Annotated in this window: 15 protein-coding genes, 11 tRNA genes and 2 rRNA genes (1 of these 28 cut by a window edge); 27 read left to right on the top strand and 1 reads right to left on the bottom strand. The window is 50.9% G+C overall.

The window, feature by feature from the left end; genetic code table 11:
• The 13 genes from PAEAM_RS30455 to PAEAM_RS30395 form a co-directional block, all read left to right on the top strand.
• A 23S ribosomal RNA gene (locus tag PAEAM_RS30455) occupies positions 1-173 on the top strand; the annotation flags it as partial.
• A 76-nt stretch (positions 174-249) separates the two neighbouring features.
• Positions 250-366 (top strand): 5S ribosomal RNA (rrf, locus tag PAEAM_RS30450).
• An 84-nt stretch (positions 367-450) separates the two neighbouring features.
• Positions 451-526, top strand: a tRNA-Asn gene (locus tag PAEAM_RS30445).
• A 3-nt stretch (positions 527-529) separates the two neighbouring features.
• Positions 530-602: transfer RNA gene (locus PAEAM_RS30440), tRNA-Thr, on the top strand.
• 10 nt (positions 603-612) lie between these two features.
• Positions 613-684, top strand: a tRNA-Glu gene (locus PAEAM_RS30435).
• 7 nt (positions 685-691) lie between these two features.
• A tRNA-Val gene (locus PAEAM_RS30430) sits at positions 692-767 on the top strand.
• Positions 768-776: 9 nt separating this feature from the next.
• A tRNA-Gln gene (locus PAEAM_RS30425) sits at positions 777-851 on the top strand.
• Positions 852-860: 9 nt separating this feature from the next.
• A tRNA-Lys gene (locus PAEAM_RS30420) sits at positions 861-936 on the top strand.
• A gap of 6 nt (positions 937-942) precedes the next feature.
• Positions 943-1,023: transfer RNA gene (locus tag PAEAM_RS30415), tRNA-Leu, on the top strand.
• Positions 1,024-1,033: 10 nt separating this feature from the next.
• Positions 1,034-1,108: transfer RNA gene (locus tag PAEAM_RS30410), tRNA-Gly, on the top strand.
• A gap of 8 nt (positions 1,109-1,116) precedes the next feature.
• Positions 1,117-1,193, top strand: a tRNA-Arg gene (locus PAEAM_RS30405).
• A gap of 14 nt (positions 1,194-1,207) precedes the next feature.
• Positions 1,208-1,281, top strand: a tRNA-Pro gene (locus PAEAM_RS30400).
• Between the two features lie 11 nt (positions 1,282-1,292).
• A tRNA-Gly gene (locus tag PAEAM_RS30395) sits at positions 1,293-1,363 on the top strand.
• Between the two features lie 223 nt (positions 1,364-1,586).
• On the opposite strand, the gene PAEAM_RS30390 is transcribed toward PAEAM_RS30395, so the two are convergent.
• Positions 1,587-1,940, bottom strand: a complete 354-nt coding sequence (locus tag PAEAM_RS30390) for a WGxxGxxG family protein (RefSeq protein WP_100529908.1) — start codon at positions 1,938-1,940, stop codon at positions 1,587-1,589.
• Positions 1,941-2,517: 577 nt separating this feature from the next.
• On the opposite strand from PAEAM_RS30390, the gene ppc reads away from it, so the two are divergent.
• The 14 genes from ppc to PAEAM_RS30315 form a co-directional block, all read left to right on the top strand.
• Entirely contained in the window at positions 2,518-5,310 is a 2,793-nt protein-coding gene (gene ppc, locus PAEAM_RS30385) for a phosphoenolpyruvate carboxylase (protein ID WP_100529907.1), read from the top strand.
• A 261-nt stretch (positions 5,311-5,571) separates the two neighbouring features.
• A complete protein-coding gene (gene sigW, locus PAEAM_RS30380; RefSeq protein ID WP_036614044.1) occupies positions 5,572-6,138 on the top strand; it encodes an RNA polymerase sigma factor SigW in 567 nt (188 codons plus the stop codon).
• Positions 6,139-6,274: 136 nt separating this feature from the next.
• Positions 6,275-6,889, top strand: a complete 615-nt coding sequence (locus tag PAEAM_RS30375) for a zf-HC2 domain-containing protein (RefSeq protein ID WP_036614042.1) — start codon at positions 6,275-6,277, stop codon at positions 6,887-6,889.
• Between the two features lie 315 nt (positions 6,890-7,204).
• The gene (gene cdaA, locus PAEAM_RS30370) at positions 7,205-8,041 is read left to right on the top strand and encodes a diadenylate cyclase CdaA (protein WP_017692119.1); all 837 of its coding nucleotides are present in this window, start codon (positions 7,205-7,207) and stop codon (positions 8,039-8,041) included.
• On the top strand, positions 8,034-9,527 hold the full coding sequence (locus tag PAEAM_RS30365; protein WP_165790109.1) for a CdaR family protein: 1,494 nt from the start codon (positions 8,034-8,036) through the stop codon (positions 9,525-9,527). Before cdaA ends, PAEAM_RS30365 begins: the two co-directional genes overlap by 8 nt.
• A 72-nt stretch (positions 9,528-9,599) precedes the next feature.
• A complete protein-coding gene (glmM, locus tag PAEAM_RS30360) occupies positions 9,600-10,940 on the top strand; it encodes a phosphoglucosamine mutase (protein ID WP_100529905.1) in 1,341 nt (446 codons plus the stop codon).
• Between the two features lie 700 nt (positions 10,941-11,640).
• Complete coding sequence (gene glmS, locus PAEAM_RS30355) at positions 11,641-13,473, top strand: glutamine--fructose-6-phosphate transaminase (isomerizing) (protein WP_036668148.1); 1,833 nt, start codon at positions 11,641-11,643, stop codon at positions 13,471-13,473.
• 1,191 nt (positions 13,474-14,664) lie between these two features.
• Complete coding sequence (gene ectB / locus PAEAM_RS30345; RefSeq protein ID WP_100529904.1) at positions 14,665-15,948, top strand: diaminobutyrate--2-oxoglutarate transaminase; 1,284 nt, start codon at positions 14,665-14,667, stop codon at positions 15,946-15,948.
• Positions 15,949-16,371: 423 nt separating this feature from the next.
• The gene (locus tag PAEAM_RS30340) at positions 16,372-16,599 is read left to right on the top strand and encodes a hypothetical protein (protein WP_100529903.1); all 228 of its coding nucleotides are present in this window, start codon (positions 16,372-16,374) and stop codon (positions 16,597-16,599) included.
• 102 nt (positions 16,600-16,701) lie between these two features.
• Positions 16,702-31,671, top strand: coding sequence for a non-ribosomal peptide synthetase (locus PAEAM_RS30335; protein WP_243391509.1), 14,970 nt, complete (start codon positions 16,702-16,704; stop codon positions 31,669-31,671).
• Positions 31,672-31,836: 165 nt separating this feature from the next.
• Positions 31,837-35,115 (top strand): non-ribosomal peptide synthetase, encoded by a 3,279-nt coding sequence (locus PAEAM_RS30330; protein ID WP_100529902.1) that lies wholly within the window; start codon positions 31,837-31,839, stop codon positions 35,113-35,115.
• Positions 35,105-36,931, top strand: a complete 1,827-nt coding sequence (locus tag PAEAM_RS30325) for an ABC transporter ATP-binding protein (protein WP_100529901.1) — start codon at positions 35,105-35,107, stop codon at positions 36,929-36,931. Before PAEAM_RS30330 ends, PAEAM_RS30325 begins: the two co-directional genes overlap by 11 nt.
• Entirely contained in the window at positions 36,928-38,661 is a 1,734-nt protein-coding gene (locus PAEAM_RS30320) for an ABC transporter ATP-binding protein (protein ID WP_100529900.1), read from the top strand. Before PAEAM_RS30325 ends, PAEAM_RS30320 begins: the two co-directional genes overlap by 4 nt.
• An 85-nt stretch (positions 38,662-38,746) precedes the next feature.
• Positions 38,747-42,461, top strand: partial view of a non-ribosomal peptide synthetase gene (locus PAEAM_RS30315; RefSeq protein WP_100529899.1) — the 5' end (the start) only. It continues 15,173 nt past the right edge of the window; 3,715 of the gene's 18,888 nt are visible here — the first part of the coding sequence; it begins with the start codon at positions 38,747-38,749; the stop codon falls past the right edge of the window.

The following is a 42,461-nucleotide window of genomic DNA, read 5'->3' as shown; positions in this document are numbered from 1 at the left end:
GTAGCTATGTACGGACGGGATAAACGCTGAAAGCATCTAAGCGTGAAGCCCCCCTCAAGATGAGATTTCCCAGTATGTAAGACCCCTTGAAGACGACGAGGTAGATAGGCTGGGGGTGGAAGTGCAGCAATGCATGGAGCTGACCAGTACTAATCGGTCGAGGGCTTATCCAATAGCAAGTTGTCATTCGCATGTTTCGTTTCGAATCTAGTTTTCAGGGAGCAACAACTCTGAAATGTAAGCTACGCGTTTGGTGGCGATGGCGGAGGGGTTCCACACGTACCCATCCCGAACACGACCGTTAAGCCCTCTAGCGCCGATGGTACTTGGACCGCAGGGTCCTGGGAGAGTAGGACGCCGCCAAGCGAACTCTTTCATCATACATAGAAAACAGGCTCTGCATGTGGACGTTGTACGATGAATTGCATTTGCCCTGCAAATGCATATTATTCCCTGATAGCTCAGTTGGTAGAGCACTCGACTGTTAATCGAGTTGTCACAGGTTCGAGCCCTGTTCGGGGAGCCATTTGCTCTCATAGCTCAGTAGGTAGAGTGCATCCATGGTAAGGATGAGGTCACCGGTTCGATCCCGGTTGAGAGCTTTGGAAATGGGGCCCGTTGGTCAAGGGGTTAAGACACCTCCCTTTCACGGAGGTAACAGGGGTTCGAATCCCCTACGGGTCATATAGTTGGAGGCTTAGCTCAGCTGGGAGAGCATCTGCCTTACAAGCAGAGGGTCGGGGGTTCGATCCCCTCAGCCTCCACCATATTTTTATTGGGGATTAGCCAAGCGGTAAGGCAACGGACTTTGACTCCGTCATGCATAGGTTCAAATCCTATATCCCCAGCCATTTTAGTATGAGTCATTAGCTCAGTTGGTAGAGCACCTGACTTTTAATCAGGGTGTCGAAGGTTCGAGCCCTTCATGACTCACCATCATATGCGCGTGTGGCGGAATTGGCAGACGCACTAGACTTAGGATCTAGCGTCTTTGACGTGGGGGTTCAAGTCCCTCCACGCGCATCCTTTATTTGCGGAAGTGGCTCAGCGGTAGAGCATCGCCTTGCCAAGGCGAGGGTCGCGGGTTCGATTCCCGTCTTCCGCTCCAATATTTTTGCGCCCTTAGCTCAGCTGGATAGAGCGTTTGACTACGAATCAAAAGGCCGGGAGTTCGAATCTCTCAGGGCGCGCCATTATTTTTTAGTATCGGGATGTAGCTCAGCTTGGTAGAGCACCTGGTTTGGGACCAGGGGGTCGCATGTTCAAATCGTGTCATCCCGATTTTTGTTTATGCGGGTGTAGTTCAATGGTAGAACTTTAGCCTTCCAAGCTAATAGCGTGGGTTCGATTCCCATCACCCGCTTACAGGACATAATGAAAGAGCCTTTGCAGATGCAGAGGCTCTTTTATTCTTATTAACGTAAGAATTAGCAGTTATTTTATGTAAGGAACAGTACAGGTTTATTTAAAAAAAGAGCCAAGACCTCCCTATTTTAATAGTAAAGGGGTCTTGGCTTTTCTGTTTATCCCTGTCGATGAGCTACCTCTAAGACGCAGCAGCTATTGTATAGTGAAGAGCGCACAATTTAACGTTCGTTGTGGTCCGTCACTCTTTTACGCATGCCAGCTAATCCAAGCAGTCCCAACAAACCAAGCCAGCCCCAATCCATGCCGTTGTCACGGTCGGTTGTTGTGGCGTTTGCCCGAACATTGTTGGTACGATAGTCACCATTGTTGCGGTAGTTTCCATCCATGTTCATATTCATGTTGGAATTAGTGTTTGTGCGGTCCATGTAGTTGGTGTCCTGATAAGACCGGACACGTGATCCGTTGGTGTTGGTATCCATTCCTTTGGGCATATGACCATCAGCAGCAGCAGGGCCAGCCATAGCGGCCACCAGAAGCACGGAAGCAATAATTGTTGTACCTTTCTTCATCATTTGGATTCCTCCTTTTTAGTAAGAGCTACAGATTAATCTGCCCAAGAAGACAAGTACAATATGTAGAAATAGTCTGTTAAGATATACCTTTGAGTCCAGTTGAATAACAACGTACATAAGAAACTTGCCTAGTAAGCAGACTGTAGTGGGAAGAAAATTATAATTACATCTTTAATTTATTGCGTCACTGTGGTAAAGTATACAAAAGCTTGCTTTGCCGGTCATGTTTCTTTGTATATCATCTGTTCTCAAACAATGAAATTATGCGGTTTAACCTTAATATCAGGTACAGGGGATCATATCTAAAAGAACTGTATATTTATGAGTTTTTAAGAATAGGTATGAGACTTTTGATTTATCTAAAGTACGTGAAAAAGGTATCATGCGACAGTATATGACCATTAATTGAAGCAGAACAAGAAAATGAATAAAAAAGCGTGTTTTTGTGCTGTAAATCGGGGATAATCCCCATTTTTTCTAGTAGAAAAATAAAGATTTTCGTACCATTTTATTGTATGATGTTATGAAGGTGTCAAATTTACGTGTACGAATGGAACGATCAGATGGGAGGATAAGCATGACTGAAACTATGGTAACCGCCAGCAAAAGCCAATCCAACAACCTGCTTCGGCGAGACGTGCGGTTCCTGGGCAATATACTCGGAGAAGTTCTTGTCCATCAAGGCGGCACGGAGCTTCTAGATATCGTTGAGAAGATTCGGGAAACGAGCAAATCGTTACGTGCAGAATTTCTGCCAGAACTCTATGCAGAGTTCAAAACGATGATCCAGGAATTAGACTCGGACAATCGTCACCAGGTTATTCGGGCTTTCGCTATTTATTTTCAATTAGTTAATATTGCTGAACAAAACCATCGGATCCGGCGTAAACGGGATTATGAACGTTCTGCTGGGGACGCTGTGCAGCCAGGATCGATTGAGAAAGCAGTACAGGATCTTAAGGAACGTGGACTGTCTCATACAGAGGTGGAAGAGATTCTCGACGATTTGTCGTTGGAACTCGTTATGACAGCTCACCCAACCGAAGCTATGCGCCGGGTTATTCTGGACATCCATAAACGGATATCCGAAGATGTCATGTCACTTGATAATCCTACGCTGACGTTGCGTGAACGTGAACAGTTGCGTGAGAAGCTGCTGAATGAGGTTATTACACTCTGGCAGACAGATGAACTTCGCGACCGCAAACCGACTGTACTCGATGAAGTGCGGAACGGGATGTATTACTTTCATGAAACGTTGTTCCACGTACTTCCGGATGTATATCAGGAGCTGGAACGCTGCCTGAACAAATTTTATCCTGACCATGACTGGCATGTGCCGACGTATTTGCGGTTCGGTTCCTGGATCGGTGGAGACCGGGATGGAAATCCTTCGGTAACTTCAGATGTAACATGGCAGACACTGTTGATGCAACGCAAGCTTGCTTTGCGTGAATACCAACGGATTATGATTGAACTTATGGGCCATCTCAGCTTCAGCACAAACATCATTCATGTATCGGATGAGCTGGTGCAGTCGATTGAGCAGGACCGTAATTCTGTTACATTGAAAAAAGTGGATATCTGGCGGAATGAAAAAGAGCCATACCGCATCAAATTGGCTTATATGATTGCCAAGCTGAACAATGTACTGGATGAGAACAAATTAGGTCAGCCTGACCGTTATCATAGCGCACAGGATTTGATTGATGAACTGATGATTATTGATCGAAGTCTGCGCCATCATTTTGCCGATTACGTAGCAGATACGACCATTCGCAAAATGATTCGTCAAGTCGAGTTGTTTGGTTTCCATACCGCAGCATTGGATGTGCGTCAGCACAGTAAGGAACATGAAAATGCGATGTCGGAGATTTTGGCGAAAATGAACATTGTAGAGGATTATGCGCGTCTGACTGAAGACGGTAAAATCGATCTGCTTGCTCGTTTGCTGGATGATCCACGTCCGCTTACTTCTCCTTATCACCAATACACGGAGGGAACCAAAGAATGTCTGGATGTCTTCCGTACCATCAAGCGTGCCCAGAACGAATTTGGGAACGGCTGTATCACAAGTTACCTGATCAGTATGACGCAGGGCGCAAGTGATTTGCTGGAGGTTATGGTATTTGCCAAGGAAGTGGGCTTATTCACCAAAGGTCACAACGGTGACGTTGTATCTACACTTCAAGCGGTACCGCTGTTTGAAACGATTGATGATCTACATGCGGCTTCGGATATTATGCAGAAGCTGTTCAACCTTCCTGTATACCGCGCAAGCGTAAAAGGACGGAATGAACTGCATGAAATCATGCTTGGTTATTCAGACAGTAACAAGGATGGCGGCGTGGTTACAGCCAACTGGGAATTGCGTGTAGCAATGAATGCCATCACGGCTGTAGGGAATGAACACGGCGTTAAGCTGAAGTTCTTCCATGGACGTGGCGGGGCTCTTGGACGTGGCGGCATGCCACTCAACCGCAGTATTCTTGCTCAACCACCACATACGATTGGTGGGGGCATCAAGATTACGGAGCAGGGAGAGGTTATTTCTTCCCGTTATTCCCTTCAGGGGATTGCATACCGCAGTCTGGAGCAGGCAACTTCGGCTCTAATCACAGCAGCACTTAATGGGCTTGAGCCGCAAGAGTCAGCATCCGAACGTCATTGGGACAGCATCATCAAAGAGATTTCGGAAGTATCTCTGACGAAATATCAGGATCTGATTTTCCGTGATCCAGACTTCTTCACCTTCTTCAAAGAATCAACGCCGCTTCCGGAGGTTGGTGAGCTGAATATTGGTTCTCGTCCATCCAAGCGTAAAAATAGCGATAAGTTTGAAGATCTGAGAGCGATCCCTTGGGTATTCGCCTGGACTCAAAGTCGTTATCTGCTTCCGGCATGGTATGCGGCAGGAACAGGATTGCAAAGTTACTATCAGGATAAAGAGGAAAATCTGGTTGTCCTGAAAGAAATGTATGCAAGCTTCCCATTCTTCCGTACATTAATTGATACGGTACAGATGGCCGTAGCCAAGGCTGATCTGGTCATTGCCAAAGAATATTCAGCCATGACTTCGAACAAGGAAGCCCGTGATCGCATCTACGGTCAGATTGAAGCCGAATTCAAGCTCACAAAAGAGCTGATTCTGAAAATTACCGGAGAAGCTGAAATTCTGGATGATGTACCGGTTATTCAAGAATCCATTCGCCTTCGTAACCCTTATGTAGATCCGTTGTCCTACATGCAAGTTCAACTTCTGAGCGAGCTCAGAGATATGCGTGAACGTGGTGAGGATGATACAGAACTGCTCAGAGAAGTGTTGCTGACAATCAATGGCATCGCTGCAGGACTGCGTAACACAGGTTGATGATTGAACTGCTGCATTTGAATAATTATATGTAACAAAGTACCCATTACTTTGTTAACTAAAAAGCTCCATTCTCTGCTCTACGGAGTAAGAGATGAAACGGGACTCCTGCGGGAGTTCCCGTTTTTACTGTTTTTGGCGGATATTTGTCATACAGTCTTGATTTTTGACCAAAGTTGATTTACGATTTGATTGGTGAATTACAAGTGTGGACGGGTATCAGAAGACGGAAGACCCATCAGCATGTCTGGGGGAATAAGGGTGGACAATTTGGAGAATAGGCTTATTAAACTGGTGCTCAAGGGCGACCAGAGAGCCTTTGCAGAAATCGTTGAACTATATAAGGACAAGCTATTTCATTTGGCATACCGGATGCTGAACAATCGTCATGAAGCTGAAGACGTTGTGCAGGAGACGTTTTTGCGTGTGTTTCGTAATATGGAGAAGTACGATCCGAACCAGAAGTTCTCAACCTGGATCTACCGGATCGCAACGAATCTGTGTATTGACCGACTGCGCAGAAAGAAACCTTCATACTCATTGGATGCTGAACTGAATGATCAGGAAGGATCTGATGGTTATGCGATGCTCCCGAGTGATGATCGTACACCGGAGAGTGAAGCGCTCCTGTCAGAAACGCAGACACTCATTCGTGAGGCCATTGACAGTTTGCCAGCCAAGTATAAGTCCGTTATGATTCTGAGATATTTACAGGACTTGTCGCTACAGGAAATCAGTGATGTGACAGGTATGCCCGTAACAACGATCAAGACACGCGTTCATCGGGGCCGTGATTTTCTACGTAAAAAATTGGAGTATAAGTTATAAATGTTAAGCGCCTTTAAATATGGGCGAAATTATTTGAAACATATCCGAAACGGATGCGTATGTAATGTATGCAAGTCTTATGCGTGCTTTTTAATGGCACATGGACTAAGTGATTTAAGAAAGGATTGGCTCTCATATGGATTGCAACTCGGCCGTCTCTTTAATGCATGAATGTTTGGATGAGTCGTTGTCCCCGGCCCAGAAGGTTGAACTGAAAAGTCACCTTGTGATCTGTCCGGATTGTCGCATGCGCTTTAAAGAGTTGGAACAGACGGAAATGTTACTCTTTGCCATGAAACACTATTCACCGTCTGCCTCTGATGAGCTGACCAATCGAATTATGAATGCTCTGCCCCAGCCCAAGAGACAGCAAGCATGGCTCAAATGGGTCAAAGGACATCCCGCGCTGACGGCGGCAGCCTTCTTTTTGGTCGTGATGCTCTTTAGCGCCTTGAATTTCTGGAATCAGAATAACGAAATGGTTGTTAAGGGAAATAATCTGGACCAGATCGTGATTCAGGGTAACACGGTTATTGTTCCTGAAGGTAAGTCAATTGCTGGCGATCTTACGATAGAAAATGGAACCGCACAAGTATATGGTGATGTGAACGGCAATCTGACGGTTATCGACGGACAACTGTTTCAGGCTTCAACGGCGCATATTTCAGGTCAGGTGAAAAGTATTGATCAGGCGCTGGACTGGTTCTGGTACAAAATAACCAATATGGTAAATGAAGTGGCTTATCGCTAGAACAGGGTAAAATTCTTCAATGGTATATACCAAGCAGGGTACCTCCAGATTGCATGGGGTACTCTTTTTTTATACGCAAACTTTGTAATTCATGGTAAATGTGATGTTTATGTGCAGTTTGAGACTGCCGTAACTTGCAACCTGAACGTTAACGTTATAACCTAGATACTAAAGAGAACATACTACTACATATAGATAAGCATTTTGCACAAATCAAATAATGCAAAAATGCGGAGACAAAGGATTATATAAAATCCTAATGGGTTAATATGAGATCAGGGTTTACTCATCAATGGGGATAGCGGGGGCTGGCTTATGAATTATTTTGCTGACTTAACGTGGACAGAGTCCATTAAGGACGTTATCGATATATTGATCGTTACCTATATTATGTACAAACTGATTTTGCTTGTGCGGGGGACACGTGCGGTTCAGCTCCTAAAAGGGATTCTGTTCCTTGTGCTGATCTGGGCATTAAGTACGTGGCTAAACTTGTATACGCTCAAATGGTTAATGAACCAGATGTTTACGTTTGGTGTCGTTGCGGTCTTCATTATCTTTCAGCCGGAACTACGTCGTGGTCTGGAGCAATTGGGACGCGGTAAGCTGTTTGGACGTTCAGCGGCAGCGAGTGATGAAGAACTAACCGTGTTAATTGGTGAGATTATTAAGTCAGTTAATTATTTGTCACGGCGTAAAATTGGCGCTTTGGTCGTATTTGAACGTGAAACAGGTCTGAACGATTACACGGAATCGGGCATTAAGATGCACTCTCTGGTCAGCTCGGAGCTGATGATTAACATCTTTATTCCAAATACACCGCTCCATGATGGAGCCGTTATTATACAGGGAAAACAGATTTCGGCGGCAGCTTGTTATTTGCCATTATCAGAGAATCCTTTTATCAGTAAGGAATTGGGAACACGTCACCGTGCAGCAATCGGGATTACCGAAGTTGCAGATGCGATCTGTTTGGTTGTCTCCGAGGAGACTGGACAAGTGTCACTTGCAATGAATGGACAGGTCGTTCGTGATATTAAGGAAGAATCGCTGATTGCCAAACTGTATGAGGAGTTGCGCCCTACATCCAATCTGAAAAAGAATGGCTGGACAACCTTCTGGAAACGGAAGGGAGGACGTAACAATGGATAAGTGGTTTAACAATAATAACTTTGCCAAAATACTTGCGCTTGCGGTGAGCCTGTTGCTCTGGTTCATGATTCATCTGGATGAAGTACCAACCACCCCTACGATTACAACAGGGACAACCAACAAGGTTGTGGAACGTACGGTGCCTGTTCAACCTTATGGATTAGACAGCAACAGCTATGTGCTCACTTCATTAAGTACGGATGAGGTCCGGTTGGAGATTAAAGGACAGCGCTCGATGCTAACATCGATTTTTACGAATGACGATTACAAGGTACTGGTCGATCTGAGTCAGGTGAAAGATGGGTCCAATACACTGCCACTTGTACCTGATTTGCCTTCCGGGGTAGAAGTGGTCAGCATGGAACCTTCCATGGTTACGGTGAACGTAGAAAAATTGGGCACCAAATCCTTCAATGTGAATATTGTACCCCAAGGGGAACCATCCGCCGGATACAGCGCTGGAACGCCCGTAACTGAACCTTCGACGCCGGTTAAGGTAACTCTGCCCGAAGGGCAACTCGAGGCTGTAGCGAAGGTCCAGGGCAGTGTGAGCGTGAAAGATGCCAAGGAAGATGTCATACAGAAAAAAGTGAAACTTCAAGCATACGATGCTGAAGGCAAGGTCCTTGAAAATGCGATTATAACGCCTCAAACGGTTGAAGTCCGAGTTCCGGTCAATCAGCCCTATACATCTGTACCCTTAAGAATCAAATATTCGGGACAGCTTCCGGAAGGCCTGGTACTCTCCACGGTAGAGGCAAACGTGAAAGAAGTCTCGGTTTATGGATCAGAGGATGCGCTTGCAGGTATACAGTCCTACGACCAAGTAACCCTTGATCTTACACAGTTTGATCAGTCGGGTACATCGACAGTTAACGTGGACTTGACGCCGCCTTCCGGTTTTGAGAAAATCGAGCCTAGTTCGATTCAGATCAAGGTAACCATATCACCATTTGACGAGGCAGAGGAGACAACCAAAGTCTTTCCGAACGTCCCCATCACACTTACCGGTGCGGGAAATGGACTGGAAGGGACGCTGGTTACGCCTCGAAGCGGCGGTCTGAACCTCACCCTTACAGGCTCAGCAAGTATGCTTGAGGGTCTGAGTAGTGATGATCTCACGTTAACCGGGGATCTTGCTGGACTTGCGGTCGGAACGCATGAGATCAAGCTTGAAGCCGACCTGCCCCGTTATGCCAAACTGGATGAATCATCCAATGCATTGAGTGCGACGGTCAAAATTAGCGAAAAGGCTGAAGATACCACGACCACTCCTGGCGAAGAACCGACGGACGAGGGAACGGTAGCACCTGACCCAACACCAGCCGAGGTTGAAAATGGGGAAACAGAGCCTGTTCCTGATGAAGAAGAAACGGAATCGAATACGGATACTCAGGATCAGGGCCAACAGGGGAGCACAAGCAGTCGAGGTAATTTAAATAATAATAACAGCGGTACTGGCAGTAAAAGTGGCGCGAATCCGTAAACGTTCTAATTTTAAAATTCTCAAAAAATAATAATAGTGCTCGTATATGATGCGAATAGAAGGAGTTAAATCATGGGGAAATATTTTGGTACAGATGGTGTAAGAGGGGTTGCCAATAAAGAGTTAACGGCAGAGCTGGCTTACAGCATTGGACGTTGTGGTGGTTACGTGCTTGCAGGTGGTGTGGAAAGACCAAAAGTGGTTATCGGCATGGATACTCGTATCTCGGGATTGATGTTGGAATCCGCACTGGTTGCAGGTCTGTTGTCCATTGGCGCTGATGTGATCCGTCTGGGCGTTGTATCCACTCCGGGAGTGGCGTATATTACACGTTTGTTGAAAGCTGACGCGGGCGTGATGATCTCGGCTTCCCACAATCCGGTTGAGGATAACGGAATCAAGTTCTTTGGTGGAGATGGCTTCAAGCTGTCTGATGAAACAGAGAACCGGATTGAAGAACTGATGGATGCGGAGACAGATCAATTGCCACGGCCAGTTGGTGGCGGACTGGGTACTGTAACGACAGATGAAGAATCCCGTTATCGTTACCTTGATTTCCTGAAAACGACTGTAAATGAATCGTTCTCTGGACTTAAAATTGTTTTGGACTGTGCAAACGGAGCAGCTTATGAACTGGCACCAAAATTGTTCAGTGAACTAGGTGCAGAAGTCATTGCCATTGGCGCTGAGCCTAACGGCCTGAATATTAATGAGCAATGTGGATCAACTCATCCAGAGAACCTGAAACAAGAAGTGTTCAAACATAAAGCAGATCTGGGTCTTGCTTTTGACGGGGATGCGGATCGTCTGATTGCTATTGATGAGACAGGCGCTGAGGTGGATGGAGACTTCATTCTGTGTATCTGTGGTGATGCGATGAATCGTGCAGGCAAGTTGAAGGACAGTACTGTTGTATCGACCGTTATGAGTAACATCGGATTCTACAAAGCAACGGAGAAACTTGCACTGAAAACAGCTAAAACGGCAGTAGGTGATCGTTATGTGATGGAGGAAATGCGTCGCGGCGGTTACAACTTGGGTGGAGAACAATCTGGCCATGTTATTTTCCTGGATTACAATACAACAGGAGACGGTATGCTGACTGCGATTCAACTCGTGGATACGCTCAAGGCTTCCGGTAAAAAACTGAGTGAACTAAAAGCGCTAATGACCCAGTACCCACAAGTATTGGTGAATGTGCGTGTTGAAGATAAGAGTAAATACGAGGGCAATGCTGCAATCGAGCAAGCTATTGCTACAGTAGAACAACAACTCGGGGATAATGGACGTGTACTCGTTCGTGCTTCAGGTACTGAATCTCTGATCCGTGTTATGGCGGAAGGACCAGATAAAGACGAACTTGAACAATTTGTGTCTCAAATCGCAGATGTAGTGCAAAAAGAGCTGGTATAGGACTGGAAGATGTAAGAGGCTTAATATAACATGATTTAGGACTTATGCATGGATATTCCTGCGTCCCGGCCTGATGAGACCATAGGTCTGTTTATCCGGTCGGGATTGTAGGTAAATATGCTAAAATTGTCACAGGTACTTTGCTCCATTGCAAAATGGACCTGACGTGCATATAATGAGTGGAGTCGTCATTCAGACACAGAAAGTGAGGAACGTAAGGTTACAGTTATACAAGCGCCAGAGCTTGGAGTTGCGCGGGATGATGTTGATCAGGATTTCTTCTAGGTTGAAGAACGCTGATTAAGATCAACGGCAATCAAGCTGACGAGGTGGAGGTGTTCGGATTGTTCGGCGGGGACCTCCCGGTGAAGCACCAGAGCCGTAAACCGGATTGCGGAAAATGGATAGGTGACTGTCCACACAACGCGCCGGTGCAGGTGCAAGAGTTAAACTAAAGTTCAAATGAATGTGCGTGAAGAGCGTAAACAGTACGCGGACGGGAAAATGATGTACATTCATGATTGCATTCATTACAGCTTATGATGACAGCGGGGCGACACGAGGTCGCTCTGATCATTGATAATTGAATAAGTACCAAGTATTCATGAAACGCTAGGCAATCACTCATTTTTCCGATATGCCGCCTCTGCCTGTTTCTCTTCGTGACACAGTATTCATATACAAACGGAGGAAATAAATTATGTGCGGTATTGTTGGATATATTGGTAATAAGAACACTCAATCGGTATTGGTCGAAGGATTAAAGAAACTTGAGTATCGTGGTTATGATTCTGCAGGTATCGCAGTATTCACACCGGAAGGTCTGCAAATCACGAAAGCTCTTGGTCGTCTTGCGAATCTTGAAGCCAAGCTGGATGGTGCACCACTGGTAGGTAATGCCGGAATCGGACACACACGTTGGGCAACTCATGGTAAACCATCGGATGAGAACTCTCATCCACACACGGATGGAAGCCAAAAGTTCTCTGTTGTGCATAACGGTATTATTGAGAACTACCTGGATCTGAAGGACGAATTGATGGCTCAAGGTCACACGTTCACTTCCGAGACAGATACTGAGGTTATCTCTCACCTGATCGCACGTGAATACAATGGTGATATCGTCAAAACAGTTCAAAAAGTGATCACGTTGTTGCGTGGCGCATTTGCACTGGGTGTATTGACAGAGCATGAGCCTGAGAAACTCGTGGCTGTGCGTCAAGCAAGCCCATTGATTATTGGTATTGGTGAAGGCGAGAACTTCATTGGTTCCGACATCCCGGCAATTCTGGAACATACACGTAACGTGTACATTCTGAATGATGGTGAAATGGCTGTATTGACACATGATGCTGTCGAATTGATGACGATTGAAGGTAACTTTATTTCTCGGGAAATGATTCGTGTCGATTGGGATGCTGTAACCGCAGAAAAAGGCGGATTTGAGCACTTCATGCTGAAAGAAATTCATGAGCAACCAAAAGCATATCGTGATACTATGCTGGGTCGCATCGATAATGAAGGCAAAAAAGTTCAACTTCCTGAGTTGAAAATGACTGAAGAACAAATTAAAAATATCCGTAACGTTCAAATCATTGCATGTGGTACAGCGTACCATGCAGGTCTGGTTGGACGTACAGTGATTGAGCAATTGGTACGTATTCCGGTTGAAACTGATGTGGCTTCCGAGTACCGTTACCGTTCCCCAATCGTGCACAAAGATACACTTGTAATCGTAGTGAGCCAATCCGGTGAAACTGCCGATACACTTGCTGCATTGCGTGAAGCACAATCCAATGGTGCACATGTACTGGCAATCACAAACGTAGTGGGCAGCTCCATTGCACGTGATGCAGATGATGTTATCGCAACATTGGCAGGTCCTGAAATTGCAGTAGCTTCTACCAAAGCCTATACTTCGCAATTGATCGCGTTCAACTTGCTGGGTCTGTACCTTGCACAAGTTCGTGGTACTCAATCTGCAGAAGAGATTGAACACACGCTGGCAGCAATGCAAGCATTGCCTGAGCAAGTGGAATCCATGTTGGAGCAAGCGGAAGCAATCAAAGGATATGCGGAGCAAATCTCCAAACATGAACATCTCTTCTTCATTGGCCGTGGTCTTGACTATGCAGTAGCTCAAGAAGGATCTTTGAAGCTGAAAGAGATCTCTTATATTCACTCCGAGGCGTATGCTGCGGGTGAGTTGAAACATGGTACGCTTGCATTGATCGAAGACGGTATCCCTGTTATTGCCCTGGCAACGCAGGAGAACGTACTTGAGAAAACAGTGAGCAACATTAAGGAAGTAAAAGCACGTGGCGCAGATGTATTGGCAATTACGTACGAAGAGCACGTAGCACCATTGCTGAAATCCGTAGACCAAGCGTTTGCGATTCCTAAGACGCTGCCACTGCTTAGCCCTGCTTTGTCTGTAGTTGCGCTGCAATTGCTGGCATACTATGCTTCCCTGGCACTGGGTCATGATGTAGATAAACCACGTAACCTGGCGAAAAGTGTAACGGTTGAGTAAGGTAAGGAATTCAGTAAACTAATACAGTATAAACAAAATAATGGTCCTGATGACTCTAAGTCATCAGGACTTTTTTGATGTTTCAGGAGGGTGGTTCTGAATATTAGAACCACCTTATTTGTGTTTTTGCATTGTAGATTGCGGTCATTCATTGGATGAAAATGCATCAGATTATAGAGCACCTTAGGAAGAGTATCCTTTTGTAATTCTCACATTTGAAATATTCTTCGTGCACGATTGTAATCAACTTCTTAAAGTGAATCATTAACATTCGCAACTCGTAAGTGCAAATATATCCCAAGAAGGATGCGGATCGATCATAAAAGATCATTTGAATGGTAAAGGAAGATGACTGAACGTGACGGGTACATCTTTCAGCAACTCACAAAATGGTATGCCAAGAAGCAACAATGCGCTCGATGAAGAAGCTTATTACGCGAAGTAAAATTTATTGACCGTTCAATTCGGACTCAGAACGCGATTGTAATCTGCATGTAAATGAGTGAAGGACATCGGAAAGCGTATAAGGGAAAACCTCACGTACGGTTTGACAAGGAGGAACAGAATATATTTCCCTCTAACAGAGGCGTAGAGAAGAAGACGTGATACAAAACGATGTCGGCTACCATCCGTGCGGACGCTATGGCCAGTTTCCAGCCAGGCTTTCAGAAATTGGTCAGGTAATCAAGTTAAAAATTACAAAGTGCAAGGAATCGGAACACCGGCAAAGAATATTTAAAGGGAATATATACCAAATTTACCTGTTAAGTGACTGAATGTCAACACTCGTCGAATTCCTTGATTGATGTCAAATCATTCCCAACGTTTCTTCTACATTCACTCTTTTTAACGAAAAATGTTAACACATAATGTTTTATGAACCAAATTTAACAATATAATGACTATATTTAACAAAAATTTCACTATACATTCTTGTAAATTTTGATATAATTCAACCTAGGTCTTATTCCCTATTATTCTAATAAATGGAATTGTAGGGTTTTTTATACCCATCCAAGCTGTGTGCGAGAGACCAGTATACTGGCTAACCAACAAGCCGGCATGTGGGGACCAACAATTGTGGAAAATGACAGCCTAGAATATGTTACTCCATGACGTCAGAAGGTTTAGAAAGGAAGGTTCGGAAAGATAGAGCCAACCTTATCCCAATTCCGATGGAGGATGAAGCGAGTGAGCATTTTTGAAAAGCTGGAATCCAACGTAAGATCTTACTGCAGAAGCTTTCCGGTGGTATTCGACCGGGCCAAGGGAGACCTTTTATATTCTGAGGACGGAAGAGCATATATTGATTTCTTTGCAGGTGCCGGGGCACTCAATTACGGCCATAACAACGATTATATTAAAGACCGGGTTCTCGATTACTTGACCTCCGACCGGATTATGCACGGTCTGGATATGTATACAATGGCCAAGCGTGAATTCATCCAGAGCTTCTCCGAGCGGATCCTGGAGCCGAAGAAGCTGAATTACAAGCTTCAATTCTGCGGTCCAACAGGGACGAATGCGGTGGAAGCGGCCCTGAAGCTCGCACGCAAGGCGAAGAAGAGAAGTGGAATATTCGCATTCATGGGTGGCTTCCACGGCATGTCGCTCGGCAGTCTGTCGGCGACAAGCTCCAAGTCCATGAGAGAAGGGGCGGGGCTTCCTCTGGACGGAGTTACGTTCATGCCGCACCCGAGCGGGGCTTTCGCTGAAATGGATACGCTCGGTTATATCGAGAATATCCTGACTGATTCGCACTCTGGAATCGATAAGCCGGCCGCGATCCTGCTTGAAACGGTACAAGCCGAAGGCGGAATTCACGTTGTAGAAGCACAGTGGCTACGTGAGCTGCAGCAGCTTTGCCGCAGGCACGATATTCTGCTCATTACAGACGAGATTCAAGTAGGATGCGGCCGGACAGGCGAATTCTTCTCCTTCGAACGTGCGGGGATCGAGCCGGATCTCATTACCCTGTCGAAGTCGATCAGCGGGTACGGCCTGCCAATGTCCCTCCTGCTGCTGAAGCCCGAACTGGATATCTGGACGCCGGGCGAGCACAACGGCACCTTCCGCGGCAACCAGCTGGCTTTTGTGGCCGCGAAGGCTGCTCTCGAGTTCCGGGACAGAACCGAACTGGAAGCTCAGGTGAAGCAGAAGGAAGAATATGTGCGCTCGTTCCTTGATCAAGAAATTAAGCCTCTGCATCCGTCCATCGCCATCCGCGGACTCGGCCTGATCTGGGGCATTGACGTCTCGGGGTTCATGGATGAAGCCGGGGCGAAGCGGGTGACGGATATCAGCTTCGAGAACGGGCTCATCATTGAAAGAGCCGGCAGAGGAGATTGTGTGCTGAAGATCATGCCTCCGCTGACCGTCTCGATGGAGCATCTGGCCGCCGGCTGCGACATTATCAAGTCCAGTATGCAGCAGGTGATCTCTCAGAAGACCAAGGATTTACTAGTAACGACCTAAGCTTGGCCAAGCCGATGGTCGCCCCCGGCAAGAGGCACGAAAGTGCCTTCCGGAGGGCGTGCGGACTTGATGTTAAGGTAGCGCTTTCACCTCATGCTACCTGCGGTAACGTCAATCAGCATGGAATTCTCCGGCAATCCAAGCGCAGTCCCGTTCGTGCCATACGGAGCATTCTTTGAGCCTCATGCAGTACCCTCGTTAAATTTAATCGTCAGGAAAAGCTCACTACCCCGCAGCCGAATCTTTACTTATCCACACCAGGGCTGTGGGGGAATAATCAAATCGTACATAGAGTGTATCAATACCCCTTAAACATAGGCTTCGTCAAAGGCAGCTCGGGTACCAAATCAGGAGGTACGGTCGACTTCCTGCTGGACGGCCGGAACCCTGCGGCAAGCCTTACATCGACAGGAGGAACATTCCTTGTCGTTTATCCCCAAATCCAATTCCGAACCCCAAGTTAAACCAAATCCCGTCTTCGGGTGGCTCGTCCGCAGCAATCTTATTGAAGCAGAGGAGTCCGAAGCAGCCGCATCCTTGCGTAGAACGATGTTTGTTGTCCTTTACGCATGGGAGCCGAGCTGTACAGCTGCTAGGCAGAGGATTGCCGCATGTGATCAACCGGACAATCGAAGCGGTGACATGGCGTAAGCCATTGACATTGTTGTCAGATGTTTGAAAAGGAGTGGAGCATTGCTTCGGCATATGCTCTGCCGGATTGCTTTTACCGATGAAGAGAGGGGAACGATCCAGATGGCTTTTGAAAAAGAAACGTTGTTTTGGAACGAAAAATTCGGTAGTGACGATTATACCTTGACGCGGTTGCCTTACAACAAAGCTCCAAACTCCCTGGTGCCCAATGTGAAAACCGTTGGCGGTTCGCTTTCGGAGGAAGCGGCGCAGCGCGTCCTTCAAATGAGCAAGGGTGCTCCGCTGGCTGCCTTTATGATTTTGCTCGCCGGTGTTCAGGCACTCTTGCATAAATATACAGGAGCTTCAGACATCCTGGTCGGCATGCCGGTTGTGCCGAAAAAGGGGGAGACGCGTCGATCCGTTAATCATACGGTCATTTTGAAAAACTCGCTTTCGGTGGGGGCAACTTTTAAAACGCTTCTGAGCGAATTGAGAACTTCTTTGCCGGAAGCCATTCAGCATCAACATATTCCGTTCTTGAAAATGACGGAGAAGCTGGATCTGCAATATGCAGAAGGGATACCCTTCGTCCATACGCTAGTATCCCTTAAGGAGCTGCATCTGGACGAAATTGGGCAAAACGTAGTCACAGACTGTTCGTTTGAATTCAGTTTAGCCGGCGGGACGATACAGCTAGCGCTGTCATATAACGAGCACTTATATGACTCCGAGTTCATGAATCGGGTCGTCGGCCATCTGAATCGCCTACTGTCCGTGGGGCTTCATGAGTTGGAGCTGGACATCGTACGAGCGGACATGCTGTCGGAGGACGAAAAATTTCAATTAATACAAAGCTTCAACGATACCGAGAAGGACTATCCTCGTGATCGGACGATTCATCAGCTTGTGGAGGAGCAAGCGAATCGTGTGCCCGAGGCAACGGCGGTTGTTTTTGAGGGGCAGCGGCTTTCATACGCAGAGTTGAACGAACGGGCGAACCAGCTGGCGCGTACGCTACGATCGGTCGGTGTGCTGCCCAATCAGTTGGTAGGCTTGATGGTTAGGAGATCGCTGGAGACGGTCATTGGCATTTTGGCGGTTCTGAAAGCTGGCGGTGCCTACGTGCCGATCGACCCGGAGTACCCGGAAGAACGTATTCGCTACATTCTGGAGAACTCGAACGCGCAGCTGCTGCTGACTCAAAGAGAGCTGTTACAGCAAGTCCCGTTCGAAGGGACCGTATTGGCGCTAGATGACAAGCAGGCTTATAGCGACGATGGCTCGAACCTGGAGGCGGCCAGTGGTCCACATGATCTTGCTTATGTCATTTATACGTCAGGTACAACGGGCAAACCCAAAGGGGTCATGCTGGAGCATCGTGGTTTGGTCAGCTTGAAGTTGATGTTCGCAGACAGGCTGGGCATTACGGAGCATGACCGGATCGTTCAATTTGCGAGCTTGTCCTTCGACGCATCCTGCTGGGAAGTTTTCAAAGCACTCTATTTTGGCGCGGCTTTGTACATCCCGACGGCCGAGACAATTCTCGACACTCGTCTGTTCGAGAGTTATATGAACGAGCATGCGATTACGGCGGCGATTCTGCCCCCGACGTACAGCGCTCATTTGAACCCGGACCGTCTTCCCAGCTTAACAAAGCTTGTAACGGGAGGTTCGGCGGTATCGGCCGAATTCGTGCAGCAGTGGAAAGCGAAGGTTCACTATTTCAATGCTTACGGGCCTACCGAAGCTTCGATTGTTACGACGCTTTGGGATGCGGATGAGCAGCAGCCGGAGCGCAGAGTCATTCCGATTGGGCGCCCGCTGTCTAATCATCAGATTTTCATTTTGGATGCCCACCTGCAACTTGTGCCTCCGGGAGTGGACGGCGAGCTGTGCGTGGCAGGCGTGGGACTTGCGAGAGGTTACCTGAACCAACCGGAGCTGACGGCAGAGAAGTTCGTGGAACATCCGTTTGCGCCGGGAGAACGCCTTTATCGGACAGGAGATCTCGCCCGCTGGCTGCCGGACGGTAATATGGAGTACTTGGGCCGGATCGACCATCAGGTGAAAATCCGTGGATTCCGAATCGAGGTCGGTGAGATTGAAGAGCAGCTTCTGAAGATCGACTCGGTGCAGGAGACGATTGTGATTGCGCGGGAAGGCAAAAGTGGGCAAGAACTGTGCGCTTACCTGGTCGCTAGTCTCCCTCTTACGCTCGGCGAGCTGAGAAGCGCGCTGGCGCAAAAATTGCCGAATTACATGATTCCGGCACATTTTGTTCAGCTTCCGCAGATGCCGCTCACCCCGAACGACAAAATCGACCGCAAGGCTTTGCCTGCCCTGGAAGGAAACGCACTGACCGGCGGCGAGTACGTAGCTCCACGCAATGAAGCCGAGCGGACGCTTGCCGATGTGTGGCAGGCGGTATTGAACGCCGATCGCGTTGGGGTAACGGATCATTTCTTCGAGCTGGGTGGAGACTCGATCAAGTCCATTCAAGTTTCTTCGCGGCTTCATCAAGCCGGGTACAAGCTGGAAATTCGGGATTTGTTCAAATATCCGACGATCTCACAGCTAAGCCTGCATGTGATACCGATCGGACGTACCATCGATCAAGGCGAAATTACGGGTGAAACGGCGCCGACGCCGATTCAGCATTGGTTTTTCGAGAGCTCCTTTGCGGACCCACATCATTTCAACCAGTCGGTGATGCTGTACCGGAAGGAACGCTTCGACGAAGAGATGGTACGTCAGGTGCTGCAAAAGCTGGCCGAGCATCATGACGCCTTACGGATGGTGTTCCGCAAAACGGAACAAGGGTTTAGCGCACGGAACCGCGCGATTCAGGAAGACGAGATGTTCACGCTGGACGTGTTCGACTTCAAGGATGCGGAGAATCCCACGCAGACTGTGGAAGCGAAGGCAACGGACATTCAAGCAGGCATCGATCTGGAGAACGGGCCTCTCATGAAGGCGGGACTGTTCCAGTGCGAGGATGGAGATCATTTGCTGCTCGCGGTTCATCATGCCGTGGTAGATGGCGTGTCTTGGCGCATTTTAATGGAGGATTTCGCTCTAGGTTACGAGCAGATTGGCAAAAGCGAAGAAATTCGTTTCCCGTCGAAAACAGATGCGTACCGCACTTGGTCCGAGCAGTTGGCTGCTTACGCGCAAAGCCCAGAGATGGCGAAGGAACGGTCCTATTGGCAGGCCGTGGATCAAATGGAGGTTCCGGCCGTGCCGAAGGATATGGAGGCGGACGTTACGACGCAGCAGGACAGCGAATCGCTGTTTGTCCGTTTGGCTCCCGAAGAAACGGAGCTGCTACTGAAGCGGGTTCACCGTGCCTTCAACACCGAAATGAATGATATTTTGGTAACGGCGCTCGGCATAGCCTTACGCAAATGGACGGGGCACGAACGGGTGCGGATCAATCTCGAAGGACACGGACGTGAATCGATCGGAACGGATATCGATATCACGCGTACAGTCGGCTGGTTTACGACCAAGTTTCCGGTCGTCCTGGAGCCGGAAACTGACCGGGATTTGACCTATCAGATTAAACAGGTCAAGGAAAACTTGCGCCGCATTCCGAACAAGGGGCTTGGGTACGGCATATGCCGCTATCTTTCGAAATCGGAGGATGGCTTGGTTTGGGGCGCAGAGCCGGAAATTAATTTTAACTACCTCGGCCAGTTCGACGATGATGTCAACCAGGGCGAGATCGGAGCATCTTCTTATTCCAGTGGCAGCCCGGCTAGCGACCGGCAGGCCCGCAGCTTTTTGCTGGATATCAACGGTATGGTGCTGGACGGTGCTTTATCGCTTGATCTCAGCTACAGCCGGAAGCAGTATCGCAAGGAAACGATGGAAGCCTTCGCTCAGCGGCTTGAGCAAAGTCTCCGAGAGCTCATTACCCACTGCGCAGGCAAAGAGAACACCGAATTGACGCCAAGCGACGTGCAATTTAAAGGCTTGACCATCACAGAATTGGAGCAAATCGCCCAGCGCCCGAGCAATCTCGGGGAAATCGAAAATATTTACTCGCTGACGCCGATGCAGAAGGGTATGTGGTTCCACAGCGCGCTTGACCAGCAAACGGCAGCTTACTTTGAGCAGACGCGGTTTACGATGCGGGGAGCGCTCGACGTCCAGCTTTTTGAGAGGAGCTGGATGGAGCTTGCAAAACGTCATCTGGTGCTGCGGGCGAATTTTGTGAATGGACCAGCGGGCGAGCCGCTGCAAATCATATACCGCGATAAGCCAGTCGGCTTTGAATATGAAGAGCTGCTTCATTTGCAGGTACACGAGAAACAAGCTTACTTGGATGAAAAGGCCGAGGAGGACAAGCTTCGTGGCTTCGACATGGAACATGATGCGCTCGTTCGGTTTACGATTCTGCGCACCGAAGAGCAAAGTTATCACGTTCTGTGGAGTTTCCAGCATATTTTAATGGATGGCTGGTGCCTGGCTCAGCTGACGCAGGAGTTGTTTGAGATATACTCGGCCCTGACCTCTGGGAAGCAGCCAGCGGGAGGTAAAGGATCGGATTATGGCGATTATATCGAATGGTTGGAGAAACAGGACGATCAGGCGGCATCCGGCTATTGGACAGCGTTCCTGGCAGGCTACGAAGGGCAAACCGTACTTCCAGGGCAAAAGGAACCAGCGCCGAGCGGCAGATTTATGGCTGATCACGTCACCGCCGAACTAGGCAAGGACTTGAGCAAACGGATGGACCGGGTGGCGAAACAGCACCTGGTTACAGTCAATACGCTGCTGCAAGCCGTTTGGGGCGTAATGCTGCAAAAATATAACGGAACAAACGATGCCGTATTCGGCAGTGTCGTTGCCGGAAGACCGGCGGAAATCCCGGGCATTGAGTCTATGATCGGGCTGTTCATCAATACGGTGCCGGTCCGCGTCAATAGCGAAGTGGACACCGTGTTCACCGACCTGATGGCGAAGCTCCAAGAGCGGGCGCTGGATTCCGGGCGTTATGATTACTATCCGCTGTATGAAATTCAAGCGCGTAGCGTGCAAAAGCAGAATCTGATCAACCATATCATCGCTTTCGAGAACTATCCGGTGGACGAGCAGATGGAGCAGGCGGGGGACCAGCAGCACGGCGGCCTGACAATTGCTGACGTTCAGATGGAGGAGCAGACGAACTATAACTTCAACGTGACTGTGATGCCGGGAGCCGAGATCGAAATTCGATTCGACTTTAACGCCGAAGTGTTCGATAAAGACAGCATCGAGCGGCTCAAGGGGCATCTCGTGCATCTGCTGGAGCAGGTAACGGATAACCCGGAAATTACCGTGGGCGAGCTGGAACTTGTGACGGAGGCAGAAAAGGCCGACCTTCTCGGACGTTTTAACGACACCACGACGGAATTTCCGCGCGGGCAGACGCTCATTCAATTGTTCGAAGAGCAGGCGGAGTACATCCCGGATGCATCCGCCATCTCCATGAATGAGCAAGAGATGACTTACCGGGAGCTGAACGAACGTGTCAACCGCCTTGCCCGTACCTTGCGCAGCCACGGGATATCCCAAGGACGTCTGGTCGCCATTATGGCTGAGCGTTCCATCGAAATGGTTATAGGTATACTGGCAACACACAAAGCCGGAGCCGCTTACGTACCGATTGACCCGGAATATCCAGAGGAGCGTATCCGTTTCTTGATAGAGGATTCAGGAGCGCAGGTCATGCTGACACAAAGCAGCTTGCGCGAGCGCCTGGCGGGTGTGGACTCGTTGATCTTACTGGATGACGAGTCCTTCTATCACGAGGACGGAACAAACCTAAATCCAGGGATTGAAGCGACAGATCTGGCCTGCGTGATCTATACGTCAGGCACGACGGGCAAGCCAAAAGGCAACCTTGTTTCGCACCGCAACATTGTGCGCGTTGTGCAAAATACAAATTATATTCACATCACCAATCGCGATCATGTCCTCCAGCTTTCGAGCTATTCGTTCGACGGAGCGATTTTCGATATTTTTGGTGCTTTGACCAACGGGGCGCGGCTGGTGCTGGTTCCCCGCGAGACGTTGCTGGAAATTGGTCTACTGGCGGATCTCATCCAGCGCCAGCGCATATCGGTCATGTTTATTACGACGGCTTTCTTCAACGTGCTTGTAGATGTGAATGTCAATTGTTTTCGGGATGTCCGGGCGATTTTGTTTGGAGGAGAGCGTGTCTCGGTTGGTCATGTACGTAAAGCACTCGCCCATCTTGGAGCGGGTAGGCTTAACCATGTGTACGGACCGACGGAAAGCACGATATTTACCACGTACCTTCCGGTCGACTTCGTTGATGAGTCGGCGCTTACCGTTCCTATCGGACGACCAATCAGCAATACGACGGTGTATATCGTCGACAGCCGGAATAAGCTGCTGCCGATCGGCGTGGTCGGGGAGCTATGTGTCGGCGGAGAAGGTTTGGTACGGGGCTACAATAACCGGCCGGAACTGACGGCGGAGAAATTTGTGCACAATCCTTTTACGTCAGGAGAGCGCATGTACCGGACGGGGGATTTGGCGAAATGGCTACCGGACGGCACGATTGAATATGTGGGACGAACGGACGACCAAGTGAAAATTCGTGGCTTCCGCATAGAGCTGGGCGAGATCGAAACTCAGCTTCAGAAAGTGGAGGGAATTCGGAAAACGACAGTATTTGCGCGGGAAAACGTGTCCGGCGAAAAGCAGCTTTGCGCCTATTATGAAGCGGACTGTGAGCTTCCGGCGGCCGAGCTGAAGAGCGTGCTGTCTCAGGAACTGCCGGCCTATATGATCCCGACGTACCTGATCCAGTTGGAGCGTCTCCCGCTGACGACGAATGGCAAGGTTGACCGCCGCTCCCTCCCGGCACCTGAGGAGAGCTTGCAGCCAGGCGAAGGACATACTCCGCCTCGGACTCCGCTCGAAGCCAACTTGGCTGAAATATGGAAAAGCGTGCTTGGATTGGAGCACATCGGGGTTCATGACAACTTCTTTGACTTGGGCGGCCATTCCCTGCGGGCAACGACACTGGTGAGCAAGGTGCATCAGGAGTTGAACGTCGAGTTGCCTCTGCGCGACGTATTCCGCTACTCAACGATCGAACAGATGGCTCTCGCCCTCTCCCGGATCGAAGAACATTCGTTCTCGTCGATTCCGCTGGTAGGCGCAAGAGCGTATTATCCACTTTCCTCAGCTCAGAAGCGGCTGTTTATCCTGAATCAGCTGGAAGGAGCCGAGCAGAGCTATAACATGCCGGGTGTGCTGCTGCTCGAAGGATCAATTGACCATAGCCTGCTGGAGAAAGCTTTCCGCGGACTGATCCAACGTCATGAAACGTTGCGAACCGGATTTGAGGTCGTACAAGGCGAAGCGGTACAGCGTATTTACGAGAGCGTTGATTTTTCCGTCGTGTGTCGACATGCGAACGAGGAAGAAGCGTTTGCAGCCGTGCAGGCTTTTATCAGACCTTTCGACTTGGCGAAGCCACCGTTGCTGCGTGCCGAGCTCGTAGAGCTGGCAGCCGATCGTTATTTACTGATGTTTGACATGCACCATATCATCTCCGACGGGGTTTCGATGGACGTGTTCGTTGAGGAACTCGTTCGTCTGTATGGCGGTGAGTCATTAGAGCCTTTGCACATTCAGTACAAGGACTATGCGGTATGGCAGCAATCGGACGAGCAAAAAATTCAATTGAAACGCGAGGAAGCTTACTGGCTGGACCGATACCGGGGCGAGCTGCCGGTTCTGGAAATGCCAACGGACTATCCGCGTCCTGCTGTACAGAGCTATGAGGGACATACGCTGACGTCCTTCGTGGACGAGGCAACGAACGAAGGCTTGAAACAGCTGGCCGCTCAAAGAGGAACGACGCTATATATGGTGTTGCTTGCCGCATATACCGTGCTTTTGCATAAATACACAGGTCAGGATGATTTGATCGTCGGAACGTCGATTGCGGGCAGAACGCACGGCGACACGCAGCCTTTGATTGGAATGTTCGTCAACACGCTGGCGATCCGCAATTATCCGGCTTCGGAGAAGACCTTCCTGTCGTATTTGGAAGAAGTGAAAGAAACGACTTTAGGCGCTTACGAGCATCAGAATTATCCGTTCGAAGAACTCGTCGATAAAGTGCAGGTTAGCCGGGATTTGAGCCGCAACCCGCTGTTTGACACGATGTTCTCCCTGCAAAACCTGGAGGAGTCAGAGTTTGAGCTGGAAGGGCTGAAATTGTCCCCGTACCCTAGCGAATATGGTATGGCCAAGTTCGACCTGAGTGTGGATGTTACGGAAGAAAATGGCGGACTGGAGTGCAACTTTGAATTCGCAACGGCTCTTTATAAAGAAAGCACGATCCGGCGGCTGTCGATTCATTTTGGACATTTGCTTGCGGCGATTGTAAGCCATCCGAATGCGAAGATTGCCGAGTTGGACTTGCTGACGGAAGAGGAAAAAGAACAAATTCTCGGCGCGTTTAACCCGGCGCAGCCGGAAGCGGCTCCTGTGGCCGCATTCCACCGACTGTTCGAGGAACAGGCGGAGAGCACTCCGGAAGCGGAAGCCGTTGTCTACGAGAATGATCGGCTGACGTATGCGGAGCTGAACGAGCGGGCCAATCGCTTGGCGACAACGCTGCGTGCAAGTGGAATCGGCCGGGAGGAGATTGTTGGCATTCTCGCCGAGCGTTCGGTCGATTTGTTGGTGGCCATGATGGCCGTCTGGAAAGCGGGCGGGGCGTATGTACCGCTTGACCCGGATTATCCGGCGGACCGCGTGCGGTTCATGCTGGAAGACAGCGGAGCGAAGGTGCTGCTGACACAAACGCTGCTGAGAGAGCGTGCTGAAGCCTGGCTCAGCGAAGAGGAACTGGCACTTGCAAAGGTGTTGTACCTCGACGACGAAACGTCATACAGCGAAGACCGGGAGAATGCACCGCTTGCCTCCAGCATGGTTTCCGGTAAAGTCTCCGGCGAGCTGACGGGTGCTGAGAACAGCGATGATCCGAGTCATCTGAAGGCTGCTGGCTTGGACAGCTTCCATGAAGCTCGTCCTGAGGACCTAGCGTACGTGATCTACACGTCGGGAACGACAGGCAAGCCGAAGGGTGTAATGATTGAGCACCGCAGCTTGGTGAACACGGCAGCGGGCTACCGGCGGGAATACCGGTTGGATCAGTTCCCAGTCCGGCTACTGCAACTCGCTAGCTTCTCGTTTGACGTGTTCGTGGGTGATATCGCACGCACGTTGTATAACGGAGGCACCATGGTCATTGTACCGAAGGATGATCGGATTGATCCGTCTCGCCTGCACCACTGGATAGAGCGGGAGAAAGTGACGATCTTTGAATCAACACCAGCACTGATCGTACCGTTTATGGAATACGTGCACGAGCAAGGGCTGGAGTTGAGCGGGATGGAGCTGCTCATCACAAGCTCGGACAGCTGCAGTGTGGCGGATTACCGGACCTTGCAGGAGCGTTTTGGCTCATCGTTCCGCATTATTAACGCCTACGGCGTGACGGAAGCGGCAATTGACTCCAGTTTCTATGACGAAGAATTGAAGGAGCTGCCGCAGACAGGCCATGTGCCGATTGGCAAAGCGTGGCTGAATGCGAATTTCTACATCGTAGATGCACAACTGAACCCAGTACCGGTCGGGGTGTTGGGCGAGCTGGTCATCGGCGGAGTCGGTGTGGCGCGCGGGTACTTGAACCGTCCAGAGCTGACGGAAGAGAAGTTTGTAGACAGCCCTTTCAACGCGGGTGAGCGGTTGTATCGCACGGGAGATTTGGCGCGGTGGATGGAGGACGGCAACGTGGACTTCATCGGCCGAATCGACAACCAGGCGAAAATCCGGGGCTACCGGATCGAGACGGGTGAGATCGAGTCGCAGTTGCTGCGGGTGGAAGGTGTGCGCGAAGCGGTGGTGCTGGTTCGAAGTGATGCGAACGGTCAGAAGGCGCTGTGTGCGTATTACACGCCGGATACCGGTGCGAAGCTGTTGGTGAACGATCTGCGCAGTGCGCTGGCGCAGGAGTTGCCTGGTTACATGATCCCGTCGTACTTTGTGGAGCTGGAGCGTCTACCTTTGACACCGAACGGAAAGATAGACCGGAAGGTGCTGCCAGTGCCGGAAGGGGAAGCGGGAAGCGGAACGGAGTACGTCGCACCGCGCAATGAGCTGGAAACGAAGCTGGCGGCGATTTGGCAGGAGGTGCTGGGGCTTGCGAAGGAGATTGGTGTTCACGACAACTTCTTCGACATCGGTGGCCACTCCCTGCGCGCGACAACGTTGGTCAGCAAGATTCATAAAAAGTTGAACGTGGATCTTCCGCTGCGCGACGTGTTCCGCCATTTCACGATCGAGAGCATGGCGGCCGTCATTTACCGGCTGGATGAGCAGACATTCGTTGCCATTCCGGTGGCGGATGACCGAGAGGTGTACCCGCAATCTTTTGCTCAAAAACGTCTCTTTATCCTGAATCAGCTGGAAGGTGTGGAGCTTAGCTACAACATGCCGGAAGCGATGCTGCTGGAGGGTGCTTTGGACCGGGCAAGGTTCGAAGAAACATTCCGTAAGCTCGTGGCGCGGCATGAAATGTTGCGCACCGGGTTCGAAATGGTGGACGGAGAAGCATCACAGCGGGTTTACCAGGACGTGAATTTTGCCGTGGAGTTCTATCAAGCGGATGAGCAAGAGGTCGAAGCGGTGGTTCACGGTTTCGTCCGTCCGTTTGATTTGGCTAAGCCACCGCTGTTGAGGGTAGGCCTTGTTGAGCTGGCTCCGGAACGCCATATTCTGATGTACGACATGCATCATATTATTTCTGACGGCGTTTCAATGGAAATCTTTGTTGAAGAATTCGTACGTTTGTATGGTGGAGAGCAATTGAAACCGCTACGCATTCAGTACAAAGACTACACCGTTTGGCAGCATTCGCAGGAGCAGCAGGAACGGCTTCAGCATCAGGGGGCGTATTGGCTGGACATGTTCCAGGGCGAGCTTCCAGTGCTGGAAATGCCGACCGACTATCCACGTCCGGCTGTACAGAGCTACGAAGGTCAAACGCTGGAGTTTTCCTTCGACGCTTCAAAAACCGGCGGCCTGAAACAGCTGGCTTCGGAAACGGGCACGACGCTGTTTATGGTGCTGCTTGCGGCGTATAACGTGCTTTTGCATAAATATTCAGGTCAGGAAGACGTAATTGTTGGTACGCCGATTGCCGGAAGGAATCATGGAGATGTGCAGCCGTTGATCGGGATTTTCCTAAACACGCTGGCGATTCGCAGTTATCCGTCTTCGGAGAAAACATTCCTGTCATATCTGAACGAAGTCAAAGAAACAACTCTGCGTGCCTTTGAGCATCAAAACTATCCGTTCGAACAATTGGTGGACAAGGTGCAAGTCACCCGTGACTTAAGCCGTAATCCGCTGTTCGACACGATGTTTACGATGCAAAATACGGAGAACGAGCAATTTGAGCTGGAAGGGCTTCGCCTGATTCCTTATCCGAGCGTACTTGATACTGCGAAGTTTGATATCAGCTTGGATGTGGGCGAGGAGAACGGCGGCTTGGATTACAGCTTTGAATATGCGACAGCTCTTTACAAAAGGGAGACGATTGAACGGCTGGCAAAACATTACGAGCAGTTGCTCCTGACAATTGTAAACCGTCCAGATGCGAAGATTGCCGAGCTGAACTTGCTGACAGCAGAGGAAAAAGAACAAGTTCTCAGTGCGTTTAATCCAGCGCAGCTAGAAGCGGCTCCTGCGGCTACGTTCCACCGTCTGTTTGAGAAACAGGCAGAGTGTACGCCGGAAGCGGAGGCCGTTGTGTATGAAAATAAACGCCTAACGTATGTGGAGCTGAACGAGCGAGCGAACCGCTTAGCGCTCACGCTGCGTGCAAATGGCATCGGCCGGGAGTCAATCGTTGGCATTCTCGCCGAGCGTTCGGTGGACTTGCTGGTGGCCGTGCTGGCCGTCTGGAAAGCCGGCGGGGCGTATGTCCCCCTCGACCCAGATTATCCGGCGGACCGCGTGCGGTTTATGCTCGAAGACAGCGGAGCGAAGGTACTGCTGACACAAACGCCGCTGCGAGAACGTGCCGAGGCCTGGCTCAGCGAAGAGGAGCTGGCGCTGATGTCGGTGCTGTACCTCGACGACGAAGTGTCGTACAGCGAAGATCGGGCAAATGCTCCGATGTGCTTTGATCAAGGCTCCAACATGGCTTCCAGTCGGGTCTCTGGCAAACTAACGGGTGCTGTGAACGGTGCGGATCGGAACCATCTGGATGTTGTGGATGATGTTGATGTTGATGTTGTTGGCATGGATAGCTTCCATGAAGCCCGCCCAGAGGATCTGGCGTACGTGATCTACACATCGGGAACGACGGGCAAGCCAAAAGGCGTGATGATCGAGCATCGCAGCCTAGTGAACACGGCAGCGGGCTACCGACGGGAATACCGGTTGGATCAGTTCCCGGTGCGACTGCTGCAACTCGCAAGCTTCTCGTTTGATGTTTTCGTGGGCGATATCGCACGTACGTTGTATAACGGAGGCACCATGGTCATTGTACCGAAGGACGACCGAATTGATCCGTCTCGTCTGCACCACTGGATAGAGCAGGAGCAAGTGACGATCTTTGAATCAACACCGGCACTGATCGTGCCGTTTATGGAATACGTGCACGAGCAGGGGCTGGAGATGAGCGGGATGGAGCTGTTGATCACAAGCTCGGACAGCTGCAGTGTAGCGGATTACCGTACCTTGCAGGAGCGGTTTGGCTCGTCGTTCCGCATTATTAATGCCTACGGTGTGACGGAAGCGGCAATTGACTCCAGTTTCTATGACGAGGAGTTGGCGAAACTGCCGCAGACAGGCCATGTCCCGATTGGCAAACCGTGGTTGAATGCGAAGTTTTACATCGTGGATGCACATCTGAACCCGGTGCCAGTCGGCGTGCTGGGCGAATTGGTTATCGGCGGAGTCGGTGTGGCGCTTGGGTACTTGAACCGCCCAGAGCTGACGGAAGAGAAGTTTGTAGACAGCCCTTTCACCGCGGGCGAGCGGTTGTACCGCACGGGAGATTTGGCGCGGTGGATGGAGGACGGCAACGTGGACTTCATCGGCCGGATCGACAACCAGGCGAAAATTCGGGGCTACCGGATTGAGACGGGAGAGATCGAGTCGCAGCTATTGCGTGTGGAAGGTGTGCGCGAAGCGGTGGTGCTGGTTCGAAGTGATGCGAATGGGCAGAAGGTGCTGTGTGCGTATTACACGCCGGATACTGGAGCGAAGCTGGCAGTGAACGATCTGCGCAGTGCCCTGGCACAGGAGCTGCCGGGTTACATGATCCCGTCGTACTTCGTGGAGCTGGAGCGTCTGCCTCTGACACCGAACGGGAAAATAGACCGGAGGGCGCTGCCAGCGCCGGAAGGGGAAGCGGGAAGTGGAACGGAGTATGTCGCACCGCGCAATGAGCTGGAAATGAAGCTGGCGGTGATTTGGCAGGAGGTGCTGGGGCTTACGAAGGAGATTGGCGTTTACGACAACTTCTTCGACATTGGCGGCCACTCCCTGCGAGCGACGTCACTGGCAGGCAAGGTATTTAAGGAACTAAACGTCAACCTCCCGCTGCGCGACGTATTCCGCCACTCGACGATTGCGGCGATGGCCGAGGCGATTGCCCGGATGGAACGGCGGGAGCATGAGGCCATTCCTCAAGCGGAGCAGAGAGAGTATTACCCTCTGTCCTCCGCGCAGAAACGGCTGTTCATTCAGCACACGCTGGATGGAGCAGATCAGCTTTACAACATGCCGGAACTGGTGCAGGTGGAAGGTGAGTTTGATTTAGACCGGTTGGAAGCCGCCTTGCGGAAATTGATAACACGGCATGAATCGCTGCGCACCGGTTTTGAAATGATGAAGGGCGAAGTGGTTCAGCGGATATACCCACAGGTCGATTTTGCTATCGAGCACCATCAAGCGGATACAGAGGATTCAGATCAAATCGAGCAGATCGTCCGCAACTTCGTTCGTCCGTTTGATCTCGGCCAACCGCCGCTGCTGCGCACCGGGGTCATCGAGCTGGAGCCGCACCTGCGTATTCTCCTTTTCGATATGCACCATATCGTGTCCGACGGTGTATCGATGGCGATTGTGATGGAGGAGTTCTCGAGTTTCTACGCCGGAGAACAGCTGCCACCCCTGCGCATTCATTACAAGGATTATGCCGTTTGGCAGCAGTCGAAGGCCCACCGAGAGCGAATCGGGCGGCAGGAAGCGTACTGGCTGCAAACCTTCGAAGGCGAGCTGCCCACAGCGGACCTGCCGATGGACTACGAACGGTCTGCCGTTCGTAGCTACGAAGGCGCGCATGTGGAGTTCGACGTCGAAGCTTCTCTCTCTGCGCAGTTACGCGAATTGGCTGCCGAGTGTGAAAGCACACTGTTCATGGTGCTGCTTGCGGCCTATACTGTGTTGCTGTCCAAGTACAGCGGTCAGGAGGACTTGATCGTGGGCACCCCGGTGGCTGGAAGAACTAACGCCGATTTGGAGCGGGTCATCGGCATGTTTGTTAATACGCTGGCGCTCCGTAATCGTCCGTCTGGCGACAAAACGTTCTTGTCCTACCTGGAAGAAGTGAAGGAAACGGCTTTGGGTGCTTTTGAGAACCAGGATTATCCATTCGAGGATCTCGTGGAGCGTTTGAATGTGAAGCGGGAGCCGGGCCGCTTCCCGTTGTTCGATGCCGTTTTCGACTTGCAAAATATCGAAGAACGAGACGCCGAACTGGAAGGGGTCAGCCTGAAGAATTACGAGCTTGACCATTTGGAGGAAGCGAAGTTTGATCTGACGCTGTTTATGTATGAAAACGAAGGGGCATTGAGCGGGGGCTTCTTCTACGCCACCAAGCTGTTCAAAGAAACGATGATCCGCACCTTGACTGAGGATTACCTACGGGTACTGTCTCAAATTGTGGAAAATCCACAACTTGAGCTAAGCCGGATTGAATGTCATAAACCGGCGGCAGGCGCAAAGAGTGCCGTCGATACGATCGAATTCGCGTTCTAATAATACAAGCGCGCTCCGCCGTCAACCGAAAGTGGTGCGCATCCAAGAAAGACGGCGAACAACTTGCAAGTCCGTAAATCAAGCCCGTAAACGCGCAGGTTGAAAGCAAGCCTTTTCAGACCTGCGTCGGGGTATGCGGTCACTTCATTTTTAGGGGAGGTACGAATGAAATCTTTATTTGAAAAGGAAGAACGGTACTGGAGCGGCAAGTTTGACGCAGATGATAGCCTGAGCTTCCTTCCATACAGTCAATCCTCCAAATTATTCGAGGGCGGGGAATCTGCGGCAGAGCCGGACTTGCTTCACCGTACTCTGCCGAGCGAACTCTCGGAGAGAATCATTGGCCTCGCCAGCGGTTCGGATTTGGCTCTGTACATGATTGTTTTGGCAGGAGTCAAAAGCCTGCTGTTCAAATATACCGGGCGGGACCAAGTGCTGGTCGGCATGCCTTCGTATAGCGCAGACCAGAGCGAGACGCCGCCGCATGACATCTTCGTGATCAAGACATCGGTAAGCAGCCAGACTACGCTGAAAACGCTACTTGGGGGCATCAAAGGCTCCATCGGCGAGGCGCTGGAGCATCAGCACCTGCCTTTTCGAAAAATGGTGGAGCCGCTCCATCTGAACTATACGGGGCATGGCCTCCCGGTCGTCAACACCATCGCATCCTTCGCCCCGATTCATCCGGGACTGCTGGGTAACCGTGTGGCGGCTGATACCGTTTTTCGCTTCGACCGCCAAAACGACTCCATCAAGCTGGAAATAAGCTTTGACGGACAGCGGTACGAGCGGGCATTTATGGAGCAGGCGGCCGACCATCTTGTTCGGTTGCTGTCCATGCTTTTATTTCAGCCGGATCTGGAGCTTGGACAAGTCGATATGCTGTTCCCAGTCGAGAGGGAGATGCTGCTCAAGGGATTTAATGACACCGAAACCGAGTTCGAGCGGGGGAAAACGATTCATGGCTTGTTCGAAGAACAGGCGGAGCATCGCCCGGATAACGTGGCCGTCGTCATGAACGAGCGGCAATTGACCTACCGCGAGCTGAACGAGCGATCCAACCGCCTTGCGCGGAAGCTGCGGGAAAAAGGAGTAGAAGCAGACCAGCTGGTAGCAATTCTGGTCGAACGCTCGCTTGATATGGTCGTCGGCATTCTGGCAATTCTTAAAGCGGGCGGAGCCTTCGTGCCTGTCGATCCCGACTACCCGGAGGAGCGCATCCGCTTCATGATCGAGGATTCAGGCACACCGTTATTGCTGATTCAAAAACATCTGCACGAGAAGACCGACTTTGAAGGAACACGCCTTGAATTAGACGATTTTGTTTGGGGCGATAGCGGGGCGGAATCCACTGGTGTGCTGGATGCTTCGAATCTGGAGCCGGCCAGCGGTCCGAATGATCTGGCTTATGTCATCTATACATCAGGTACGACGGGCAAACCCAAAGGGGTCATGCTGGAGCATCGTGGTTTGGTCAGTTTAAAGCTGATGTTCGCGGACAGGCTGGGCATCACGGAGCATGACCGGATCGTTCAATTCGCCAGCCTGTCATTCGACGCGTCCTGCTGGGAAGTGTTCAAAGCGCTCTATTTTGGCGCGACTTTGTACATCCCGACGGCCGAGACGATTCTCGATAACCGCCTGTTCGAGAGTTATATGAACGAGCATGCGATTACGGCGGCGATTTTGCCTCCGACGTACAGCGCATATTTGAACCCGGACCGCCTTCCCAGCTTAACGAAGCTTGTAACGGGAGGTTCGGCGGTATCGGCCGAATTTGTGCAGCAGTGGAAGGAGAAGGTCCACTATTTCAATGCTTACGGGCCTACCGAAGCTTCGATTGTTACGACGCTTTGGGATGCGGTTGAGCAGCAGCCGGAGCGCAGAGTTATTCCGATCGGGCGCCCGCTGTCCAATCACCGGATTTTCATTTTGGATGCCCACCTGCAGCTTGTGCCTCCTGGAGTGGACGGAGAGCTGTGCGTGGCAGGCGTGGGGCTTGCGAGAGGTTACCTGAACCAACCGGAGCTGACGGCAGAGAAATTTGTGGAACATCCGTTTGCGCCGGGAGAACGCCTTTACCGGACGGGAGATCTCGCCCGCTGGCTGTCGGACGGCAACATCGAATACCGGGGGCGGATCGATCATCAGGTGAAAATCCGCGGCTACCGGATCGAAATCGGCGAGATTGAAGAGCAGCTGCTGAAGATCGCCGCCATGCAAGAAACGGCGGTGCTCGCCCGCGACGACGCAAACGGCCATAAGCAGCTTGTTGCTTATTACGTTGCGGAAACGAGGCTGGCGGCGCATGAACTCAAGGAGCAGCTCGCCAAGCAGCTTCCAGGATATATGATTCCTTCGTACCTCGTGCAGCTTTCGCGGATGCCGCTGACTCCGAACGGGAAAATCGACCGCAAAGCGCTACCCGCGCCAGAGGAAGCCGCCACTGGAAGAACGGAATATGTCGCGCCGAGAACGCTGCTCGAGATGAAGATTGTCCGTGTTTGGCAGGATACACTTGGCATTCAACAGGTTGGCGTAAAGGATAACTTTTTTGAGCTGGGAGGCAATTCCTTAAGTCTGATTAGGCTCGTTCAAGCCGTTTACGATGAAACGGGCATCGAGATACCGCTGAATCGCCAATTCCATCATGTAACCGTTGAAGCCATGGCTTTTGGAGAGGAAGATCTGGGTCTGGATAAAGGGGGAGACTCCTTCATTAAGCTAAATAAAACAGGGGATCTGAACGTGTTCTGCTTCCCTCCAGGCAGCGGCTTCGGCATCGGTTACCGAGAGCTTGCAAGCAGACTAGACGGCCGATTCGTGCTTTACGGCATTGATTTTATCGACGATGTCATCGATTACGAGGCCATGCTGAACCGTTATGTGGATGAGATTGTTCGTATCCAGCCTGAAGGACCTTACGTGCTGCTCGGTTACTGCTTCGGAGGCAACCTGACGTTCGAGGTAGCCAAATCGATGGAAAGAAGAGGGTATTCCGTAACGGACGTGCTCATGGTGGACTCGTGGATTAAGGACACACTCACACCTTATGAAACGTCTGAGAAAGAGCTTGAAGAGATGCTTGCGGATTTCGACGAAGAAGAGAAGGAATTAATGAGCAATCCGCTCGTGCGAGAGCGTGTTCATCGGAAGATCAAAGCCACATTGACGTACGAAGCGCAGCTTATTAATTCAGGAACGATAACTGCCCGGATTTACGAACTGATTGCGAAGGACAGTGAAGCGTTCCGCCTGGAGCACCAGTTGCCGTCCTGGCAGAGGGCAACGACGCAAGCCTACGCCGATTACCGGCTGGAGGGCGCACACGAGGAGTTACTGGAACTATCGCGCGTGGACGAAACGGCCGTTGTCATCCGTGACATCTTAGTGCAAATCAAGCAGCAGATCGAAGCGGAGGCAGGGGTCCTGCATGGGAGCTGACCGGCAGACGTCTGTTCAAGGACAAGGCACAGCGGCGCCTTCCAAGCGCCGAACCGCTTATGCCACCTGGAAAGCATTCCGCTGGCTGATGTCCTATGTAAGCCGTCACAAAGGCTGGATGATCGTCGGTATCCTGTCCGCAATTGCCGCCGCGGTTATTGAGATATGGACGGGACGTTTGGTCGAGCAGCTGACCACACAGGCCGAGAATGGGGCGGGGCCTATCGTTCTGCAGATCGTGTACACGGTCTTTGTGGTCATCTTGATCGGTGTGCCGGCGAAGTTTTTCATGAGCTTTGGTGTGGAGCGAAGCAGTGCCTCTGCGGTGCAGGATATCCGCAACCATGTCATGCGTCATATCGGCAAACTCCCGGTCCCCTATTTGGAAAAGCAGCACTCCGGCGACGTGTTGTCGCGGATCAACAATGATCTGCAGCTCATCCAGCAATTTATGATTCGGGACCTCGCCCAGTGGTTTTATCATCCGCTATTATTTATCGGCTGTTTCGCTTATTTGATGTATCTCCAATGGGAGCTAATGCTGTACAGCCTGCTGTTATTTCCCTTAGCACTGCTGGTTTCCCAATGGATCGGCAAGCAGTTGGAACAGTTGACGGAGGAAGCCCAGGCGAACATGGGCCGAATGAATGTCAACCTCCAGGATACGCTTGGGGGGATACCTATTGTAAAAAGCTACCTGTTATCCGGTATGTTATCTCGCTCCTACCAAGTGCTGCTGCAATTGACGGCTCAAAAAAAGCTGGCCGTGAAAAAGCGAGAAGCCTGGGTCAACCCGCTGCTTTCTACGCTGATGATTAGCCCGATCATTTTCGCCGTCAGTTACGGAAGCTATTTGATCTACAACGGGCAGCTAGGCGCGGGAGAACTGATCGCCTTCCTGTACTTGCTTAATCTGTGTCTGGAGCCGCTGGAGCATATTCCCGAGCTCATCACGCGCACGTTCGAAATGACCGGTGCCCTGAGAAGGGTCTCCGAAATCGTCGAGCAGCCGACCGAAACGGAAAATGGCCGTTTGCTTCCAAAAGCGAGCGCCGCCCCCATCCAGTTTCAGAACGTAACCTTCGGGTATGAAGAGAATTCCCCGATTCTGCGGAATGTTAACTTCTCGGTGCCGGAAGGCAAGACGATTGCGCTTGTCGGAGCGAGCGGCGGAGGAAAGAGCACGGTGTTTAAGCTGGTATGCGGCTTTTATCCACTTCCGGAGGATCAGGGCGAGATCCGCGTGTTCGGAAGCCTGATCCACGGTGCAGATCCAGAGCAGCTTCGGTCGCATTTTTCCGTGGTAACCCAAGATTCATATTTGTTTAGCGGTACGATCGCCGAAAATATCGGCTATGGGCGGGAAGAAGTGTCGATGGACGAGATTATCGAAGCCGCCAAAGCCGCTCAGGCTCATTCTTTCATTATGCAGCTTGAGGACGGTTACCAGACGTATGTCGGAGAGCGCGGCGGGTTTTTGTCCGGTGGGCAACGCCAGCGCATTGCAATGGCTCGGGCGTTTCTGAAGGATGCTCCCGTTCTGCTGTTGGACGAGCCCACGTCGGCACTTGATCCGGAGTCGGAAAGCGCGGTTCAGGAAGCGTTGGGCGTATTGATGAAGAAGAGAACGACCATGGTTATTGCCCACCGGCTCTCTACGGTACAAAACGCCGATGAAATTTGGGTTATGGAACAAGGAAGTATTGTCGAAAAGGGCACTCATGAACAATTGCTCGAGAGGAAGGGACTGTACGCCCAGTCGTATTACCAGGAGTTTACCGAGTCTGCCGAACGCAGGGAGGTGTCGTACACATGAAAAAGGGCGGAAGGCTATCACAAGTGAAAGAACTCGGCTACTTGCTGACGTTTATGAACCGCAAGCGCAAAACCCAGTACGCGATTGGCCTTGCTGTAACGGCGCTCACCCAGACATTGTTTCTAATCGCCTTCAGCTTGGTCGTACATAACTTGGTTGATTTCGCCGTGTCCCGAGATACGTCCCTGATGGTGGAAGCTTTTGTTATTTTGGGCGTGGCCCTGTTTCTGGAAAATATAATTTCTCCCTGGTTCATTTACTTATACCAGCGCAGTGTCGAGCTGACTGTGCTGAATATCCGCAAACGTCTTTATGACAAGCTGTGCCGGGTGCGGCCGAGATTCCTGGAGCAGAACCACCATGGGGACTTGCTGTCGCGGGTGAACAACGACGTAACGACCGTTGAGTTTACATTCTCGCAGGTTTACTTCGTTTTGCTGCTTCAAGTTGTCTTCTGCATCGGCTCCATTGTCTCTATGGCGGTGATTGATTGGCGGTTTGCTGGCGTATCCTTCGTCATTCTGCTGCTGTCCTCTCTGGTCAGCCTGAAATTTGCACGGGATATCCGCGCTTTGTCCGAACAAGGCTTGCGTACGCTCGGTAAAATGACCGAAAAATTTAAAGATTTTATGGGCGGCATTCAAATTGTGAAGCTGTTTCGCATCCGCACGATTTACGGCCAGTACGAGGCGTTGAACGAACAAATGACGCAAACGCTTCGGCAAACGGCGAAAAAGAACGGTATGCAGGCTGCGGTGAACCATTTTATCAGCTACGTCACGTTCTGCGGCATCATCGTCATCGGCAGTCTTCTTTATGCCTACGGATTGATGGGAATGGGAAGCGTCGCCGCTCTGGCAGTTTTGCAAGTGAATCTGACGCACGCCTTGTTGAACCTGGGGATGGTTCTGTCGATGACCCAAAATTCGCTCGCGGGTGCTCACCGGATTCAAGAGGTACTAAGCGAGGAAGAGGAACCGGAGCGTTTGGGATCTTCTCATAGCGAGCTTGTATCGGAGGCTGCGGTGGAGTTTCGCGATGTGGAATTTTCCTATCAGGCAGATAAAAAGGTGCTTGTCGACATGTCTATGCAGGTGTTTCCTGGTCAGGTCGCTGCGATCGTGGGAGCCAGCGGCAGCGGCAAAAGTACGCTGATCAAGCTGTTGCTCGGTTTTTATCCTGTGGACAGCGGAGATATCCTGCTCCAGGGCAAACCGTTCGGACATTACACGCTGGAAGAAATCCGCAGGCAGATTGCATACGTTCCGCAGGAACCGTTTTTGTTTACCGGCACGATTGAGGAAAATATCCGCTATGGCAACCCGGATGCAACGGATGAAGAAGTGGTTGAAGCGGCCAAAGCGGCGTACGCTCACCATTTTATTCAGGAACTTCCTGAACAGTATAAAACGCCGGTGGGAGAGAGAGGAGCGTCGTTGTCAGGTGGACAAAGGCAGCGAATTGCGATCGCCCGGGCGATTCTCAAAAACGCCCCGATTCTACTGCTGGACGAAGCGACTTCTGCATTGGATAACGAATCCCAGCATTGGGTACAGCAAGCTCTGAACGTATTGATGAAGGGGCGCACCACCATTTTGATTGCCCACCGTCTCAGCACTGTGGAACATGCGGATTTGATTACGGTCATGAATCAAGGAACGGTCGTGGAACGGGGCCGCCATCAGGACCTGCTGGCGCTCGGAGGTTATTACGCGCGGCTGTACGGCTAGACCCGCTTTTCGGCGGGCGGCTTCCTGCTGATATTCAGGTATAAAGCCTATCTACAAACAATCTCTAATACGGGAGTGTGTCGATGTGAGAGAGAATACGAACAAGCAATATGGATTAACGCAAGCCCAGCGCCGGATATGGTTCATGGAAATTATGAATCCGGGCACATCCATCACGATGCTTTCCGCGACCTACCAGATTACGGGCGAGATCGACACCAAGCTGCTTGAGCAAGCGGCGGCAGAGATTGTCAAAACCTATGACGCTTTCCGAATCCGCATTAGCGGGGATATGCAAAATCCAACGCAGTGGTTCGAAGAGCTGGAGAATGTCCAAACCAGGATAAGCCACCTTGAAATAGGCACAACCGAACAATTCTATGCTTGGGTGAAAGAAGTAACCGAAAAACCGGCGAGTGTGTTCGACGAACACCTCTATCAATTTACGATGATCCATTTTGCGAACGGCCAAGTATGGCTTAATTTGACTATAAATCATTTCATCGCCGATGGCTTGTCCGTCACTGCTTTGCTGCATGCGGTGATGGAAAAATACCTGGAACTGCGCAATGGCATCTTCAGCAGTTATCAGGCCCCATCCTATCTGGATTATATTTCAACTGAGCATGAGTATGAGCAATCGCAGCGTTATCAAAAAGGCAAGGAATATTGGCTAACCAAGTACAAGACTTTGCCTGAAACGAGCGGCATTAAATCGGTTCCGCCATTCTCGATTGGCAGCGAATCGAATAAACGTTCCATCACTTTGGATGGTTCCCGCTATGACCGCATTCTGGCTTTTAGCGAACAATATCAGGTTAGTTTATATACGTTATTTTTGTCCGCCATGTACGTCTTATTGTATAAGCTGACCGACAGCACCGATGTTCCAGTCGGCACGGTGTTTGCCAATCGCACCAGCAAGAAGGAAAAAGAAACGATCGGTATGTTCGTCAGCACCGTGGCTACGCGGATTAGTCTGAATCCAGTTGGGTCCGTGCTTTCCTTGATCCAAACGGTTTCCAAGGAAAATACGGCGGATCTGCGGCATCAGAAATATCCTTATAACCAATTGATTCAGGATTTACGCGAACAACACGGCCGCAACGATCTTTCGGAGTTGTTCCGTACGTCTCTGGAATATCTGCCTTTGAAAATCGTGGAGTACGAAGAAATCAAGGTACGTCTGGAGGCTCACTTTGCTAGACACGAGATGGACGATCTACTGCTGCGCTTCGACCATATGCTGAATGAAGGCCATGTCATTCTCCATGCTTCCTATCGTACCGGCCTGTTCGAGACGACCGAGATTGATCGCATTATGGAACAGTATGTAACCGTTTTGGACCAGTTTCTTGAGACTCCCGAACTGCGGGTGCGCGAGATTTCTCTGTTGAGCGATGAGGAGAGACACCGTATTCTGGACGTGCTTAACCCGCCGGTGGCAGCACTGAGCGAGGGAATAGCGTTTCATCGGTATGTCGAAAAGTTTGCCCGAGACATTCCGGATCACCCGGCAGTTGTTTACATGGACAAAAAGCTGACTTACGGCGAATTGAACAAACGCGCTGAGCGGCTGGCTGCGCTCCTTCGTGAACAGGGAGTGGGAAGGGAGACGATTACGGGGATCTGGGCAGAGCGTTCGGTGGAACTTCTGGTCAGTGTGCTCGCCGTATGGAAAGCCGGCGGAGCTTATGTACCGCTGGACCCCGATTATCCGGCGGAGCGGATTGAGTACATGCTCAGCGATAGCGAAGCATCGGTGCTGCTTACCCAGCGTCATCTGTTGGAGGGGGCCGGAGGTTGGCTGGCCGATGACCGGCTGAAGCTTCAAGCTGTCTATGCGATGGACGATGAACAGATGTATAACGGGGATACCTCAGCCGTGGAATTTGAATCCGCTGACAGTGCCCCACATGACTTGGCTTATGTGATTTACACCTCCGGTACGACGGGACGCCCAAAAGGCGTCATGATCGAGCATGGTAGTCTCGTGAATACGGCGGATGCGTACCGCCGTGAGTACCGGTTGGATCAGTTCCCGGTGCGGTTGCTGCAACTGGCGAGCTTCTCGTTTGACGTGTTCGTTGGAGACATCGCGCGGACGCTGTATAACGGAGGAACGATGGTAATTGTGCCAAAGGATGACCGGATTGATCCGAACCGCTTATACGGCTGGATTCGGGAGCAAAACATTACGGTATTTGAATCGACGCCTGCGCTTATCCTGCCGTTCATGCAGCATATTTATGAAGAAGGGCTGGACGTCAGCTCCATGCATTTGCTGATTACCAGCTCGGATGCTTGCAGTGTCACCGATTACCGATTGCTGCAGGAAAGATTCGGCGGACAATTCCGCATCATCAACAGCTACGGCGTTACCGAAGCGGCCATTGACAGCAGCTTTTACGATGAGCCGCTGGACAAGCTGCCATCGTTGGGTCATGTGCCGATCGGCAAAGCCTGGCTGAACGCCCGGTTTTACATTGTAGATGCCGGGTTAAAGCCGGTTCCTATAGGGATTCCGGGGGAGCTTGTCATCGGCGGCGCCGGGGTGGCGCGCGGGTATTGGAACCGTCCGGACCTGACCACCGAGAAGTTTGCAGACAGCCCGTTTGTGCCTGGAGAACGTCTGTATCGGACAGGAGATTTGGCCCGCTGGCTGGAAGACGGCAACGTTGACTTCATCGGCCGGATCGACTATCAGGTGAAAATTCGCGGGTTCCGGATCGAACTCGGCGAAATTGAAACGGCCCTGCTCAGTTTCCCGGGGGTCAAGCAGGCTGTGGTGACTGACCGTACGGATGAGCAGGGGCAAAAGTATTTGTGCGGTTACGTGGCGGGGGATGTTTCCTTGCAACTGAGCGATCTGCTGTCCCAATTGAAACAAGAGCTGCCTGCGCATATGGTTCCGGCCCGGTTGGTGTCTCTTGATCAGCTTCCGCTCACACCGAACGGCAAGATTGACCGTAAAGCGCTACCTGAGCCGACCGGAGAGATAGAAGCCGGCCGTGAGTATGTGGCTCCTCGCACAACGCTGGAAACAAGACTTGCTCTTATTTGGCAGCAGGTGCTTGGTATTGCGCGAGTTGGAGTCCAAGACGATTTCTTTGACCTGGGTGGTCATTCCTTGCGGGCCTCCGCGCTTGTTTCCAAGATTCGAAAAGAGCTACAAGTCGAGGTTCCGCTGCGGGACGTTTTCCGCTACACCACGATCGAACAGCTTGCCCAAAGAATTAGCGGTTTAAAGCAGCAGGAAACCTATGAGATTACAAAGGCGGCAGAGACCGAGTACTATCCGGTTTCATCCGAGCAAAAGCGTCTGTACGTCCTGCGCCAGCTTGACGCGGCCGAGCGTAGCTACAATATGTCGGCGGCGCTTCTTCTCGAAGGCAAGCTGGACCGCACGCGCGTAGAGTACGCATTCCGGGCGTTGATTCAGCGCCATGAGACGCTGCGTACCGGGATCGAGCAGGTTCAAGGCGAGCTTGTGCAGCGCATCTATGACGAGGTGGAGTTTGCTGTAGATTATTTCCAGGCGAGCGAGCTAGAAGTGGACCATGTGGTGGAAGCATACTATCACCCGTTTGATCTGACCAAGCCGCCACTTCTTCGTATCGGCCTGATCGAAGTCGCCGAGGATCGCCACATCCTGTTGTTCGATATGCATCACATCGTCTCGGATGGCATCTCGACAGCATTGCTTTTCGACGAGTTCAGCCGCCTGTATCGTGGTGAGGAGCTGGCTCCGTTGCGTATTCAATACAAAGATTATGCCGTTTGGCAGCATTCCGAAGCCT

This window comes from Paenibacillus sp. GM1FR (assembly GCF_002803315.1).
GTDB classification, from domain to species: domain Bacteria; phylum Bacillota; class Bacilli; order Paenibacillales; family Paenibacillaceae; genus Paenibacillus; species Paenibacillus amylolyticus.
The sequence above is the reverse complement of the archived record's forward strand: the minus strand, read 5'-3'. Positions and strand labels throughout refer to the sequence as shown.

Coding starts and splice junctions, on each gene's coding strand:
- PAEAM_RS30390 (WP_100529908.1), bottom strand. CDS start 1,940: ATGATGAAGAAAGGTACAACAATTATTGCTTCCGTGCTTCTGGTGGCC.
- ppc (WP_100529907.1), top strand. CDS start 2,518: ATGACTGAAACTATGGTAACCGCCAGCAAAAGCCAATCCAACAACCTG.
- PAEAM_RS30375 (WP_036614042.1), top strand. CDS start 6,275: ATGGATTGCAACTCGGCCGTCTCTTTAATGCATGAATGTTTGGATGAG.
- cdaA (WP_017692119.1), top strand. CDS start 7,205: ATGAATTATTTTGCTGACTTAACGTGGACAGAGTCCATTAAGGACGTT.
- PAEAM_RS30365 (WP_165790109.1), top strand. CDS start 8,034: ATGGATAAGTGGTTTAACAATAATAACTTTGCCAAAATACTTGCGCTT.
- glmM (WP_100529905.1), top strand. CDS start 9,600: ATGGGGAAATATTTTGGTACAGATGGTGTAAGAGGGGTTGCCAATAAA.
- glmS (WP_036668148.1), top strand. CDS start 11,641: ATGTGCGGTATTGTTGGATATATTGGTAATAAGAACACTCAATCGGTA.
- PAEAM_RS30335 (WP_243391509.1), top strand. CDS start 16,702: ATGGCTTTTGAAAAAGAAACGTTGTTTTGGAACGAAAAATTCGGTAGT.
- PAEAM_RS30330 (WP_100529902.1), top strand. CDS start 31,837: ATGAAATCTTTATTTGAAAAGGAAGAACGGTACTGGAGCGGCAAGTTT.
- PAEAM_RS30325 (WP_100529901.1), top strand. CDS start 35,105: ATGGGAGCTGACCGGCAGACGTCTGTTCAAGGACAAGGCACAGCGGCG.
- PAEAM_RS30320 (WP_100529900.1), top strand. CDS start 36,928: ATGAAAAAGGGCGGAAGGCTATCACAAGTGAAAGAACTCGGCTACTTG.